General features: G+C 42.5%; 49 protein-coding genes and 3 pseudogenes (1 of these 52 running past the window's edge). 22 read left to right on the top strand and 30 right to left on the bottom strand.

Annotated elements, in window-relative coordinates:
* From AC5JM2_RS04930 to AC5JM2_RS04920, 3 genes are all read left to right on the top strand, one after another.
* Window positions 1-1,813, top strand: partial view of an ABC transporter ATP-binding protein gene (locus AC5JM2_RS04930; RefSeq protein WP_495833799.1) — the 3' portion only. It extends 68 nt beyond the left edge of the window; the window shows 1,813 of its 1,881 coding nt (coding positions 69-1,881); its start codon lies off the left edge, out of view; the stop codon is at window positions 1,811-1,813.
* A 128-nt stretch (window positions 1,814-1,941) separates the two neighbouring features.
* Complete coding sequence (locus AC5JM2_RS04925; RefSeq protein WP_495833798.1) at window positions 1,942-4,305, top strand: arylsulfatase; 2,364 nt, start codon at window positions 1,942-1,944, stop codon at window positions 4,303-4,305.
* A gap of 96 nt (window positions 4,306-4,401) precedes the next feature.
* Window positions 4,402-5,277, top strand: coding sequence for a bile acid:sodium symporter family protein (locus tag AC5JM2_RS04920; protein WP_495833797.1), 876 nt, complete (start codon window positions 4,402-4,404; stop codon window positions 5,275-5,277).
* A 73-nt stretch (window positions 5,278-5,350) separates the two neighbouring features.
* Here the strand turns inward: AC5JM2_RS04920 and AC5JM2_RS04915 are convergent, their stop codons facing one another.
* From AC5JM2_RS04915 to AC5JM2_RS04895, 5 genes and pseudogenes are all read right to left on the bottom strand, one after another.
* Window positions 5,351-6,622, bottom strand: a complete 1,272-nt coding sequence (locus AC5JM2_RS04915) for an MFS transporter (protein ID WP_495833796.1) — start codon at window positions 6,620-6,622, stop codon at window positions 5,351-5,353.
* Between the two features lie 619 nt (window positions 6,623-7,241).
* On the bottom strand, window positions 7,242-7,664 hold the full coding sequence (locus tag AC5JM2_RS04910; protein WP_495833795.1) for a GNAT family acetyltransferase: 423 nt from the start codon (window positions 7,662-7,664) through the stop codon (window positions 7,242-7,244).
* A gap of 169 nt (window positions 7,665-7,833) precedes the next feature.
* Window positions 7,834-8,874: an aliphatic sulfonate ABC transporter substrate-binding protein gene (locus tag AC5JM2_RS04905; protein WP_495833794.1), complete on the bottom strand. Its 1,041-nt coding sequence runs from the start codon at window positions 8,872-8,874 to the stop codon at window positions 7,834-7,836.
* A 492-nt stretch (window positions 8,875-9,366) separates the two neighbouring features.
* Window positions 9,367-10,224, bottom strand: coding sequence for a CmcJ/NvfI family oxidoreductase (locus AC5JM2_RS04900; protein ID WP_495833793.1), 858 nt, complete (start codon window positions 10,222-10,224; stop codon window positions 9,367-9,369).
* Between the two features lie 59 nt (window positions 10,225-10,283).
* Window positions 10,284-10,968, bottom strand: a pseudogene (locus AC5JM2_RS04895) (glutathione S-transferase family protein).
* A gap of 674 nt (window positions 10,969-11,642) precedes the next feature.
* Here AC5JM2_RS04895 and AC5JM2_RS04890 point away from each other — a divergent pair.
* The 6 genes from AC5JM2_RS04890 to AC5JM2_RS04865 all read left to right on the top strand — a co-directional run bounded on the left by AC5JM2_RS04890 (window position 11,643) and on the right by AC5JM2_RS04865 (window position 18,900).
* The gene (locus AC5JM2_RS04890; RefSeq protein WP_495833792.1) at window positions 11,643-13,127 is read left to right on the top strand and encodes an amidohydrolase family protein; all 1,485 of its coding nucleotides are present in this window, start codon (window positions 11,643-11,645) and stop codon (window positions 13,125-13,127) included.
* Window positions 13,128-13,313: 186 nt separating this feature from the next.
* Window positions 13,314-14,378 (top strand): aliphatic sulfonate ABC transporter substrate-binding protein, encoded by a 1,065-nt coding sequence (locus AC5JM2_RS04885; RefSeq protein ID WP_495833791.1) that lies wholly within the window; start codon window positions 13,314-13,316, stop codon window positions 14,376-14,378.
* A gap of 18 nt (window positions 14,379-14,396) precedes the next feature.
* A complete protein-coding gene (locus AC5JM2_RS04880; protein WP_495833790.1) occupies window positions 14,397-15,065 on the top strand; it encodes a class I SAM-dependent methyltransferase family protein in 669 nt (222 codons plus the stop codon).
* A gap of 38 nt (window positions 15,066-15,103) precedes the next feature.
* Window positions 15,104-16,321, top strand: coding sequence for a glutathione S-transferase family protein (locus AC5JM2_RS04875; protein WP_495833789.1), 1,218 nt, complete (start codon window positions 15,104-15,106; stop codon window positions 16,319-16,321).
* A gap of 207 nt (window positions 16,322-16,528) precedes the next feature.
* On the top strand, window positions 16,529-17,440 hold the full coding sequence (locus AC5JM2_RS04870) for a TauD/TfdA dioxygenase family protein (RefSeq protein ID WP_495833788.1): 912 nt from the start codon (window positions 16,529-16,531) through the stop codon (window positions 17,438-17,440).
* A 92-nt stretch (window positions 17,441-17,532) separates the two neighbouring features.
* Entirely contained in the window at window positions 17,533-18,900 is a 1,368-nt protein-coding gene (locus AC5JM2_RS04865; RefSeq protein ID WP_495833787.1) for an LLM class flavin-dependent oxidoreductase, read from the top strand.
* Window positions 18,901-19,122: 222 nt separating this feature from the next.
* On the opposite strand, the pseudogene AC5JM2_RS04860 reads toward AC5JM2_RS04865, so the two are convergent.
* Together AC5JM2_RS04860 and AC5JM2_RS04855 are read right to left on the bottom strand one after the other, a co-directional pair.
* Window positions 19,123-19,308 (bottom strand): annotated as a pseudogene (locus AC5JM2_RS04860) (helix-turn-helix domain-containing protein); the annotation flags it as partial.
* 18 nt (window positions 19,309-19,326) lie between these two features.
* Entirely contained in the window at window positions 19,327-20,538 is a 1,212-nt protein-coding gene (locus tag AC5JM2_RS04855) for a pyridoxal phosphate-dependent aminotransferase (RefSeq protein WP_495833786.1), read from the bottom strand.
* 319 nt (window positions 20,539-20,857) lie between these two features.
* On the opposite strand from AC5JM2_RS04855, the gene AC5JM2_RS04850 reads away from it, so the two are divergent.
* Entirely contained in the window at window positions 20,858-22,180 is a 1,323-nt protein-coding gene (locus AC5JM2_RS04850) for a hypothetical protein (RefSeq protein ID WP_495833785.1), read from the top strand.
* A gap of 166 nt (window positions 22,181-22,346) precedes the next feature.
* Here the strand turns inward: AC5JM2_RS04850 and AC5JM2_RS04845 are convergent, their stop codons facing one another.
* From AC5JM2_RS04845 to AC5JM2_RS04820, 6 genes are all read right to left on the bottom strand, one after another.
* Window positions 22,347-22,526, bottom strand: a complete 180-nt coding sequence (locus tag AC5JM2_RS04845) for a Txe/YoeB family addiction module toxin (RefSeq protein WP_495833784.1) — start codon at window positions 22,524-22,526, stop codon at window positions 22,347-22,349.
* Window positions 22,526-22,774 carry a type II toxin-antitoxin system Phd/YefM family antitoxin gene (locus tag AC5JM2_RS04840; protein ID WP_495833783.1) on the bottom strand — a complete coding sequence of 83 codons (249 nt, stop codon included), beginning with the start codon at window positions 22,772-22,774 and terminating at the stop codon, window positions 22,526-22,528. The genes AC5JM2_RS04845 and AC5JM2_RS04840 overlap by 1 nt, the downstream gene beginning before the upstream one ends.
* Before the next feature lie 106 nt (window positions 22,775-22,880).
* Window positions 22,881-24,152 carry an MFS transporter gene (locus AC5JM2_RS04835; protein ID WP_495833782.1) on the bottom strand — a complete coding sequence of 424 codons (1,272 nt, stop codon included), beginning with the start codon at window positions 24,150-24,152 and terminating at the stop codon, window positions 22,881-22,883.
* Window positions 24,115-24,576 carry a MarR family winged helix-turn-helix transcriptional regulator gene (locus AC5JM2_RS04830; protein ID WP_495833781.1) on the bottom strand — a complete coding sequence of 154 codons (462 nt, stop codon included), beginning with the start codon at window positions 24,574-24,576 and terminating at the stop codon, window positions 24,115-24,117. Before AC5JM2_RS04830 ends, AC5JM2_RS04835 begins: the two co-directional genes overlap by 38 nt.
* A 20-nt stretch (window positions 24,577-24,596) precedes the next feature.
* Window positions 24,597-25,451 carry an ABC transporter permease gene (locus AC5JM2_RS04825; RefSeq protein WP_495833780.1) on the bottom strand — a complete coding sequence of 285 codons (855 nt, stop codon included), beginning with the start codon at window positions 25,449-25,451 and terminating at the stop codon, window positions 24,597-24,599.
* Window positions 25,408-26,262 carry an ATP-binding cassette domain-containing protein gene (locus tag AC5JM2_RS04820; protein WP_495833779.1) on the bottom strand — a complete coding sequence of 285 codons (855 nt, stop codon included), beginning with the start codon at window positions 26,260-26,262 and terminating at the stop codon, window positions 25,408-25,410. The genes AC5JM2_RS04825 and AC5JM2_RS04820 overlap by 44 nt, the downstream gene beginning before the upstream one ends.
* A 794-nt stretch (window positions 26,263-27,056) precedes the next feature.
* On the opposite strand from AC5JM2_RS04820, the gene AC5JM2_RS04815 reads away from it, so the two are divergent.
* Window positions 27,057-29,174, top strand: coding sequence for an FAD/NAD(P)-binding protein (locus AC5JM2_RS04815; RefSeq protein ID WP_495833778.1), 2,118 nt, complete (start codon window positions 27,057-27,059; stop codon window positions 29,172-29,174).
* A gap of 80 nt (window positions 29,175-29,254) precedes the next feature.
* Here AC5JM2_RS04815 and ssuC read toward each other — a convergent pair whose 3' ends face one another.
* The 8 genes from ssuC to AC5JM2_RS04775 form a co-directional block, all read right to left on the bottom strand.
* Window positions 29,255-30,103, bottom strand: a complete 849-nt coding sequence (gene ssuC / locus AC5JM2_RS04810; protein WP_495833777.1) for an aliphatic sulfonate ABC transporter permease SsuC — start codon at window positions 30,101-30,103, stop codon at window positions 29,255-29,257.
* Window positions 30,104-30,163: 60 nt separating this feature from the next.
* A complete protein-coding gene (locus AC5JM2_RS04805; protein WP_495833776.1) occupies window positions 30,164-30,976 on the bottom strand; it encodes a class I SAM-dependent methyltransferase in 813 nt (270 codons plus the stop codon).
* Window positions 30,977-31,007: 31 nt separating this feature from the next.
* Window positions 31,008-32,108 (bottom strand): aliphatic sulfonate ABC transporter substrate-binding protein, encoded by a 1,101-nt coding sequence (locus AC5JM2_RS04800; protein WP_495833775.1) that lies wholly within the window; start codon window positions 32,106-32,108, stop codon window positions 31,008-31,010.
* Window positions 32,109-32,386: 278 nt separating this feature from the next.
* Window positions 32,387-33,571, bottom strand: coding sequence for an acyl-CoA dehydrogenase family protein (locus AC5JM2_RS04795; protein ID WP_495833774.1), 1,185 nt, complete (start codon window positions 33,569-33,571; stop codon window positions 32,387-32,389).
* Between the two features lie 101 nt (window positions 33,572-33,672).
* Complete coding sequence (locus AC5JM2_RS04790) at window positions 33,673-34,545, bottom strand: ATP-binding cassette domain-containing protein (RefSeq protein WP_495833773.1); 873 nt, start codon at window positions 34,543-34,545, stop codon at window positions 33,673-33,675.
* Between the two features lie 523 nt (window positions 34,546-35,068).
* Window positions 35,069-35,905: an NADPH-dependent oxidoreductase gene (locus tag AC5JM2_RS04785; protein ID WP_495833772.1), complete on the bottom strand. Its 837-nt coding sequence runs from the start codon at window positions 35,903-35,905 to the stop codon at window positions 35,069-35,071.
* 83 nt (window positions 35,906-35,988) lie between these two features.
* Window positions 35,989-37,089 carry a sulfonate ABC transporter substrate-binding protein gene (locus AC5JM2_RS04780; RefSeq protein WP_495833771.1) on the bottom strand — a complete coding sequence of 367 codons (1,101 nt, stop codon included), beginning with the start codon at window positions 37,087-37,089 and terminating at the stop codon, window positions 35,989-35,991.
* 142 nt (window positions 37,090-37,231) lie between these two features.
* Entirely contained in the window at window positions 37,232-39,265 is a 2,034-nt protein-coding gene (locus tag AC5JM2_RS04775) for an iron uptake porin (protein WP_495833770.1), read from the bottom strand.
* A gap of 669 nt (window positions 39,266-39,934) precedes the next feature.
* Between AC5JM2_RS04775 and AC5JM2_RS04770 the strand changes: the two genes are divergently transcribed.
* The 7 genes from AC5JM2_RS04770 to AC5JM2_RS04740 all read left to right on the top strand — a co-directional run bounded on the left by AC5JM2_RS04770 (window position 39,935) and on the right by AC5JM2_RS04740 (window position 47,557).
* Entirely contained in the window at window positions 39,935-40,975 is a 1,041-nt protein-coding gene (locus tag AC5JM2_RS04770) for an NADP(H)-dependent aldo-keto reductase (RefSeq protein ID WP_495833769.1), read from the top strand.
* A 524-nt stretch (window positions 40,976-41,499) separates the two neighbouring features.
* Window positions 41,500-43,173, top strand: a complete 1,674-nt coding sequence (locus AC5JM2_RS04765; protein ID WP_495833768.1) for an FAD-dependent oxidoreductase — start codon at window positions 41,500-41,502, stop codon at window positions 43,171-43,173.
* Between the two features lie 95 nt (window positions 43,174-43,268).
* Window positions 43,269-43,598 carry a 4Fe-4S binding protein gene (locus tag AC5JM2_RS04760; RefSeq protein WP_169153231.1) on the top strand — a complete coding sequence of 110 codons (330 nt, stop codon included), beginning with the start codon at window positions 43,269-43,271 and terminating at the stop codon, window positions 43,596-43,598.
* 99 nt (window positions 43,599-43,697) lie between these two features.
* The gene (locus AC5JM2_RS04755) at window positions 43,698-44,717 is read left to right on the top strand and encodes an ABC transporter substrate-binding protein (protein WP_495833767.1); all 1,020 of its coding nucleotides are present in this window, start codon (window positions 43,698-43,700) and stop codon (window positions 44,715-44,717) included.
* A gap of 76 nt (window positions 44,718-44,793) precedes the next feature.
* Window positions 44,794-45,741, top strand: a complete 948-nt coding sequence (locus AC5JM2_RS04750) for a D-2-hydroxyacid dehydrogenase (protein WP_495833766.1) — start codon at window positions 44,794-44,796, stop codon at window positions 45,739-45,741.
* Window positions 45,742-45,800: 59 nt separating this feature from the next.
* Window positions 45,801-46,775, top strand: coding sequence for a D-2-hydroxyacid dehydrogenase (locus tag AC5JM2_RS04745; RefSeq protein ID WP_495833765.1), 975 nt, complete (start codon window positions 45,801-45,803; stop codon window positions 46,773-46,775).
* A gap of 2 nt (window positions 46,776-46,777) precedes the next feature.
* The gene (locus tag AC5JM2_RS04740; protein WP_495833764.1) at window positions 46,778-47,557 is read left to right on the top strand and encodes a class I SAM-dependent methyltransferase; all 780 of its coding nucleotides are present in this window, start codon (window positions 46,778-46,780) and stop codon (window positions 47,555-47,557) included.
* A gap of 143 nt (window positions 47,558-47,700) precedes the next feature.
* On the opposite strand, the gene AC5JM2_RS04735 is transcribed toward AC5JM2_RS04740, so the two are convergent.
* Both AC5JM2_RS04735 and AC5JM2_RS04730 read right to left on the bottom strand, forming a co-directional pair.
* On the bottom strand, window positions 47,701-48,477 hold the full coding sequence (locus AC5JM2_RS04735) for a sulfite exporter TauE/SafE family protein (protein WP_495833763.1): 777 nt from the start codon (window positions 48,475-48,477) through the stop codon (window positions 47,701-47,703).
* A gap of 8 nt (window positions 48,478-48,485) precedes the next feature.
* Window positions 48,486-48,638 carry a hypothetical protein gene (locus AC5JM2_RS04730; RefSeq protein ID WP_495833762.1) on the bottom strand — a complete coding sequence of 51 codons (153 nt, stop codon included), beginning with the start codon at window positions 48,636-48,638 and terminating at the stop codon, window positions 48,486-48,488.
* Between the two features lie 14 nt (window positions 48,639-48,652).
* On the opposite strand from AC5JM2_RS04730, the gene AC5JM2_RS04725 reads away from it, so the two are divergent.
* Window positions 48,653-48,817, top strand: a complete 165-nt coding sequence (locus AC5JM2_RS04725; RefSeq protein ID WP_495833761.1) for a hypothetical protein — start codon at window positions 48,653-48,655, stop codon at window positions 48,815-48,817.
* Between the two features lie 161 nt (window positions 48,818-48,978).
* Window positions 48,979-50,046, top strand: coding sequence for an NADH:flavin oxidoreductase/NADH oxidase (locus AC5JM2_RS04720; RefSeq protein ID WP_495833760.1), 1,068 nt, complete (start codon window positions 48,979-48,981; stop codon window positions 50,044-50,046).
* Between the two features lie 136 nt (window positions 50,047-50,182).
* Here the strand turns inward: AC5JM2_RS04720 and AC5JM2_RS04715 are convergent, their stop codons facing one another.
* The 4 genes from AC5JM2_RS04715 to AC5JM2_RS04700 all read right to left on the bottom strand — a co-directional run bounded on the left by AC5JM2_RS04715 (window position 50,183) and on the right by AC5JM2_RS04700 (window position 53,684).
* Complete coding sequence (locus AC5JM2_RS04715) at window positions 50,183-51,346, bottom strand: glycosyltransferase family 4 protein (protein ID WP_495833759.1); 1,164 nt, start codon at window positions 51,344-51,346, stop codon at window positions 50,183-50,185.
* Between the two features lie 489 nt (window positions 51,347-51,835).
* Window positions 51,836-52,897 (bottom strand): glycosyltransferase family 4 protein, encoded by a 1,062-nt coding sequence (locus AC5JM2_RS04710; protein ID WP_495833758.1) that lies wholly within the window; start codon window positions 52,895-52,897, stop codon window positions 51,836-51,838.
* Between the two features lie 260 nt (window positions 52,898-53,157).
* Complete coding sequence (locus AC5JM2_RS04705) at window positions 53,158-53,343, bottom strand: hypothetical protein (RefSeq protein ID WP_495833757.1); 186 nt, start codon at window positions 53,341-53,343, stop codon at window positions 53,158-53,160.
* Between the two features lie 83 nt (window positions 53,344-53,426).
* Entirely contained in the window at window positions 53,427-53,684 is a 258-nt protein-coding gene (locus tag AC5JM2_RS04700; RefSeq protein ID WP_495833756.1) for a hypothetical protein, read from the bottom strand.
* A gap of 287 nt (window positions 53,685-53,971) precedes the next feature.
* Between AC5JM2_RS04700 and AC5JM2_RS04695 the strand changes: the two genes are divergently transcribed.
* Both AC5JM2_RS04695 and AC5JM2_RS04690 read left to right on the top strand, forming a co-directional pair.
* Window positions 53,972-54,688, top strand: a complete 717-nt coding sequence (locus tag AC5JM2_RS04695) for a class I SAM-dependent methyltransferase (RefSeq protein ID WP_495833755.1) — start codon at window positions 53,972-53,974, stop codon at window positions 54,686-54,688.
* 136 nt (window positions 54,689-54,824) lie between these two features.
* A pseudogene (locus AC5JM2_RS04690) lies at window positions 54,825-55,182 on the top strand (hypothetical protein).
* Here AC5JM2_RS04690 and AC5JM2_RS04685 read toward each other — a convergent pair.
* The 3 genes from AC5JM2_RS04685 to AC5JM2_RS04675 all read right to left on the bottom strand — a co-directional run.
* Entirely contained in the window at window positions 55,179-56,150 is a 972-nt protein-coding gene (locus tag AC5JM2_RS04685; protein ID WP_495833754.1) for a VOC family protein, read from the bottom strand. The pseudogene AC5JM2_RS04690 and the gene AC5JM2_RS04685 sit on opposite strands and share 4 nt — an antisense overlap.
* Before the next feature lie 84 nt (window positions 56,151-56,234).
* On the bottom strand, window positions 56,235-57,461 hold the full coding sequence (gene chrA / locus AC5JM2_RS04680; protein WP_495833753.1) for a chromate efflux transporter: 1,227 nt from the start codon (window positions 57,459-57,461) through the stop codon (window positions 56,235-56,237).
* A partial coding sequence (locus AC5JM2_RS04675) for a hypothetical protein (RefSeq protein WP_495833752.1) occupies window positions 57,401-57,671 on the bottom strand: 271 nt, incomplete at its 5' end. The genes AC5JM2_RS04675 and chrA, both read right to left, overlap by 61 nt.

The raw sequence follows: 57,671 nt of genomic DNA, 5'->3' as shown, positions 1-57,671 counted from the left end.
CAATGCACCCAACTTACCACCGACTCCATTCATGTTTATTTGCTATTTTGTCAATCAGTTTCGCTGGTGGTATGTGGCAATGGCGCTCCTGGAGATAGTACACGCAACTTGTGGCATTATGTTGCCCTATGCCATTGGCGGGATCATCCGCAGCGTGACGCAACGGGCGGGCGACAGCAAACATATTTTTGATGCTGTGAGCCAACCAGTAATGCTGTTCATCGCCTTGAGTGTGGGTGAAGTGGTATTCGGGCGATCATCTGGACTCTTGCAAACTATCCGTCACCCAATTCACCGCCAGCACATAGTCCGGTGTCTATATGCCTACTTGCAACAGCATTCCCATCGCTACCTGAGCAGCAGTTTTGCTGGGGCTTTGGCACATCGGATTAGCGAATCTTCTTTGGGTGTAACCCAGACAATGCAAATGCTGATTACTGAGTTTATGCCAGTAATTATCGTATATACCGTTGCTACAACTTTACTGTATCGCACCTATCCTCCGCTTGCTGCATTCGTGGGAGTGTGGGCAGTTCTATTCGTCAGTATTTCGTTCTGGTTAGCAACTCGCTGCCGAATTTACTCCCGAAAAGCCGCAGCCGCCAGAAGTGAAACAACTGGCATCATCGTAGATACAGTAACAAATATCATCAGTAGCAGACTGTTTGCTCGCTTGGGTTTTGAACGACGCTATTTGAATGAGCAATTAGGGCGCGAACTCAAAGAAGTAAGAATATCTAACTGGCACTCGGAGCGAATCCGCTGGTTTCAGTTTATTTCAGCAGCGATTTTGAAAATTGGCACTCTGTATTACTCACTCTCCCTCTGGAGTCAAGGAAAGATCGCTGCTGCTGACTTCGTGGTGGCAACCAGTCTATCGCTGTTGATCATCAGTGAAGCCCGTAATTTAAGTAAACGCTTTCTAGAATTCTTTGAACATATCGGCAATGTCGCTAATGGTGTCTTCACCATTGTTCAACCCCACGAGTTAATTGATCGGGAGCAAGCGATCGCCCACTCAATCACCCAAGGACGCATTGAGTTTCGGGGAGTAAATTTCAACTACTCACCTGAGAAAAAAGTATTCCATAACCTTTGTGTCACCATCCCACCTGGACAGCGTGTGGGGTTGGTTGGCTTTTCCGGCTCTGGAAAATCCACTTTTGTCAATTTGATTTTGCGTTTGTTCGACCCACAATCTGGACAGATTCTCATTGATGGGGTAGATATTCGAGACATGACTCAGGATGCCCTACACGCCCAAATCAGCTTGATTCCTCAAGATCCGTCTCTATTCCATCGCACGTTACTGGAAAATATTCGTTACGGGCGAGTGGAAGCAAGTGATGAAGAAGTGAAGGAAGCAGCACGTAAGGCTTATGCTCATGATTTTATCGTGCCGATGAGAGAGGGTTATCATTCTCTGGTGGGCGAACGCGGTGTGAAACTGTCCGGTGGGCAGAGACAACGCATTGCGATCGCGCGGGTAATCCTCAAAGACGCACCAATCCTGATCTTAGATGAAGCTACCTCTAGTCTCGATTCCATCACTGAAAAAGCGATCCAAGATACCCTAGATTTAGCGATGCACGGAAAAACGGTGATTGTAGTAGCTCATCGCTTGTCCACCATCGCCCATCTAGACCGCATTTTGGTGTTCGACCAAGGTCGCATTGTTGAGGATGGTACCCACATCAAACTCCTCGCACGTAACGGGGCTTATTACAGGTTATGGAAAATGCAGGCAGGTGGATTCTTACCTGTAGAAGCTAGCAATCAGAATCTATCCGATCTACAAACAGGATCGATTTGAACCCGAAGAATAGTACTTTGTCAATGTTCCTTTGATAGGTTCGTAGTAAGCCCTTCAGCGCTGATTACAAACTATACCAACCCCTCAATTTCTGGTTGACAGTCTAATAGTCATAGGTAATTGGATATATGTTACGTTTAACTTTACGACGGGCGCTCGCTCGGCTCGCCGCAGGCATCGCAGTATCTCTTGTCATCAGCTTATTAACGATTACTAGCCCTGCCTTAGCAGATACAGCAAAGGTATTGCCTATTCCCCAACCATCCTTCCGGGGTAAAATTGGCATCACTTACCCTGAGTCAACACCAGATTTTCCCGCCCCAATCACCGCTCCAGAAAAAGCCCCGAATGTTCTGCTAGTGCTACTGGATGATGTGGGCTTTGGGCAAGCGAGTACCTTTGGTGGACCTGTAGAAACTCCAAATTTAACTCGCTTGGCTGAAAAAGGATTGCGTTACAACCAATTCCATACCACAGCCCTTTGTTCACCTACACGAGCAGCTTTATTGACTGGACGCAATCATCATTCAGTAGGTACAGGAGTAGTTGAGGAATTAGCAACAGGTTTTCCCGGTTACACAACTATCTTACCTAAGAGTGCTGCCACTGTAGCAGAAGTATTGCGGCAAAATGGTTATAACACTGCCGCTTTCGGTAAATGGCACAACACACCAGATTATGAAACTAGCGCCGCAGGTCCTTTTGACCGTTGGCCAACAGGCTTAGGATTTGAGTATTTTTACGGTTTTTTAGGTGGTGATACTAATCAATGGAGTCCAGCTTTAGTAGAAAATACTCAGCGGGTTGCACCACCAATTAATAACCCTGATTACCATTTGACTCCAGATATAGTAGATCGTGCGATCGCCTGGATTCATTCTCAACAGTCTATAGCTCCTGACAAACCAATATTTACCTATTTAGCTACCGGTGCTACTCATGCGCCCCACCACGCCCCCAAAGCCTCGATTGACAAGTATAAAGGCAAATTTGATCAAGGGTGGGATAAATTACGAGAACAAACTTTTGCCCGTCAAAAACAACTGGGTGTAATTCCCGCTAATGCCCAGCTTACATCGCGTCCCAAAGAACTGCCAGCTTGGGATTCCTTATCCAAAGAAGACCAAAGAATCTATGGCCATGAAATGGAAGTATTTGCGGGATTTTTAGCGCATACCGACTTTGAAGTCGGAAGATTGATTAATGCGATTGACCAAATTGGTGAATTGGACAACACCCTAATCTTCTACATCGTCGGTGATAATGGTGCCAGTGCAGAAGGCGGTTTAGCAGGTAGCGTCAATGAATTAAAAGTTTTCAATAAAGTACCCGAAAGCCGAGAGCAACTGCTGGCTGACTTGAACGACTTAGGCAGTCCCAAAACCTTTAATCATTATCATGCAGCCTGGGCATGGGCAGGCGCTACCCCTTTTCAATGGACAAAACAAATCGCCTCTCACTTTGGTGGTACTCGTAATCCCTTGATCGTTACTTGGGGTAATCGAATTAAAGATCGTGGTGGAATACGGAATCAATTCCATCATGTCATTGATATTACCCCCACAATTTTAGAGGCTGCGGGAATTACTGTACCTACTGAAGTTAACGGGGTGAAGCAACAGAAACTTGAAGGTACTAGCTTAGTCTACACCTTTGATAATTCTGATCAGCCTTCCCATCGTCAAACCCAGTATTTCGAGATGTTCGGCAACCGGGCTATTTATGATCACGGATGGGTAGCCGCCGCTCGTCATCCTCGATTACCTTGGCAGGGTACAATCAATGCTGACTTCCAACAAGATCCTTGGGAACTGTATAACATTGAGGAAGATTTCAGTGAAGCCAATAACCTAGCGGCTGAAAATCCAGAGAAACTGGAAAAACTGCAAAACTTGTTTTTGTCACAAGCACGTCAATATCAAGTTTTACCATTAGACGATCGCGTCTCTGAACGGTTTGATGTCAGTCGTCGCCCCTCTCCAGCCTCAGGGCGCACAACTTTTACTTACTATCCTGGTGTAGAACCTATCCCAGAAGGTAGCGCACCAAGTCTGAAAAATAGATCCTTTAGCATCACGGCTAATGTAGAGATTCCAGAAAGTGGTGCTGAAGGTGTGCTACTAACCCAAGGGGGACGTTTTGCTGGTTGGGGCTTTTTCCTTGAAGATAGCAAATTAACATATGTCTACAACTTTGTTAATGCACAACGTTATATTATTCAATCTCCTCAAAAATTATCCCCAGGTAAATCAACAATCCGATTTGATTTTGATTACGACGGTGGTGAAGTTGGTGCAGGAGGAACTGGGAAGTTATTTATCAATGAGCAACAGGTAGCTTCAGGTCGAATTGAAAAAACTGTACCCTATCGCTTGGCTTTAGATGAAACCTTCGATGTTGGTCGAGATACAGGTACTCCTGTGGTTGAAACTTATCAAGTACCGTTTGCATTCACAGGTAATTTACAGAAAGTTACCCTGAATTTGAATTAAAAAATGTAGGGGCAATTCATGAATTGCCTCTATACTTCGTAATTGTTCATCACTAACAAAATTATTACTTTTAACAGGGCGTCTCCTCAAAAATTTATGAACGAAATTATCCCAATCCTTGACAAATTAGCATTCCTAGCGTTTGTTGTAGCCACGATGTTTGGCACAGGTTTAAAGTTAACTGTACAGCAGATTTGGCAACCTCTTTGTAATATCCGCTTGGTGATTTTCTCGCTGCTGACAAATTTTGTCCTAGTACCACTTTTTGTGTATTTATTGCTGCAAATAATACCTCTTAACGAACCTGTGAAAGATGGTTTGCTGATCATGGCATTGGCATCTGGTCCTCCAGCTTTACCAAAACTTGCCCAAATAGTTAAGGGAAATTTAGCCTTTTCTGCAGGACTGATGATGTTGTTAATGTTTGGTACAATCTTTTATATGCCGCTCGTACTACCATTAGTTTTACAAGGTGTACAAGTCAACTCTTGGGATATTGCCAAACCATTAATATTTCTGATGTTAATACCGTTGGGAATTGGATTATTAATTAAGGCAAAATATGAGGCAATCGCTTTTAATCTTCAACCAATTACTTTCAAAATATCTAATTTTGGATTGCTTTTAGGTTTAGTAGTCAGGCTGATAGTACACTTCAACGAGATTATTATTTTATTGAAAACTGGTGTCATCCTTGTTTGTGCTATTTTTATTGTGTTCTCCTTTAGTGTCGGTTATCTTTTAGGCGGTCCTGGTATTGATACCCAAAGAGTTTTAGGAGTAGGAACTGCTCAACGCAATTTTGCCGCAGCCTTATTAATAGGTACGAGTAATTTCGATGATCCAAATGTGGTGAGCATCATTATGGTAACGAGTTTATTAATGATGGGAATAGTGATTATTTTAGGGCAAAAGTTACCAGAAATAGACCAAGTACAGAAGAAAGAGGTAGAACAGGTAAAAGTATCTTGACATAAATTGAGTGTAAAACTCAAAAGAATAAGCAAGCGTAACATACCAAGCAAAGTGCCTTGACGAGAGGAATTTAGCGATCAATCCAACGGCTCACTGCTGGTAATTGTGCACAGAACCATAGCCCACCTAAGATACTCAGACTACCACAGACAATCAAGGCATTAGTCGCACCAAAATTATCTGCCAAAGTTCCAGCTAACAAATTCCCAAAGGGCATTGTACCCACCATTGCTAGGGCATAAAAACTCATTACCCGTCCGCGCTTATCCTCGGCAACTAGCGTTTGGATAATCATATTACTACTCGTCATCTGTAGGATGGTAAAGCAACCTGTAAACACCAGTATGATTATGGATAGCCCAACTTGACGCGATAGTGAAAAGGACATCAAACTTATCCCGATCAAGACTTGAGCGACTACAATCAAACGCTCTAAGCCCGCAATCCCTCGCCTGACACTCAGATACAAACAAGCAAGCAACGATCCAATCGGTGCTGAGGTGCTGAGGTGAGCCATCGTAGTTGCATCCCCATTTAAAATCTTAGCCGCGAAGACGGGCATGAGCGCGACATGAGACATCCCGACTAAACCCTCTAAGGCCAGCATTAATAAAATTGCTCTAATCGGCTGGAATTTAGAGACATATTCAAAGCCCTCCCGCAATTTCAGCAAAGTATCACTAAGGCTCGTAAGAGTCTGCATCGGTCTGACTTTCAGCCGCATTGCTAGCAGGGTAAAAATGGCAGGAATATAGCTGAGGGTATCGTAGAGAAAACAATATTTCACCCCTAGCGTCGCAATCAAAATCCCGCCCATAGCGGGCCCCAATACCAGCGAGGAACTTAACATCACTGAATTCAAGGCGATCGCATTACTCCAATCGGCGCGATCGTCTACGGTTTCGGTGACGATTGTATGACGCACGGGCATATCTAATCCCTTGAGAAAACCATTGAGAACACTCAGTACCAATAGGATGGGAAACGTCATCGAATTCCTAAAGGTAAGAATCGTTAATGCCAGGGAAACGCTAATTCCCAATATCTGCACTAGCATTAATAAATCACGACGACTCCAGCGATCAGACAATACGCCCGAAAACGGAATCACTAATAACGTAGGTAAAAATTGTACAAAGCCTGCAACTCCCAACAACCAAGCCGATTTAGTTAAATCGTATACCAGCCAAGGAATAGTTAATTGCTGGGTCATAAATGTCCCAGACATTGATAGTAACTGTCCCCCAAAAAACAGGCGAAAATTACGCCAACGCAAGGCAGGTAAATAGTGGTAAGTGATATTACTTACGCGATCGCCTAGTTGTCTATTCCAAATTTTCATGAGGGGAGTTTTAATGTGTGATGCTAACAATTAGGTTAACTAATAATTATATGATAATTCTAATCGCTTATCTGTTAACATCTTTTTTCTATAGCAGTCTTATCTGATTTGTAAAATAAACTAAGCGTGAATAAACCGCACAGATCCACCAGAACACAGAGGAGGAAAACAGAGAGTTTTACAAATGATTTAGAATTGCTATATCCCTGTTCTGTCACTCTCCGAAAACATTTACCATTTTTGAATTCTAGAGCTTTTATTTGGTAAGGGATCGCACAATTTTTTTCTAATAATAAAGACCACACCCATTTTTTTCTAATAGGATAGCTTGTATTGTTTGCCTGATAAGCCTTCCAGAGATTGCTCACCCGGAAAGTGACAGAAGAGGGATATAGCAATCCGATTTGATATCTGAATCACTCGTGGAGACAGGCAACAGGCAACAGGCAACAGGTGAGACCAGCCCCCGTCTTGGCGGTCTCCGTCACGATGGGGGACTGGCGAACCCGAAGGGGAAGAAGGAATAAAGGTGTACGGAGTTTTTTTCAAAAATCAAATAGGAGTCCTATATATTCTCTGCGGTTAATTAACAAATTTGGCGTTGCAGTGTCTTAGTTTTTTATAGCCGCTTACCCATACTAACAACATCATCCATTTTGAAACCAAGGCGCTTGTAAAACTCGATAACGGCTGTGTTGGATGTGCGTATCTGTAAGTTAATTTTGAGACAATTTAAATCTTTGAGTTTAGCGATCGCTTCTTCTACCATATACCGACCTATACCCTGCCGTTGATGGTTTGGCTCTACGGCTAAGTAGTTAAGCCAACCGCGATGACCTTCATATCCTGCCATGATGGTAGCAACTACTTGAGAATCAATCAGACCAACCAGAAATAATTCTGGCTGAAAGAGCAACTTGAGCCAAATATCACGTTTGGGATCATTCCAAGGCACAACTAAACAGCAGCAATGCCACAACTTGATAACTTGTTCCTCATCTTGCTCTTGATACGGTCTGACAATCAAGTTGATGTTTTGCATTTTCATTAGGCAATACAACGCGTATCTATATTAAATACGGCAAACGCACTTTACAGCAATTTTCAGCTTATTAGAGTACGTTTGAGACAGAGAGTGAAGGAATGAAATCAATTGAAAAACGCTGTAAAGTCTTTATATCGTCAACTACAAATACATTCAGATTTAAAAACTAATTGAGCCTCCCAGGTGTAATGGCTTGCAATAGTTGAGTTGGGACAGCCCCCTTAATATCTACCTTGCGAGGGATGATTTTTTCTTGGAAATAAAAGTCAGCAACTTGTTGTTGTTCGGCAATGATGGAAGGTGTCAGTTTTCTTAATCGACGAACGGTTCGACGTGCGACTGTTTCTAAAACAGATTGGTCAATTTTCAACTCAGGAGCAAGAAGTTTGGCAGCTTCGCTTGGGTTTTGATCAGCCCATTCTCCCACCTTGTCTGCTTCCTCTAAAAACACTCGCGTCAATTCGGGATTTTGAGTGATAAATTCACGCCTAGCAATATAAAATCCACCTAGAGTATTAATCCCTCCGGCATTTCTGAGATTGCGAATAGGAATGCTTTTTTCTACAAGAGCTAAAAAGGGATCCCCTCCTACCCAAACCTCAACTTTGTTCTGAATAAAAGCATCGCGGGCTTCAGATGGAGTCAGACCAAGGACTTGAACATCAGCGATTTTTAAGCCCACCTCTTTTAAAGCTTTTGCTAATAAATAATGTGCATTCGATCCTCTTTGAAAAGCTACTTTCTTACCTTTAATATCCGATAGTTTCTTAATAGGAGAATTATCTCTCACCACAATGCCTTGGTTCAGACCTTTGCTGGGTCTGCGTGCAGCAATATAAACGACTTCTGTTATCCCCGCAGCTTGGGCAAATATTGGTGGTGTCTCTCCCACAGTACCGATATCAACCCTACCTGCATTCATCGCTTCTATGAGTTGCGGTCCAGCGGGGAATGGTCCAATCCAATTCACAGTAACACCCAATGCCTTGAAACGTGGCTCTACAACTTTTTTGGCTTTGACTATATCCCCAGAGGTTTGATAAGCCAAATTAATTACTGTGGATTTAAATCTTGGTGTGGTTTGGGCTTGGGTGCTTTGCACAAAACTAACAGCCAAGGCAGTTGATAGTGCAAACAATCCCACCACTGTATATTGGACAAGGCGCTTTAATGCAGTGCGACGTTGTGCAAGGAATGATATTTTCATCGGTATTGTATTTCTTCTAGTACTCCAAAGCGTAAATTCGGTTAGGGTGTAAATATGGACTTTTAAGGGGAAGCGTTTGGCAGTATAACCCTATCTAAACTTACGCCGCACTGTACTAGTTTGTTGAAGAGTGAAATTTTTAGACCTGCTGAAGGTGCTTAAAAAGGACGGCTACCAGCAAAAGTTAAGCTGTTACGCTTAACAAATTGCACTATGGAGAGGTCTACTTATAACAATCTGACTAGCGCTCACTTATACAGCACTAGTGGTTTGTTTCATTAGTTGTGAGAGGTTATGAATAATCAGATTCCCGACTTCTGTGAAGTCGGGAATCTTGCAACCCCTCAAAATTAATCACACAAACTGCTAGAGTTAACCACAACAACTTTGCGGGGTAAACACATTTTTATATTTATTCTTCTTTCTCTTCCTTTGCGTTCTTGGCGCTTTGGCAGTTCGTTTTTAACCCATCAAAGTTGCTGTGATCGAGTACTAGTTGGCATAAAAAACTAACGCCCGCAGTTCAATACTCTGGCGCGGTGGGGCGTCCGGCGGGCTTGTCGGGTCGTCGAACGCAGTGTGGGCGGCAAACCGCGCCCGTCCATCCTCCGCAGAATCGAAGCACTTGATAAATAGCGCCTCGTTCGGTTGCAATTGCGGAAAGTAGAACCAGCGGTGCGTCGGGTTGTATGTAATCGCGTAAGTCTCGCCAACGCGATCACGGTATACGAGGTCGCCAGCTACCAAGTCTTGGGGCGCTATGCTTTGCGCATCACACACTGCCAATGGAGACTCTTGCACTGGTTTAGCAATCGGTCGCCAGACGTTGACAACGCTGAACCGATGCTGCAGAAGCTCGTCAGCGTCATCTGTACCAAATGCTGTCAGCACAGCACGGGCGCGACTATAACCGGACTTGGCGGTGAAGTCGTTGTGTACCCGCTTTACTGGCTCCTTTGCACCCTGCTTCGCCCGCTCAATATTACGAACGTTGTGATCGAACACCAATACCTTTTTTGCGCCCGTCACATCTGCCAAAAGTTTTTCGGCTTCTGGGTAGTAGACGCGACGTACCTCGTCCTCATCGTAAAAGTCGCGGACGGCGCTTTTGTGGGCGGCGTAAGCAAAGCCCTCTCGCTCTAAGGATAAATCTTGTGCAATCGCTCTAGCATTGCGAATCGGCAGCTTGTGCGCCTCGTATACTCCGTTCTGTCTTGGAACACCTGGTGGTGGTTCGTAGGTGTAGTTAACAGGCTTCTCTGCCATTGGAGTCAGGTAATTGAGAACTGCCTCAACATAAGGCAAATCCTCTAAGACGGGTTTAGATAAAATTGGGCTGGATAGGCTCATAGGTTGCATCCTTGTGTTCAATGTTTTGGTGACAAACCACGCTGTAAGAAAGCATTGCCCTACTTTTGAGCAGCACCCACTGCTGTGGGTTCACCGAGAATCTTGGTAAATCGCTCTATAATAATAGCTGACGGGATTTTCAACTTCCCGAATTGATTGGCGATCGCGCAGTTTATTCCACCATTGCTGCAAGCGAGCTGTTTCTGCTGGTAGTGTGAATTTACGGAAGTGTTCCAAAAGGGGCAAGCGTTCAAACCAAGGATAAAAGCTGATATCAACTAAACTCAGTTTATCCCCTAACCAGTACTGACCATCACCGGATAGCTTGCCTAATCCTTCTTGCTCTATATATAAGAGAGATTCTAGGAACTCTCTTCGTCCCTGTTCCTGTTCAGTGCTATCTTTACCCCGTAGGAATTTATTAAAAGCAGGTACAAGGCGAGTGTTGGCGTAGTCGATCCAGATACGGGCGATCGCTTTCGCTCCCGGATCGTGGGGCAATAGAGGTGGTTCCGGGAAGACTTCATCTAGATACTCATTGGTGATGGCAGACTCATATATCTCAATATCCCCATGTTTGATGGCTGGGACTTTGCCATAGCGAGAAATCTGTGTAAACTTATCCGGTTTGTTCTGTAAGTCAATTTCAATCGGAGTAAAGTCAATTCCTTTTTCCAGCAAAACAACACGAGTTCGTTGGGAGAAGGTAGAGCCTTTAGCGAAGTAAAGTTCTATGTTGCTCATGGAATGCAATCCTAGTAAATATTGTGCTTATCTTATGAAGTTGCGCTCAAGTGTGGGGTAACGCGAAGTATTATTACTCAGAGATATTGTGAGAATTTGCTTATTAGGATTGCAACGCCTCCCGAATTTATCTATGGAAATTTAGAATTTTCCCTGGCAGGTATCTACACCAGCCAAGCTCTATAATACGGTATATCGATCTAATTACAGTATTATACACTGATAGTGTATTCCAAATAGAGATTACCTGATAAAAGTAATGAAAGCCTTCTTGGGTTTTTATTTATTTTATCTAAAAGTTAGCAAACCAAAAACTTAGATTAACGTATAGTTTGTTTACTAAAGACTTGTCTTGTCGCTCTTGGTGTGTCATACTACTGATCAATAAAAATCCGATAGTTTGGTAGACAAACAGTATTTTTTCTGTGCAAGTATTGCACAGAGCAATCACTCAGACACTTTGAGCAATCTAGCAACGCCCGTTTTTTTCCGGGTATTGCTGGCACAAAAACAGCATTGAATTTTCCTCCAGAAAATCCTCTGAGTATATACAGGCATGGTAAAAAGTTATCCCATGCCAGATTTTCAATTTTTGCTCGATCATGAAGCTCGATTTTCGTCAGGGTTTACGACTTGTGAAAGTCAACGAGTGACATAACTGTGGAGAAATTATCATGACAATTGCGCTTGAACGTCCCACAAAGAAGTCTCGATCAGCACAGATTCGGGAGCAACTAGGTTACCCCATCATTGATACTGATGTCCATACCCAGGAATTTGAGCCAGCCTTTCTCGATTATTTAGCTCAAGTGGGTGGTTCTAAGATTGCCGATAGCTTCCGATCGCATCTACCTGGTGCTGGACGTTATCGTTGGTTCCAGCAAACTTGGGAAGAACGCCGTACTTATCGTACAGCTCGTCCTCCCTTCTGGGGTCGTCCTACTAAGGACACGTTAAATCTGGCAACTATCAGCCTGCCAAAGCTGCTGCATGAACGGTTACAAGAAGCGGGGACAGACTTTGCTGTGCTGTATCCGAATTTGGCAACGCTAGCACCGCAAATCAAGAACGAAGAAATGCGGCGGGCTGTTTGCCGTGCGGCGAACCTTTATCATGCAGATATATTCCGTGCTTATAGTGATCGCCTCACTCCTATTGCCACAATTCCTCTAAATACACCCCAAGAAGGAATTGAGGAATTAGAATATGCAGTTAAAGAACTGGGACTCAAAGCGATTCAAATTCCTGGTTACGTCACCCGCGTTATTCCTGGCTTTGAGAAATATCCTGAAGAAGTGCAACGGGAAGCAACCTGGATTGATACCTTTGCCTTGGATAGCGCTTATGATTACGATCCCTTCTGGGCAAAGTGTGTGGAATTGAAAGTTGTCCCGACTACCCATGCTTCTGGTATGGGTTGGACTGCTCGCCGCTCGATTTCTAATTACCAATACAATCATATTGGACACTTTGCCTCAGCGGGTGAAGCCTTCTGCAAAGCACTGTTTTTTGGTGGTGTTACCCGCCGTTTCCCTACCTTGAAGTTTGCTTTCCTAGAAGGTGGTTCTGCTTGGGGCGCAAGTCTTTATACTGATATCATATGGTACTGGGAAACTCGCAATCCGGAAATTTTACAGAACAATCATCCAGGGAACGTAAATAAGGAAGAATTGCGCGAACTGTTCGCTCGTTATGGTGGAGCAGAATTGAGCGATCGCTTTGAGGAAATTGGTAGTGGTTTAGGCTTCCACGGAAAATACTTTGCACCGGAAGATCCAGGTGATCTCAATGAATTTGCAGAAGCTGGAATTACAAAACCGGAAGATGTGCGCGATCGCTTCCTAAATCACTTCTACTTTGGCACAGAATCAGACGACACCCGCGTTGCCTATGCCTTCCATCAAAAAGCGAATCCATTTGGTGACAGAGTAAAAGCCTTCTTGGGTTCCGATTCCGGTCACTGGGATGTGCCAGATATCACAGCTGTCACCTCCAACGCTTATAGCTTTGTGGAACGTGGCATTCTCAGCGAAGAAGACTTGCGTTACTTCTTATCTATCCATCCTTTGGAATTGTACACCAGTCTCAATCGTGACTTCTTCAAGGGTACGCTAATTGAGAAAGAAGCTCAAGAATATCTGGTGAGTGTTGGTCGCTAAGAGAGCAAATTTATTTGATTTGACAACGATTAGGGCTACTTGGGTTTGGGTGGGCATTGTCCACCTGACTCTTTCTTAAAATTTTGAGTTTTGCCTTGATCAATTGTTTTCCATGCCCCCTAAAAGTTACCTCATATTCGGAGTCTCCATTGATGGTTGCAACACTTATTGATTAAGAAAAAACCTATGGTTGCTGTAGTCAAACCTCAGTCTCTCAAAATCTTTCGCCGCTTTACGCTGCTTTTAGTGCCAGGATTGTTAACTCTAGCAACTTCGTTGACGTTAGTCAGTTGCACGCAACAAAACCAATCTCCTGCTAACCAAGTATCAGACACCAAGACATCTGGAATTAAGACCAAAGTTCTCCGCATGGGGTATCAACAAGCTGGCGATTTGGTTAGGGTAACAAAAGTATTGGAAAAGCGTCTGGAACCCTTGGGTATCAAGGTGGAATGGGGGCAATTTGCCCAAGGTCCGCAGTTGATGGAAGCGATGAATGTCGGCAAAATAGATTTGGGTTCTGTGGGGGAAACTCCCCCCATCTTCGCTCAAGCAGCTGGCGCTCAGATCGTTTATATTGTTGGTAAACGAAGTGACGGTAGAAAAAGTGCGATCGCTGTCCCGCCGGATTCTCCTATCAAAAACATCAAAGACATCAAAGGGCAAAAAGTAGTCTTCCAAAAAGCTTCTGCCTCTCACTATTTCATTCTTAGAGCTTTGGAAGATGCGGGTTTGAAATATAGCGATATTCAAGTCCAGAGTATACCCAACGTAGAAGCTAGTAGTGCGTTTTTGTCAGGCAAAATTCCCGTTTGGGTAACTGGCGATCCCCATCTAGCCCGAGCGGAAAAATTGGGTAAAGCACGAGTGATTAAGAATGCCGAAGGGCTTGATTCACCTGGTGGATATTATATAGCCGGAAAGCAGTTTGCAATTGACAATCCCGAATTGCTGCGGATAGTCATTGAGGAGATGGATAAAATCGAGCGCTGGGCCGAAGCACATCCCCAAGAAACCGCAAAGCTAATCGCACCGTATCAGAAACTACCTCCTGATGTCATGGACTTGGTAATCAGCCGTCGCGGCTATGGATTGACAGCCATTTCTCCTGACTTAATTAAGAAACAACAGCGAGTTGTAGATTACTTCTATAAAAATGGCTTGCTTCCCAAACCTCTCAATGTTGAGGAAGCCATGCTAACACCTGAACAATACGCAGCAATTACTCCGCCAACAATCAGTCAAAAATAATATAAAGGAGCGCTGATTATGCCTAAAGATTGGTTTGAATGGCACGATCTATACAATACAGACCCAAAATTGCAGCAGCGACTGCAAATCGTTCAGGAATACATTAGGAGTGCGATTGATGCGTCTAACCCAGGAATAATTCGTGTAGTCAGCCTCTGTGCAGGTGATGGACGAGATTTACTCTCGACGCTCTATAGCCATCCTCGCGCAAAGGATGTATATGCACGACTCGTTGAACTAAACCCGCAACTGTTTGAACGGGGACGAGCAGCTATAGAATCAGCAGGTTTGTCAAAGCAACTTGAGTTTATTAATGGCGATGCGACTGATTCCTCTAACTATACAGGAGCAGTGCCAGCAGACATAGTAATTGTTTGTGGCATATTTGGCAATCTGTCTGACGAAGCAGAACTTAAACGATTGATTGGGAACCTTCCTTTCTTATCTAAAAAAGGCTCCTTCATCATCTGGACTCGTGGTCATTCAAACGGTGTTCCCCACTCAGAAACTGTCCGCAAAGTTTTCCGCGATGCTGATTTTGAGGAAGTTAACTTTCGGCTTACTCTTACAGGAGATATGGGAGTAGGTATTCATCGTTACCACGGGGAAGGATTGCCTTTACCGAAAGACCTAAATTTATTTGTGTTTTCTGGTCTTCCAGATAAGTATAAAATACTATTTTCCTAACTAAGTAGATTAACTTAATCAGACTTAAAAGGTGAAATATGTCGATTCAGAACACAGTATCCAGTTGGGAACAACTGTTTGAGGTTGCCCAAAAAAATACATCCGCTCGACGGGTACGTAGACCGGGACAGTCGCCTTCTACCGCTCCCATCCCTAGCAGTCTCCATAAACTGCCTCCAGATACAGCACCGCCCGTGTTGCTCTACCGGGATACCAACTCCTGGTGTCCCTTCTGCGAAAGGGTTTGGTTTGCCTTAGAAGAAAAGGAAATTCCGTTTGAAACGGAGTTTATCGATTTGACGCACAAGCCCAAATGGTACACCGACCTAGTTCCCACAGCGCTTGTCCCTGCCGCAAAAATTGAGGGCGAATTAGTCTATGAGTCCAAAGACATTTTATACGCTTTAGAAGAACGATTTGGCTCATCCCTGCTTCCTGTTGATCCAGAGGAAAACGCTGTTGCAAAACAGCTAATTGAGGATGCCGAAACCGGCGGTTTTCTAAGTGCTGCCCACAAATTCTTGAGGGCAAGCACTGCGGAATATGACGAGTTAGCTTCTTTACAGGCAGCGATTGAAGCTAAATTAGACGAGCTTGAGGAAGCCTTGGCTAAATATCCTGGTTCTTATTTTGTGTCAACTTTTAGCCTAGTAGACATTATATATAGCCCACATCTAGACCGATTTGCGGCTAACTTACCCGTGTACCGGGGATATCACATCAAGGGAAATGCGCGGTTCCCTCGCATTAACACTTGGTTTGAGGCAATCAACCAGCGTCCCGCCTATCACCGCGTCAAATCGGATAATATTACCAACAATTTACTCGTGCGTCGCAGATTTGGCTTAGAACCTGTAGGGAATCCATTGCCTCTTTCCCCAGCAGACAGCCAGTCCATTCAATATCGGGCAGAAGCCGCAGAGAGACTGAGTGATAATCGGGAAGTTGCGATTGGAGACATCCTAAAAAACTCCGGGGTGCAAGCATTGGCGATAGATGGCGACACTTCAGCCGTTAAAGAAGCGGTTGATCTGCACCTCAGACTGCTGGCAGAGTATCTGATCAATGGAAATGGCGCACCCTTACCGGGTGGACGCACGGGTGGCAAGGAAGGTATCGATCCGATTGTAGCTGCTGTTGGAGCCATAACACTCGCCTATGTAAGGAATCGCATCTGTGCGCCCCGCGATATGAGCGCCGGTGCTGCCACAGCATTCCGGGCAGCTGCCGATAAAGTGTTGGCATCACTCTATTAATAAGTGAGTGCAACTAAACATAACAAAACTCACGCAAAAACTCTTGTTAACCTCTTTGCTTCTCAATCGCAAAGACGCGCAAGGGACGTGCTTCGTTTTTTCATGACGAGTGCGTAAGTCTTACATAACTATCTTGACCGTCATTTCTTCAGTATCCTTTGCTATTGACAAATGACAAACTATAACCATCACCGGAGATACAAACACATGAGTTCTAAAAACTTTGATCTTCTACCAGTCGCCGGACGCATCGGTGCGGAAATAGTCGGTGTTGACCTCAGCGCTAACCTCAGCGACGATATCATCAGCGATATTCGCAAAACCCTAGTTCAATACAAGGTAATCTTCTTCCGTAATCAGCAACTTGATGCTAACGGTCAAGTCGCCTTTGCTCGTCGATTTGGTGAAGTTACCACGGCTCACCCCACAGTACCATCGTTCCCAGGACACCCAGAAGTCCTTGACCTGAATTACGGTCGAACCGCCACCCGTGCGAACAACTGGCATACTGATGTCACATTTGTAGACCGCCCGCCACTCGGCTCTATTTTACGGACGCTTGTTATTCCCCCAGCTGGAGGCGATACTATCTGGGCAAATACGGTTGCTGCATACCAAAATTTACCAATACATCTACGTAATCTCGCTGACGAACTTTGGGCTGTACATAGTAATGCCTATGACTATGCAGAAGCCGCAGTAGACCTTTCTGAAGAGACTAAGGCTTACCGGAAAGTCTTCACATCAACTGTATACGAAACTCTGCATCCAGTAGTGCGCGTCCATCCTGAGTCTGGGGAGCGCATACTATTCATTGGTGGTTTCGTTCGCCAGATCAAGGGACTATCAACGACTGAATCGGACGACATTCTCCGACTGTTGCAGTCATATGTGACACGTCCGGAAAATACAGTTCGTTGGCGTTGGCAAGTTGGTGACGTGGCATTCTGGGATAACCGCGCCACTCAACATTATGCAATTTACGATTACGGCAACCAGCCCCGTCATGTTCAGCGAGTGACTATCGTCGGCGATACTCCAGTTGGTATCGATGGCAAACATAGTGAGGCAATAAAGGGGAACTCTTCTACATATATCCCCACTTTAGTCACCGCTTGAGTATCAAAGGTTAGGTTGGTCAGATCCCCGACTTCACAAAAGTTGTTGGGGATCTTGCAGCCCTTTAGTATATGCAGTTGAAGATAGAAAAAATGAGTAAGAAAAAAAAGCAACTGAGACTGGGTGCATTCTTGATGAGTTCTGGTCATCATGTTGCAGCGTGGCGACACCCAGATGCGCGAGCAGATGGCGGTTTGAACTTCCAGCATTTTAAGCAAATCGCGCAGACGGCAGAACGAGGAAAATTTGACATGATCTTCTTTGCCGATGGTGTAGCTGTGCGCGATCGCGGTAAAGGAACTGAGGCTTTGAGCCGTACGTCGGTTGTACACTTTGAACCCCTCACTTTATTATCAGCTCTGTCTGTAGTAACCGAACGCATTGGGTTGACGGCGACGGTATCAACTACATACAACGAACCTTTTCACCTCGCCCGCAAGTTTGCTTCATTAGATTATCTTAGCGGTGGTCGCGCCGGATGGAATCTCGTCACCTCCGCAACTATTGCGGAAGCGCAAAACTTCAGTCGTGAAAAGCACATGGAGCATACGCTGCGCTATGAGCGTGCCAAAGAGTTTGTCGATGTGGTAACAGCGCTTTGGGATAGTTGGGAAGACGATGCCTTTTTACGCGATAAGGAGTCAGGGATTTACTTCGATCCTGACAAGCTGCATATTCCCAACCACAAGGGCGAGCATTTTTCGGTACGCGGTCCGTTGAATGTAGCACGTCCAATCCAAGGGTATCCGGTGATCATTCAAGCTGGGTCTTCCGATGACGGGCAGGAACTTGCAGCACAGACAGCGGAGGTGATTTTTACCGCCCAGCAAACGCTTGCGGAAGCCCAAGCTTTTTATGCAGGTGTGAAGGGAAAACTGGCTAAATACGGACGTTCTCCCGACCATCTCAAGATTATGCCAGGTGTGTTCCCAGTCATTGGCAGGACTTCCCAGGAAGCGAAGGACAAATATGAGCAGCTTCAAGAGTTAATCCATCCGCAGGTTGGATTGGGTTTACTCTCAGGGTTGGTGGGTGGAGTCGATTTATCCGGCTACCCTCTGGATGGTCCCCTGCCGGATTTGCCAGACACTGAACTTGCAAAAAGTCGCTTGAAACTTGTAACCGACCTCGCCCAAAGAGAGAATTTAACTATTCGGGAGTTGTATTTGGCGATCGCTGGTGCGCGGGGACATCGAACAATATTAGGAACACCGCAACAGATTGCCGATCAGCTTGAAGACTGGTTTGTCAACGGCGGCGCAGATGGTTTCAATATTATGCCACCCTATTTACCAGGTGGTTTGGATGAGTTTGTAGAACTGGTGATTCCCGAACTGCAACGCCGCGAATTATTCCGGACTGAGTACGAAGGGCGAACCCTGCGCGAGAATCTCGGATTACCTCGTCCAGCGAATAAGTTTAGCACAGCTGCGGCTTCTCGTGAGCAGGTGGCAGTCTAGTTCTGGTATGTTGTACTTGCCACAGGTGCGGCTATACATACAAAACCCGCAAGACAAGGGTTTGAAATCTTTAATTTTCCGTTTGTCTATTTCGTAATGAGCCAGGATAAATTTCTGGCTTTTGTTTTGTTAGCTGGACGTTTGTAAAACAGTAGTAGCGTATCTTAATTTCGACAACCAGTCCAGCTAAGGGCTTTACAGGTGTTTTTGGATGTTGAAGGCTCAAATAAACAGACTAGGTGACACCTTGAAATAATCACCAAGTGCTTTCGCTTGTGCTTTGCTAATCGAACGCTTACCATTCACAACCTCAGACACTACACCGGAAGAACCGATAATCCCTACTAAGTCAGCTTGACGGGTATCACTGGCTTCCATAATGTGTTGGAGAATTTCATGAGGCAGAGAAAGTGTAAGTTATGTTTGTCACAACGATGCCGTTTGTAGAGTTGATTCTAATTTCAACAACCGCTCTCCTGCCTTTGCCAAAGTCTCTGGTTTCTTACTAAAACAAAATCTAATAAAATTTTTACCCGCCTCTGATTGCGAGAAAAAGCTGGAACCCGGAACTACGGCAACACCAATTTCTTTGATTAAATACTCAGTAAATTTTAGATCATTTTTGTAACCAAAAGATGAGATGTCAGCAAACACGTAGTAAGCTCCTTTTGGAATAAAATAGGGAATTCCCACTGCATCCAAAATCCGCAGAATATCGTCTCGCTTTTGGTGGTAAAGCTTTGCCAATTCCTCATAGTAGCTAACAGGAAGTTGCATCGCCGCGACTCCAGCCCTTTGCAAGGGTGCAGGTGCGCCAACGGTGAGAAAATCATGAACTTTGCGAATTGCTCCTGTTAATTCTGAATTTGCTAGGATGTAACCAACTCGCCAACCAGTGACACTGTAGGTTTTGGAAAGACCATTGATAGTGATAGTTCTCTCAGACATTCCTGGCAGAGTCGCCATTGCAATATGCTGCGTTTTGTCATAAAGAATGTGTTCGTAGATTTCATCTGTGAATGCCAAGACATCCCACTTCTGACAAAGTTCAGCAATTAGGGTGAGTTCTTCACCAGTAAAGACTTTACCTGTTGGGTTATGGGGTGTGTTAATGATAATGGCTTTTGTGCGTTCATTAAACGCCTGACGTAGTTCTGTTTCATCAAATGTCCACTCAGGCGGATGCAGCGACACATAACGAGGAATTGCACCAGCCAAAACTGCATCGGGACCATAGTTTTCGTAATATGGCTCAAATACAATCACTTCATCACCCGGATTCAGAGTTGCTAGCATTACAGCAGCCATTGCTTCTGTCGAACCACAGGTGACGGTGATTTGTCGTTCAGGATCTATGTCTAAACCCAGATACCACTTGACTTTCTCTGCTATAGCGTGACGGAAAGGTTTATCTCCCCAAGTGATCGCGTATTGGTTAACGTCTTCCTCTATTGCTTGGCAAGCTGCCCGCTTTAATTCATCAGGACAAGGAAAATCAGGAAATCCTTGCGCCAGATTCACCGCACCATATTGTAATGCAACTCTAGTCATTTCTCGAATGACTGATTCTGTGAACTGGTTTGCCTTCTGAGAAATTTTCTGCTTGACTGTGGGAGTCAAGTTTATTTCTTCACTCATACAAAGTTACGTTAAATTGGTCGGCATACAGTAGCTTTTAGCAGTAATTATGACATACATTAAGGTAGAGTAGTTTGGAATATTTGTCGGAGTGTGATCGCTCTTTTCGTCCGAAGTACTAAAGGGGAATTTCCAGCGATGAGATGCGATGTTAATTAAAACTTTTGGGTGTTGGGTTTTGCTTTACTCTATCCAGCCTAAAGTCTGGCTTACATTAATCCAACTAGTTGCTACAATATACTTATTTTACGTGAATATACTGTTAAACATAAGCTAAACTACTTGTACTCACGTAGTAATTGTATTGGAGAGTTGATTTATGGAAATAACAAAAAAGCTTGACGAACTTATTGATTTACTCAACGCTATTCGCCCATTATTTTTAGACACCGAAAATTTGGAGTATCTTGACGATAAATCAGCTTACGAATTTGGTTGTGACTTAGGCAAGCGTTTGGCTCAAGAGGAGTATGTCCCAACATTACAGCAAGCAACCGAACTTTATCATAGTGGATTTATTAGTAAATTAGGTGCAGATATAGAAACATTGATCTATGTCTGTACAAATACTTTACAAGAAAGTACCCCTGGGGTTAATTTTTCAGTGAAGAGTTTCGAGATTCATGTTCGTGCATCTGCACGTGTAGCCGCTTATTATGCTGTTATCCAGCTATATTTACGTCACCCCAGCGTAACTTCAGAGAAAATCATAGCAAAGCTTGGGCAGAAATTCTATGATTCACTGATGAAAGCTATTGGAAGTGCTTTAAGTTTAAAATACGTTCAACAATACATCCATGCCTGGAATATTCTAAATTGGATTGAAGAAACAGCAAAAAAAGTCGAAGATAAAGTCAGTTTTTCTGTACTGAAGGATGCAAATAAAATTAATCGCATAATTGATATTGCCAAGTGTGAGCAATTTGAAATTAAAGCAGCACTTGTTATCGCAGGAAAATACGAAAAAGAATTTAATCCTTTGGCAGAATTGCAATATACCATTGATACCATTAATGCTGAGATTGCACAAGCTGAGAAAGACTATAACCTTAAAAAAGCCGCAGAACTGAAGTATGGTAAATTAACTTATTTACAAAGAAAATTGGTGATTTATGGGGATGAATTAAAAATTAAAGTTAGTCAAGAGCTTACTGAATTCGCTTTAAAACAGACTGATTATTTGCAGTACTCAGAATGTTTGATAAATCTAAATAAAACAGAGAGTTTAGAAAGTGTAAATGAGCTAGAAAAAACTAAAAATAATAAATCAGAGCTTATACTTCCTAATAAGAAAATTTTACAACATGAAAATATGTTTATAGATTTACAGCAGTATCTTTCAGGCTTGTGCGATGTTCCTTTAGACAATATCACGCTTGAATCGACAGTATTTTTAGGAGACTATACTAGTTTAAAACCTATCAGTTCAGGCTTTTGGGGTAGTTTCTCTACCCGTGAATATTCGGAAAGATATGATGCTCCTGATAATTCATTAGGAATGGATGTTTTAGATGGAGCAGAACTGATAATATTTATCGAGGGAGAATTTGATATTGATATTTCTGATAACTATTACGGTAAAATCATGACGATAGAAGAACTTATAAATATAATTATTAAACTTAGATGCGAGGGCAATTAATAGTTTATTCAAATTTTAGGTGACCTTGAACTAAGTCAAACCTTAAAGTCAATATTATCATCATTGGACATTAACTCTAATCATTTACTCATAGTGAGTCCACATAGTTAAGATTTTCACTACCCTTTCTTATTCAATTACTTCATATACAAGCCCATGCTGGATATTAATCCTCCCTTGAATATGCACCTTGTAAATCTCCTTTTAATTTTTCGTATGAAGGAGGATTTTCATAGGGATTTTGCTCCAGTATTGCAAGCAACTCTTCTGCTTTAGGCTTGAGTCCTGCTGCGGCTAACTTTTTTGCATCTTTCTGCGCTCGTTTGGTAAAGCGTAACTCCCACATTACCAATCAAGTTCCTCTTTTGTTGCACATTCTTCAATAGGGGTACGCATTCCTTCAAGGATATCCTCCCGCATACCAGGTATTTGAAGTAAATGTAATGTTTCCTGAATGGCGTTCCAATCATCAAGAGCAACAAGTACAGCTTGATTTTCATCACCAGCGATCATTACTGGCGTATGAGATTCTACGCTCTTGTTAATAACAGCATCAAGATGTTGTTGCGCTTCATGAACATGAATTACATCCATGTTTTAAACCTCAATTAAAGGTTGACTGAAATTGATCTCATTATTCTACATATTTTTAATCAATCCCAAAAATTGCTGTAAAAACATAATAAAACTCTTAAACTAACTACTCATACTCATGCAACGCCCCCAACTTCCGAATCCCTGGCCAAATCGCAGCCACCGCCATTACTACGACAATCGTCCCAATTCCACCACCTACCACAGACATGACTGGACCAAACAAAGCAGCAGTCAAACCTGATTCAAATCCTCCCAACTCATTAGAGGCACTGATAAAGACGCTGTTGATGGCAGCCACTCGACCGCGTAAATAGTCAGGTGTCCGAATTTGAACTAAAGTATGGCGAATGACAACGCTAATACTGTCTAGTGCGCCACTCAATGCCAACATCAGCAGTGACAGCCAAAACAAACGAGACAACCCAAAAATTATCGTGACCACACCAAAGCCCACCACAGACCACAGTAAAGCTGGTCCTGCTTTGCGTAAAGGTGGCAGATGCGCTAGAAGTACCGCCATAATTAGTGCGCCAATCGAATGTGCTGCCTGTAGATACCCCAACTCCACTGGACCGACATGCAAGATATCCTTGGCAAAGATGGGTAGTAGTGCAACTGCACCTCCCAACAAGACGGCAAACATATCTAGAGTAATTGCTGCTAAGATTACCTGATTCTGCCAGACAAACTCAGCACCAGCAGCTAGTGCTTTTAACGAAATTGGTTCCTTGGCAAAGGTGGTCTTTTGTTCTTTAATCGTGGCTGTGAATGCAAAACATAAAATTGATGCGATCGCCGCCAACACATATACCCCTGTGGCACTTCCCAAAGCTGCAATCCCAAATCCTCCCAAACTTGGTCCAATGACTGTTGCGAGCTGAAAGCTAGTACTATTCCAAGTGGCAGCATTAGTAAAAGCAGTCGTAGGTATTAAATGCCACATTAACGCATCGCTGGCAGGCTTCAAGAACGCCCTAGCGACACCTGTAAAGAACAAGCAAGTATAAACTAAAACTATTGCGCCTTTACTATAGGAAACAACTGCCAAAGCCAGCGAGCAAACGACTAGCAGCATGATTGAGAGTAGAGTAGTGTGTTTGCGATTGCGGCGATCTGCTACGTGTCCAGCAATCAAAGTTAAGGCTATCATGGGCAGGACTTGCGCCAGCCCAACTCCACCTAACGCCAGCGCTGAACCAGTACGCTCGTAGAGTTCCCAGCCAATTGCCACAGTCTGCATTTGTGAACCCGTAAACAAAAGTACGCGCCCAATCATAAATAATCGATAGTCTCGAAACCTCAAGGCTGCAAAGGGATCATGTTTTACAGCCTCAGCTTTAAGGAGCTTTTTTAACTTCGGATCGGTCGAAGACATGTTTTAGTAGAGTCAACCCTTCTTCAATATGTGCAATTTCCTCTTCTGTCAGACCTTCTAGCAAGTCTGCAATATGAGCGCGAGTTTGGGCGAGGGTTTGCTCAAGATGGTGCTTGCCCTCATCCGTGAGATTGAGAACCACCCGCCGCCGCTCTTGGGGATGGTCGGTGCGTTCGATAAAATTACGTTGTACTAACCGTTCTGTCGTTGTGGATACGGTAGCACAAGTGACACCTAAATGTTCTGCAACTTCCGAAACAGAGGTTCCAGGATTGCGTTTGATAAATAGCATCGCCCGTAACTGCGGTATAGATAGAGACGCGACACTGTTCTCACGCATATCCGCTCGGATAAACCGCATCACCAATGGAATCGTATCCATTACCTTAACGGCACATTCTTCAGAGGGTTTACCGAGCTTCATAGGACTGTTTTTTCTCCTGATTACATCGCTACCCGTGGATAAAGTCGTCCACAGATGATAGTCAAGCTTATTAATGTTAGCAAGAGAATTGCACAATCCAGACCAAATCCATAGAGACTGGAGCCATTTATTAGCATTGTACCCCGTAAAGCATCAACTTGATAAGTCAAGGGATTGATGTGGGAAATTATCTGCAACCATTTTGGCATCAGGGAGATGGGATAGATGGCATTACTGGCAAAAAACAACGGCATAGTTATTAGTTGTCCAATTCCTGTAAACCTTTCTCGGCTTTTTACCAGACAACCAATGATCAGTGAAAAAACACAAAAACAAGCTGCCCCTAAAAGCACAATTACCAGTACTTGGAGTAAAGCTAAGAAATTGAGATTAACCTTGACACCTAACAATAGCACCAATCCGTAAATAATGACTATTTGTGGCAAGCACCGTACTCCACAACCGACGGCTTTACCCAACACCATCGCCACACGGGGTACGGGACTAGCGAGCAATTTCTGGACAATTCCTAAATCTCGCTCCCAAATCAGTGTCATACCACCAGTGAAAATTGCCACAAACAGAACGCTTTGAGCGAGAATACCGGGAGCCATAAAGTCTAAATAAGATAAGTTCCCTGTAGGAATAGCGCGAGTTCGGGTGAAAACTTGCCCAAAGACTAACAGCCATAATGCAGGCTGTACACCTCGGATGAGCAAATCGCTTGGATCGTGGCGGAGTTTGCGGACTTCTAGTTCAGCTAAGACAAGAGTTTTGCTAACTAATTGTGCGATCGCATAAATAAAACTTTCTCGCCGATTGAGTCGTGGTTCAACCCAACCGTCGAGCATTACGTCTGGTTTTTGCTGTGTCACGATAACTAACTCCTGACGTTAATTCGTCCCCTGTATAGTGAATAAAGACATCATCCAAGGTGGTGTTTGGTTTTCCTAAGGCAGTTTTTAAATCGTTGGGTGTCCCAGTAGCAATCACTTTACCCCGATTCATAATTGCTACGCGGTTACACAAACTATCAGCTTCTTCTAAAAAATGGGTTGTTAAAAATATGGTTGTGCCGTAATCTGCACGAAGTTCTTCCATGAGATTCCATACCTGGCTGCGAGCAACTGGATCGAGTCCGACTGTTGGCTCATCAAGAAACATAATCTGCGGTCGATGCAAGATGGATTGGGCAATTTCTAGCTTGCGAATCATGCCACCAGAGTAATTTCTCACCAGGCGATCGCTTGCTTGTTCCAAACCCATAAACGCCAACACGTCATGAATGCGCTCTCTGCGTTGTTTAGAGGGAATATCGTACAGTTTGGCAAAGATTAAAAGATTTTCATAGCCTGTAAGACTGCCATCAGCAGAAAGAGCTTGGGGTACATAGCCGATGACTCTTCTGACAGCACCTTGCTGATGAGTTACATCATAGCCAGCTATAGTTGCCCGTCCAGCACTTGGCGGTAGCAGCGTTGTCAACATCTTAATGACTGTACTTTTGCCTGCCCCATTCGGACCTAGCAAGCCAAATACTTCTCCAGATGTGACAGAGATATTCAGGGTATCAACAGCGGTGAACTTGTTAAAGCAGCGCGTGAGTTCCTGAGTTTCCAATATGACCGATTTTGGAAAGCTGGCAGGCATTTCCAAGCGATCGGTTTTTCGCGTCAGTTTCGTCACGAGTAGAATGCACTTCCTCAGTGGTATATTTAGGTTATCTAATTATTAGTGTCTCATGTATTATGTGGAAGTCAAGAGCCTATTTTTAGAAAAGTCGGCTTTTTATCTTGTCATGAGGGTGCGATCACCTAAAGACGCGCTCGTTGCAAAGCGACACGCGGGTCTTTGAATGAGCGTCTCACATAATACACTTTATTTTTCTGCATATCGTATTTCTATCTGTTCATGCAATATTCTTGGGTCTACGTTTATCAAAAGTATTTTTTATTTTTAAATATGAAATTGCTTGCTATATGTCAGAATTTTTTGACAATGCAATAGGTAATTTTTCTATTCTGGAGGAGTAGCTCAAGGATTTTTTGAAAACCACAATATTTACATCGAATTTGTCGAATTTAAGCTATGTAAAAGCCCAAAAGGCTTATCTAGTCTCAGTTGTTTTTTGTCTGATATTGTCGAAAATTGCGAGATCAGAAACTCAAATTTAATTCCCTGTTTTTCCCCTGTAGAAGTGGAGATTAAAATAATTTCAGATGTGTTGTGCCAAACAAATACACAAAAGTATTTATCTGTTATAAAATTGTAGATATACAGCAAACAGCATAGTTCATATATTTGACTAGCTTGTTTGATGTTCCTATTCCCAAACTATAGAAGTTGATTTTGCTGACACTGATTAAAGAAAAATAAGCATATATCTCTAAGCTTGACTGAGTTTCGATAAATCAGAAATTGTTGAACTCAGCAACATAACTTATATCAATAAGTAAGTCTTACATCCTATGAATAACTGTATGATGAATTTAACTATTTCTCCTTCTGCGATTGCTATCATTGGTGGCGGCTTAAGTGGTTCTCTGGTGGCAGCAAATATTATGCGAAAAGCAACCATGCCACTGTTCATTAAGTTAATTGAACGCAATCAAGAAGTGGGCAGAGGAGTTGCTTACGGTACCCCAGTTGAATGTCATTTGCTTAACGTTCCAGCAGGTAAAATGAGCGCATTTCCTGATGAACCAAATCACTTTTTGAACTGGTTGTATAGAAACGGACATGAAGAGGTGAAGGCGTCCACCTTCGTTCCACGTAAGGTTTATGGGGATTATGTGCAGGCGACTTTGACCGAAGCAGAGGCAAACGCCCCAGCTTATGTAATGTTAGAGCGAATTGTCGATGAAGCAATCGCCATTGAAAACAAAAGCGATAATGTCATCGTCAAACTGAGTAGCGGTGAGTCTTTGTACGTTCAAAAGGCTGTGCTGGCGTTGGGTAATTTCCCCGCATCTCTACCAAAACCAGTTGCGTGTGTGGAAAACCACAATGACAATATTAGAGATGCTTGGTCGAGTCAGGCGATCGCCGACTTAAACCCAGAAGATTCTATTCTGTTGATTGGAAGCGGGCTGACGATGGTAGATGCTGTTGTTGCCTTGCACGCCAAAGGATTTCAAGGAAAAATCCATGCAGTTTCTCGTCATGGATTGAAGCCGTGTAGTCACAAATCAACAATTCCTTATCCCACATTTATTGATTTAGAGACTGCACCAAAAACTGCACGAGAACTCCTGCATTTAGTACGTCAGCAAGTGCGAACAGCGGATGATCATGGACTTGACTGGCGGGCAGTTATCGATGCACTTCGTCCGGTTACTCAAGAAATTTGGCAAATACTCCCCTTAAAAGAACAAAAAAGATTTCTACGCCACATTAAGGCTTATTGGGAAGTTCACCGCCACCTAATTGCCCCGGAAATTGCTGATGTGCTGGATGCTGCGGAGGAATCTGGTCAACTAAGCTACTATGCAGGACGGATTCAAACTTGTCAGCAGTTTGATAATAAATTAACTGTGACTATTAGGGAACGAGAAACACAGGCAAAGATTGTTTTAGAGGTTAACCGAATTATTAACTGCACAGGCTCAAACTGTAATTATCGCTCTTTACAGCATCCATTACTCGCCAGCCTTCAAGAACAACGCCTGATTCGTCCTAATGTTCTATCAATAGGAATTGACACTGCTGTCAATGGTGCGCTGCTGGATGCAGATGGGAAAGCTTCTGAACTACTGTATACACTAGGGACACCGCGCAAGGGCAATCTTTGGGAAACTACTGCTGTGCCGGAAATTCGTGTTCAAGCCGCGAATTTGGCACAAGATTTACTGAAATCTCTGAGTCCTATACCTTATGCTGTTATTGAAAATTGGTTTGCTCCAAAACCAGCCATGCTATTTCGTCAACTGTTTGATAAAGAGTCGAGTACCTACACATACTTGATTGCCGATCCACAAACCAAAGAAGCTATTCTGGTAGATCCTGTATCAGAGCAATTTGAACGTGACATTCAAATATTACGAGAATTGGGGCTAACCCTGCGCTACTGTCTGGAAACTCACATCCATGCTGATCACATCACTGGGACAAGACAACTTAAGGGTCTAACAGGTTGTCTAAGTATCATGCCTGAGAATGCCCAGACGACTTGTGCAGACAGCTATATTGCCGATGGAAAGATGCTACATATAGGCAATGTACAAATTCAGGCGATCGCGACTCCTGGACACACCGACACTCATATGGCTTACCTGGTTAATAATACTCACTTGTTAACCGGAGATGCGCTATTTATCCGGGGCTGCGGTCGTACCGACTTCCAAAGCGGTGATGCTGGATTGCTGTATGACGCTGTTACCCAGAAGCTATTCACCTTACCAGATGATACCTTGGTATATCCTGGTCACGACTACCAGGGACAAACAGTGTCTACGATTGGTGAAGAAAAGCGCTGGAATCCCCGATTTGCTGGACACAGCCGCAGCCAGTTCATGGTGTTAATGGATAACTTGAACCTGCCCTATCCTAAAAAAATGTCAGAAGCTGTACCTGCAAATCAACATGGTGGCAAAGTTTGAGTTGCATTGGACTATCAAATTTGAAAAACAAAGCTCCGCGACTTTTCGCTCGAAGTCGCGGAGCTTGTTTATCACGTTATCTAAGATCTAGAATAATTAGGATTCCATTGCAACCAGTAATTTTCCAAGGCTCTAGCGATAACATCTGCTAATTTACCGAACAAGGCATATAGCAAAATGCTCAATACAACAACATCTGTTTGCATAAATTCTCTGGCGTTCATTGCCATGTAACCAATACCAGAATCAGCGGCTATTGTCTCAGCAACAATGAGTGTCAACCACATGATACCTAAAGAAAAACGGACACCCACCAAAATAGAGGACAATGCCCCAGGAAGAATAATTCGCCAGAATAAACCCCAGGTACTTAAGCCATAGACTTTTCCCATCTCAATTAATCCTGGATCGACACTACGAATTCCATGAAAAGTATTTAAATAAATGGGAAACATAACACCCAAAGAGACAAGAAATAATCTAGCTTCATCACCAATACCAAACCACAAAATGACCAAAGGAATTAATGCTAAATTAGGAATATTACGTAGCATTTGAATAGAAGTATCTAATAACTTTTCCGCAGTGGGAGAGATTCCATTGAGTAAACCCAAGAGAAACCCAATACTTCCACCAAGTAAAAATCCCGAAATTGCTCTTGTGGCACTAATGCTGATATTTCTAAATAGTTCGCCTGTCTTTGTTAAATTAATAGCAGCACCGACAACACTTAAAGGCGAAGGTAAAATCCGGGTTGGAATTAAGCCTATAGAAGAAAATAACTGCCAAAACACAATTATGAGTATAGGTACTAACCAAGGAATCAAAGACTGAACTTGGCGATTTTTTAAAATTTTTGATTTAAATTTATGTTTTTTTATTGTCTGATTTGATGGTAATTTATTCTGAGTAGAAGAGATAATTTTCATAGGATAATGTTAATTTTGTGACTTAAGTTTTACTAACCTACTAAAAATTGTTTTGAGAAACTAACTTTTCCAACTAGCAATAACACTAATAGGTAACTCTTCTGTAAATGTTCCTGAAGGTTCAACCTGTAGAAGAGATTCTTTTAAATCAGCCTCAAATTTATGGCGGTTTTCTCCAATAAAAGAAGGAAGACAAAAAGCTGTAGAATAGAGATAGCCAATGTAGGTATCAATTGTCCAATATTTTTTATATTTGACTTCAAAATTTGCTTGACGTGGGAAGGCTGATTTAGCCAAAATTTCTTCATGAGAAACTGCTAAAGGTTGCCATACACCGTTACCATTCTGACCTGTGCGACGCTGTTCACCTAACCAACGTTTGACAACTGAAATTGCTGTTTTTTTCCACGGATGCTCACTATTCCAAGGGTCTTCGTAAGTTTTGATAATAGCAACACCACCATCATCAGAAAGTAGATTGTATATGCGTTCTAGTACCAATTCTCGCTGCATCCAGTGAAAAGCCCTACCAATAGTCACTAATTTAAATTTACCAGCAGCAGGAGAAATGTTTTCTGCTCGTTCTTGTACCCAACTAATATTTGTTGCTCCCGCTGCTGCTGCTTGTTGTTGTGCTTGTTGAAGCATATCTGGATCGGGATCTAAACCTATGACTTCTTGAAAGCGATCGCGCAGAGGAATCGCAATCAACCCTGCACCACACCCTAAGTCCAGCAGTCTTCCTTGACCATCCAATTGAAATTTCTCTGTCAGCAAATCAAACAAAACAGGCGGATACTGGGGTCTATAGCGGGCATAGTACCAAGCTGCGCCTTTAAATAAAGTTGGATCATAAATAGGAATTGTGGTCATATGTACGAAGATTCAAAATTTATAAAGATAGCTACTGTTTAGCTAGGACTTCTTGAGGTGTGATTTTGGTATATTCTTCAGGTAACAAAAAGTCGTCTCTGACATTCACCTTTTTGGGTATCAGTCCCTGGCTGTACCATTTGTCTGCCACTTGTTGTTGCTTTGTAATGATTTTCTCATTGATTGGTTCCAATGCAAAATCATACTTACTATGCATTTTCTCTAATATAGGAGGATCTAATTGAGTTATTGGAGCAAGTAATTGTGCAATTTCTTTTGGGTGATTTTTTGACCAAACTTGTGCTTTCTGTAGTTCCTCCAAAAATACTTTAATCACTTGTGGATTTTCCTGATAAAACTTGCGTGTTGTAGAGAAAAAGTTGTTACTATCCCGCAAACCATTACTACCATCTATCAGAACACGACCGATTTTCTTTTGCTCATTTCTGGTTACAAATGGCTCCCAGATAAACCAGGCATCCACTTTGCCTTGACTGAATGCCACATTTGCATCTGGAGGTGTTAGGTAAACTGACTGCACATCAGTGAGTTTTAGTCCTTCTTTTTCTAAAGCTTTGAGTAGAAGGTAATGACCAATAGATGCTTTTTGAAAAGCAACTTTTTTACCTTTTAAATCTTTGACACTTTTCACTGTAGAGTTGACAGGAACTAAAAGCGAAATTGATTTACCATCAGTGGAATTAGCAGCCAAGTAAACAAGGGGTGTCCCAGCTGCTTGGGCAAATACAGGGGGTGATTCAGCGGTTAAGGCAATGTCAAGCCCGTTTGCATTAAAGGCTTCTAATTGTTGTGGTCCAGCAACAAATTCAGGCCATTCTACTTTATATCCTAGGAATTCTAACCTTTTTTCGAGATTGCCTTGCTTTTCTAAAACTGCCAGTGCAGTAAGTTGTTTAGAACGTACAATTCTTACTACTTTATTGGTGCTACTGCTAGCTGTATTGACTGTATTAGATGTAGATGAGGCGGCCTGTTTTTGAGTATTATTCTCTGGTGTACTGCAACTGAACAGTGTACTAGATAACACTAAACTATAGCCAAGGGCAAATAACGCTGAACGACGAGTAATACGTTGATGTTTCCAGAATTCAAACTTATCTTTCAAATGCATTAATTACCTCACCTTTTTCCATTGAGATGATTACAATAATTACAAAGAATAGGAAGGTTAGTACCGCTTTATAGAAAGTAGTGCTAAGTAGAGGCGATCGCATGGACGACGTTACCGCTGTTCCTTCTGGTTTACCTTTAGGCATCGCCTAAATGCCAAGTATTAATTAGTGATTTTTTTTGATTATTATTGAGGTAATAAGGTGGGGATTACCCACCTTATAAATTTGCCATATCAGAGGATAACTAAGGCAAAACTTAAAAGCTAAAACTTGTTATTTAGGAGTATTGAGTAACAAGTGGAAATTCTTGGTTAAGTACCCAATTTCCGATATCTTTGAATTTGTAATCAATGGGGTCATGAAGTGTGAAAGTGCGTAAATCCCGCCAGTAACGGTCAAAACCATATTTAGTAGCAGTTGACCGAGTTCCCATGACTTCAAAAATTCGGTTAGTTATATTTAATCCAGTTTTGCTGGCAAATGCTTTGGCTGAGAAAACAGCGATCGCCACTTCTCCTCTTTCTTCAGTAGTCAGCTTAATATCTTTTTCCCAAGCTTGTTGTACTTTCACAACGGCTTGGTCAGCTAATAAAATAGCAGCTTCTAATTCTACCCACAATTCACCGTAGTGATGCAGGATATAAGGATCTTTTGTTGCACTATCTACGCCTGATGTAATCCAAGGCTTAGTAAGAGTTGTAGTGTATTGTTTGGCGGCTATAAATGCTCCTTGAGCTATTCCTAAATACACATAGGTTTTTGTCAGTTGAGCGATAATTCCCAGAAATGTACCAAAAGCACTATCAGGAGGATGAGGATATCCCAAAATTTCATCTTTCTTCACTAAAACATTGTCAAATGTAAACGTGTTGCTGTCGGTTCGTCGTTGCCCAATATTATCCCAATCCTGATTAGATACTACACCAGATCTATCTTTGGGAATGACAAATAATAAAGGAAATTCTACACCATCTTGCACGGCTGAAAATACCCGTAAATCGGCGGAAGCAATACCAGTACCAAAGCTTTTAACGCCATTAACGCGGAAATTTTCACCGTCTGGGCTAATTTTCAGGCGCGTATCTCGCGTGTTGATAGCGTTTGCCCAAAATAAATTATTCTGGGCAGTTTCTCGATAATATCTCTCTTTTTGTTCTGGAGTTCCAGAAACATGACCCAAAGCAGTTAAATTTAGATGATTGCCGTACAATTGCCCAATGGAACCATCAGCTTGAGATAGTTCTTTGACAATTTTTAAAGCTTCTATCCAAGTTCCGTCAGCACCACCATAGACTTTTGGTACGACTAGGGGAAGTAAACCACTTTCACGCAGTCTTTGTATTTCTAAATCTGGAATTCCTGCTTTGAGATCACGTTCAACTCCCGTGTTGGAGAGTTCTTGTAAAATAGAGGATGCAATTCCTATCCAATCTTTTGATTCTTTAACTAATAGTTGCACCATTCGTATATTTTATCCTTTTCTGATTTTTGTGAGTTGGTAGTTGTTAATTAATATTTCTTGAGTTATATCTCGCCTAGAACTGCAAGTCCTAGGCGAGATAGTCACAAAACTTTCTCCAAATGTTTTGGAATTTCTGCAGTAGGTGAATTCAAGAAAGATGAATGTTGTGGTTCCAACTCATGCAGGCGATCGCCCCTTGGGTGGATCCCTGCTTGCGCCTCGCGCTCTTGCTTACCCATCACCCGGTGTAAAATCTTCTCCACTGTCAGAGCAAGTAGCACATCTCCTCTAACTCGTGGACGTGGAAGATTAATCTGCAAATCTAAGCCAATTTGACCGTTTTCTATTAATACCACTCGGTCTGCTAGCACAACGGCTTCTTCCACATCATGGGTAATCAGCAATGCAGTAAATCCTTGCTCTTGCCATAGTTTCTCAAGTAATTGCTGCATTTCAATCCGCGTTAGTGCATCCAAGGCTCCCAACGGTTCATCAAGCAGCAACAAAGCAGGTTGACTTGCTAGCGCTCTTGCTAATGCGACCCGTTGGCGTTGTCCACCAGAAAGGACGGCGGGCCATTCATTTGCCCGGTCTTCCAGCCCCACAGCATGCAAGACTTGCAAAGCCGTTTGCCGTGCATACACCTTTGAGTTAGAACCTACTAAGCCTAACTCCACATTTGCTAGTACCCGCTGCCAAGGTAGTAATCGCGCATCCTGGAACATCATTCGGATACTTGGGTTAATACGATGACCTGAAAAGTTGTCATCTAACAAAACGCTACCTCCACTCGGAGCATCTAGTCCAGCAACTAGGCGCAGCATCGTACTTTTACCACATCCACTCCGACCGACGATGGCGACAAATTCCCCCGGCTGAATATCTAAGTCAATTTCTTGCAAAACTATTTTATTCCCAAAGGATTTTCGTAACCCTTCGAGTTTTAAATGCATTCCACGTTTTTCAGATTTCATCGCAAAACCTCGCTTTTTCGACCCCGTATCAGAACTGCCTCTATTGGCTAGAGAAACCTCGTATCAGAAAAGAAATACCAGCTAAAATACATTTATATGGTCTGTTCAATGTAGTAATTCTGGCTTTGCTCCGCTACATGCGTTCATCAAGACTAGTTACTTGAGTTAACCATCCGAAAAAGAATGTCATCAGCCAAGATCACAACAACACTTTTGAATTGACATTGTTTTCGCTCCTTTTTTGATTAAGTGTCTATAATCTCAAAACCTTTTCACAGAAGACACTTACATGGGATACCTGCCCAGTAATTGTCTATTAATTGATGTTTGGTTTTTAAAATACGGTTTAAAGGTAAAGAAACAGTATTTTATTTATAGTAGTCTCACACACTCAGCCGAAAAAGGCAAGTATCTTTTTATAAAAAAATGCCAAACTACGATTGATGTTGGCATTCCGCGCTTGTCTGGATAAACGCACGTTATATACTGATAGCTTTGGAAAACCCACTATCAATGTTAATAATCAACGCAATTCAAACCCCAAATTTTTTAAAGCTTCTCGCAAGCGATCGCGTCCCGATAAAGACTCAGCAAACGCCACTCGTTTAGCAGAATGCTCTGTCCAATCACCAGTAACATTCATTTGCTGGGAGTTGTAGAAGGCTTTCATCACCTGGTTATAAAAAGTAATTGACTCATCCTGTTGTGTTAATTTATAAGTCTCTCTGTGCAAAACAGCCCGCTGAGGTAAGCGTGGTTTAATCGCTGTCTCTACAGTGCTGTCGGCATAACCGACACATAATCCAAAAACTGCAAATACATGGGGTGGTAAGTCCAAAACCTCCGCAACAGCTTCTGGATGGTTACGCATCGCACCAATATACACCGTTCCCAAACCAAAAGACTCCGCCGCTACCACCGCATTTTGAGCCGCCAACGCTGCATCAATCGCCGCCATCAGGAACATTTCCAGATAATCTAAACCCTGATGGGGTAATCCGCGACTTTCTGCGATGTGGGTGAGTCTGGCTAAATCTGCCAACCACACCAGATACAGCGGACAAGATCGAATATGCGCTTGATTATTAGCTAATAGTGATAGCTTTTGCTTGCGGTTTGCATCTTCTACCGCTACTACACTCCATGTTTGGAGATTCGAGGAAGTAGACGCTGACTGCGCCGCTGCGACTAGCGTTTCTAGAGTTCCTGGTGGTAAAGTGTTAGGCAAGTAAGCACGAATCGAACGGTGAGATAAAAGAGAACTGATACAGTCATTCCCAGGCATATCTGTATTGACAGTGCCCCTTTGGGGCGGCGTATCGCCGTAACGATGATTAAGCAATTCGGTAAAATTGGTCATAATGTGTTGTCAGTAATCAAAGATCCAGATCAGTCCCTGATTCCCGACTTTTCTAAGAAGTTGGGAATCTTGTTCTAACCAAATTATACTTTCGGTGAAAAAGCAGCATATTGCTCTGGTGACAGTATTGCTTCTCTAACATTAATTTGTTTGGGAATCAATTTTAACTCATAGAATTTATCAGCGACTTTCTGCTGTAAAGCAATGAGATTTTCATCAATTGGTACAACACCAAAAATTTTTCGCTGTGTTGCGATTTTCATGGTTTCTAAATCAATTCCTAAGACAGGTGAAAGTGTTGCTGCAACTTCATTCCGATGTTGATCTGACCAAGATTCAAGATTTTTAATTTCTTCTAATATTGCTTTAATTGTTTCTGGATTATTTGTAGCAAACTTGCGACTAGCTAGATAATATCCTCCCTGTTTGTTGATTCCTGTGCCATCAATTAAAACACGAGCATTTATAGATTTTTGTGCCGCAGCATAAAATGGATCCCAAATTACCCAAGCATCCAAACTTCCCTTGACTAATGCAGCACGTGCATCAGCAGGTGGTAGAGATACAGGTTGAATATCACTGTATTTCAAACCAAATTTTTCTAAAATTTGTAAAAGTAGATAATGAGCGCTAGAACCTTTTTGAAAAGCAACCTTTTTACCTTTTAGGTCAGTTACTGTTTTGATCGGAGAATTTTTGGGAACAAGAATAGCTTGACCGGCTGGATTAGGTGCAATTCCAGCAATATAGGTTAATGAGGCTCCTGCTGCTTGGGCAAAAACTGGCGGTGATTCTCCAGTATGTCCAAAGTCAATACTGCCTACATTCATTGCCTCTAAAAGTTGAGGTCCTGCCGGAAATTCAATCCACTGTACAGATACTCCTTGAGGTTGAAAACGCTTTTCTAATACTCCTTTACTCTTGAGGAGAATTGCTGATTTTTGATAGCCAAACCTGACTACTGATGCTTTGGCTTGAGTTGAATTATTAGTAGATACAGCAGTAGTATTGCTTGCATTGTTGGCTGTGCAAGCGGCAAATAAAACGCTGAGGCATAAGCCAGTGAAAAAAGCCCCAGCGACGGGAATAGGTATAACCGGTAGTAGTTTGTTTTTCTTCGCAAATTGGAATACTCCGAATCTCTTCAACGCTGTCATAAATTGCTGATAAATTGAGCTAATCATCAGAATTTACCTATCGTAAGATTTTAAATTATACTGTAATTTTATCGATTTAAAGTAGTATAAGAGCTTTTTTCTTTAGCCCCTGGTCTCTAGTCCCTAGCCCGTTCTGTTGGCTAGAAACTAAAGGTCTAGTTTTTTAAGGTTAAAACTTGAAGGTGGTACGTAGCCAACCAACTACACTACCAGGATTGTCGGCATTAGAGTCCGGTGCAGTAATCCAGATTAAACCTGGCGTAATCGCAATATAATCGTTGATTTGATATTGGTAAAATGCCTCAACGTGTAGGGACGTATCCTTGTCCACTTGTCCAAGACCTGCTCCCAAATCTACATTCTTACTCAAGGCAGTCAGTTTCGGCTCCATACCGACGAAAAGACCGCCTAAACTACCTTTTTTAAAAAGATCAGGGAATGCCAGTCCTACCGCCCAGTCCCAGGCCTGACCATCTCCGACTCCCAGATAGCGGTGTGCTGAATAACCTACCCACCCATTGACTGCAAACTTGGGACTAATTTTATACAAAGCTTGTATGCCGTAAAGATTACCTACAGTTCCCCTTCCAGCCACGGTACTGTTTGCCAGGTTACTCCCGATTACTGGACCGAAGTTTGTCCCAGTTTGACCTATGGTGTTCGGTGGGCTGTAGGTATTGGCGTAAGTTAAAGCCACCCGAAAATCTTGACTGGGGGTGGAGTATGATAACTGTCCCAGAGCTACATACCTGCCTGAAAATAAGCCATTGTTAGGTGTAGGATTATCACCATTTATGGCGGTGTACGCTAACCCTAATTGCCACTGTTTACCGAATTGCTGGAGTATCGCAATTCCCGGACCAGTATCTCCATAATCATAGACCATATTCCGCCGTGCATATCGTGAGATCGCATTAGCAGCAGATCCTTCAAAATATGGATTGATAGGACCACTCAAGCCGATCTCAAAAGCTCCATCGGACTGGGGAAAAATGTTGACTTGGGTACTTTTAAAAGGTTTAAACTGATAACGAAGTCCAGAGATATAAACGTCATTGTTTGGATAAACAGGACTAGCATTATCAGAAGTTCTCCCGTCAGTGGTTCCGAGTAATCCACTTCTTGTTCCTCCTATAGGGGTAATATTTCCAGCTTGAAGTGTCACCCGTAGTTGATCAGTGCCGGTAAAACTGGTGTTTAAAAGTAGACGAACCCGGTCTTGAAATGTGATGACATGAGCTGCAGGTCTCTTGGTGACGACGTTATTGCCCGTCAGAACTCCCCCAATAACAGTCTCAACTTCACCTGTGAGTTTAGTTGTGGTGGAAAACTGACGTTGTTCAAGGTTTGCTGTCTGTACCTCTAGCGCATCTACTCGTCCCCGTAGTTGTGCCAGTTCTGCTCCAAATTGATTTTGTAGTGTTTGCAGGGTAACTAAGTCCTCTTTTCTGACCAGATCGCTTGTTCCGGCAGCAAGTAGCTCACTAATTCGATTTAGTGCTGCATTCAGCCCTGCGGCAAACTCGTAACGGCTCATTGCCCGATTACCCCGAAAGGTCTGGTCAGGATAACCCGCAATCACACCATACCGTTCTACTAACGATTGCAATGCCTGAAATGCCCAGTCGGTGGGTTTCACATCAGATAGCTGGGAGACAGAGTTAACCTGCCCTATTGTTACATCGCGGTTTGGTAGCTTCGACGAATCATTCTTGAGTGCAGGGTTAGCAGGGACAGAAGTAGGCGATCGCTTCCCATCCGATAGTTCAGAGACAGAAGTCTTTGGAGTGACCCCTGCATCGCCTGGTGAAGGGTTAGCAGGGACAGAAATAGGTGACAGTGAGGGCACTGATGAGGGTACTTGTGAGATCAGCGTAAAGCGATCCATTACAGAATTGCTGCTTTGGAGAACAGACCCTTTATATTGCTCAGGAGCGATTACCTTCGGTAGAGCTAGCGCCGATAGGCGTAGCCGTGCCGCAGGCATAGGGCGCGCTACGCAAACGCTTAACCCCCTTTGGGCGGGTCCCCTTGGGACCATCGCAGTACTCCTCACGGCAGATGACATTGATGAATCGGTAGATGAAGAATATTCAGGTGTATCTGCCCAACTTTTTGCAGGATTAAGAACTAAGACGATCTGCATATCTAGCAGCGAAATCAAAAATAGTATCCATCTAGAATTCCAACGAAATTTCGACATGACACTCCTCAACCTAAAAAGTGAATGAATTTACTCTAAATTCATAGAGAAAATTGGCAGAATCACTTGATACAATGCTTCTGCTAAATAGTCAAAAGGACTTAGTAATAACTTCGCTAGAAAGGTATCAATTTAAAAGAACAAAGCCAGCAATGAGCACTTACAGAAGCGAATTTAGGAGTCATAATTTATCTTGTACGCTTGCTACTCATAAAAAATGATGGCATAGCCGCCTAGGCCCTGTCGGGCTTCGCGTAGCATGCCTGAAGTAAGCCCACCACAAAATGACTCCAGCTTTGTATCTGGAAAATCCTCAACACATCATCAAAACTTTCCCCTCCTAGCGACGAAACTAGGTAAGAGAAAATAACTCTATGGCAATAACCAAATTACCTTATTGAAAAAATACGGTAATTTGGTTGAATTAATGTTGATTATCTTACTAGATAGCAGTCTTTGAGAAAAACTGTATATAGTGAGTATTTTTAGCTACATTTGATCTATAATTGAAAATTAGTCATCTAAGCTTGTTTCCGAAATGAATATCTGGTAATATCCATTTTTGAGATATTAACTCCGGTTAATCGGTAAGCTTACTGTATATTTAGTCCAAGTTTCGTTTTGTTACGTTTTTTTGCTAAAAGTAATCAAGATAATTAGTTCAAGAATATGAAGTACAACCAACTTGGCGAGAGTGACCTCAAGGTTTCTGAAATTTGTCTGGGAACCATGACTTATGGACAGCAGAATACCATTGAGGAAGCGCATCAACAGTTAGATTATGCTATTGCTCAAGGGATAAATTTTATTGATACTGCGGAAATGTATCCAGTACCGCCTCGTGGAGAAACTCAAGGAAAAACGGAAGCTTACATTGGCGAATGGTTGAAAAAACAGCAGCGGAACCAACTCATCATTGCCACAAAAATTGCAGGTCCCGGTCGTCCTTTTAAATGGCTGCGGGGAGGAAATCTCCAAATTAACCACAACAACATTAAGCAAGCGGTAGATGATAGTCTGAAGCGATTACAAACAGATTATATAGATTTGTACCAAATTCACTGGCCAGAACGCTATGTTCCCACCTTTGGGCAGACAGAGTACAAACCTGATTTGGAACGTGAAACTGTGAGTATTGCCGAACAATTACAAGCATTTGCAGATGTCATCAAAGCAGGTAAAATTCGCTATCTGGGCTTGAGTAATGAGACACCTTGGGGTGTTAGTGAGTTTGTTCATATTGCCAAACAGCTAGGATTACCCAAAGTGATCTCCATTCAAAACGCTTATAACTTGCTTAATCGTGTATTTGATTCAGCTTTAGCAGAAGTTTCTCGTTATACCAATGTTGGCTTACTAGCTTATAGTCCTTTAGGATTTGGTTTGTTATCTGGGAAGTACACAGACGATCAAAAACCAGAAAATACACGATTGTCTCTATTTCAAGGTTTTGGACAACGCTATTTCAAACCAAATGTAAATGACGCTGTAGCAGCTTATGTATCAATTGCCAGAAAATATAATTTGCAGCCTACACAATTAGCTTTGGCTTTCGTGCGGAGTCGGTGGTTTGTGAGTAGCACAATTATTGGTGCAACATCCTTACAACAACTACAAGAAAATATTAACAGCGTGAATGTAATTCTCAACCAAGATATTTTAGCAGAGTTAGATGCAGTTCATACACGTTATCCCAATCCAGCCCCTTAACAATTCAAAATCGCGTAGCGTTGCGTCAGCGTTGCGACGCAATCTCAAAATCACCGAAGTTCTGATTGCCGGAAGCCGGCGCTCAGACTTCTCTCAAAATAAAAGACATTTTCAGTTGGGGATTTAAACCCCAACTGAAACTGAAGCAATATCGCAAGCCCCCTATATCGTCAAAATTTAGAAAAAAAACGGTAATTTTTGAGATTTTGCTGATTGAACTTAAACACACTTGCATATTCACATATTAGTACTCGAAAAGCAAGCCTTATATTCTGATTCTTAAGTTTTATAAAAACTACCCTTGATTTTTTGAATAAATTGTGCAAGTCTTAAGAAACAGTAAAATACTGTAAACTGACATATTAACCGTATTTTATGGTAGTCTAGATGCTAGTACAACCAAAACTTACGTTAATAAGTTGTTCTTATTGCCATAATTGCTCTTAACAATTAGTTTTTTCATTGTGTTATTGTCCAAGTTTTTCTCTGGTACGTAAGAAGCGAATATTGAGGCGAGGAATTCAATGACCCAGAGTTCATCTACTATTAATATTGATGTTGATCCCAATTTACAGACAGATGTTCTAGTTATTGGCGGTGGTCCGGCTGGTACTTGGGCTGCTTGGAGTGCTGCATCTGCTGGTGCGAGAGTTGTTTTGGTAGATAAGGGTTACTGCGGTACCAGTGGATGTGCAGCAGCATCGGGTAATGGTGTGTGGTATGTAGCACCAGAACCCGAAAGTAGAGAAGCTGCGATCGCGAGTCGAGAAGCTTTGGGGGGATTTCTCTCCAACCGTGACTGGATGCAGCAAGTATTGAATCAAACTTACACAAACGTCAACCTATTAGCAAAGTGGGGTTATCCCTTTCCTGTTGATCAACAGCAAAAACCCTATCGACGCAGTCTACAGGGACCCGAATATATGCGCTTGATGCGCAAGCAAATTAAACGGGCGGGGGTAACAATATTAGATCATAGTCCCGCCTTGCAACTATTGGTAGATGCAGAAGGTGCTGTTGCTGGGGCAACGGGGGTTAACCGTCAGACTGGCAAGCAATGGGTTGTGCGTGCAGGTGGAGTAATCATTGCGACTGGTGGCTGTGCTTTTTTGAGCAAGGCACTCGGTTGCAATGTGTTGACTGGGGATGGATACCTAATGGCAGCAGAAGCGGGTGTTGAGATGTCGGGAATGGAGTTTTCCAACGCCTACGGCATCTCTCCCGCCTTTTCCTCTGTCACCAAAACCCTGTTTTACAATTGGGCAACTTTTACTTACGAAGATGGCACACCGATACCTGGTGCAGGTTCCCAACGAGGACGTTCAGTTATTGCTCAAACCCTGTTGACACAACCAGTTTACGCCATCTTGGATCAAGCGACTGAAGAAATGCAGGCACATATGCGGAAGGCACAGCCTAATTTCTTCTTACCTCTTGATCGCGCAGGTATCGATCCCTTTACCCAACGCTTCCCTGTTACCTTGCGTTTAGAAGGAACAGTACGTGGTACGGGTGGCATTCGGATTGTCGATTTTACCTGCGCCACATCAGTTCAGGGACTTTATGCGGCTGGCGATGCTGCCACACGAGAATTAATTTGTGGTGGGTTTACTGGTGGTGGTAGTCACAATGCAGCTTGGGCGATATCTTCTGGATACTGGGCTGGAAAATCTGCGGCTGAATATGCCCATAAGTTTGCTGGGTGGAGAACACAGCGTTCTGTTCAAGCAGTCGGTGAAGCGGGATTGACAAATGCTAGTCAACACCCTTCGGGTTCGTCAGTCACCTACGGCGGGAAACCCGCCTGCAGTGCTGCTCATCAAATCAACACCGAAGAAGTTATCCAAGCAACCCAAGCTGAAGTCTTCCCGTACGATCGCAATTATTTCCGCAACGAAAAAGGCTTGACAGAATCATTGCACAGATTAAATCACCTCTGGAAAGAGATTCGCACTAGTCAAGTAGACACTCACAACATTGTCCGGGTGAGGGAAGCAGCTGCAATGGTAGCCACAGCCCGATGGATGTACAGCAGCGCCCTACAACGTAAAGAGACTCGCGGTATGCACAAACACCTAGACTATCCAGAGATGGATGCGAACCAACAACACTATTTAACGAGTGGTGGTTTGGATCAAGTCTGGGTGAAAGCAACACCTCTACACCAGACAAAAGTCAAAGTGGGTGCTGCTGCATAATCTCAGAATTTTAAACTCACGCAAAGAAGAAAGTCAACAAAGAGGCTTTTGCAAATCGGGTTTTCCCAAGATGTTATCCCCAATCCAAAATCGACATGATTGAGTTAGTCAGTGAGTCGCGGTGCATTGAATGTAATCTTTGCGTTAACGTTTGCCCGACAAACGTCTTTGACAAAGTGCCAGATGCACCACCTATTATTGCTAGACAAAGTGATTGTCAAACCTGTTTCATGTGCGAACTGTATTGTCCTGTCGATGCTTTGTATGTAGCACCGCAAGTTGAACCTCTGGAGTCAGTGGACGAAAAATCACTTAAAGAAACTGGACTTTTGGGCAGCTACCGGAATAATATCGGTTGGGGACGCGATCGCACTAACACAGCAAAACAAGATTCAACTCATTTAATACTTAAGCAGTTGAAATAGCTTTCTCGCTTCTGTTTTATCTTCCTTAGTGAACTCTCAAGCTTCTGAGCGGAAACTTCCGCTCAGATTTTTCTCTTAATAATTTTTCTTGCATCAGTCATGATGACTAAGCATCTATCTTTTCTGAAATTTTCTACCCTAGCTGCAAGCTGCCTCCTATTATTCAGCAGTGCTTGCAGTTCCAGTCAAACGGTTTCACAAGCTGTACCTAAACCCAAAACCTCAGACACAGCTAAGACTTCTACCTTGCGTTTGGGTTTTATTAGTGTAAATCAGATCAAAGTACCCACAGGACCCACAGGCTGGGCAATCCATCAAGGTAAACTCTTACCCCAATTGCAAAAATTAGGGATTGCAGAAGTCAAAACAGTAAGTTTTCCGAATGGTCCCAACTTGAATGAAGCCTTGGTGGCGGGGGAAGTTGATGTAGGTATTTATGGGGATACACCTGCACTTGTCGCCAAAGCAAAAGGTATTCCTACGCGCTTAATTGGTCAAGAACAAGTCGGGATGAATGCTTGGTTAATAGGGAAGAAAAACGGACCGCGTTCCTTGGCTGAATTGAAGGGGCAAAAGGTAGCCACCTCAAAAGGGTCATATTTACATCGCTACTTGATTGGATTATTGCAAAAGTCCGGTCTTAGCGATCGCGTCACTGTGGTTCATCTACTACCTAGTGAAGCACAAGCAGCACTAGAACGGGGTGATGTGGCAGCGATCGCAGCAGCAACTGGTACAGGACCACTGTTAAAATCAAAGGGCTATCCAGTGATTGATGAAGCAACCAAACACCCAGACTTACCAGGAACCAGCGTAACTGTTGCGACAGAAGCTTTCTTAGCTAAACATCCAGATTTTCCGCAAAAGTGGAATCAGATTAAACAAGCATCTGTCAAAAATATCAAAGCGAATCCAGAAGCTTACTACAAGTTTCATACCGAGGTTTCAGGATATCCAATTGATGTGATCAAGGCTTCTTTCCCTGTAGAACAATTTCCGGAAGAACCCTTCCCGACTCGAGGATTGCAATTGTTGGAAGGTACAAAGAAATTTTTAGTCTCGCAGAAATTAGCTAACTCTGATTTTAAGTTGAATGATTGGATTGTGCCACAACAGTAAAAATGAACTTTAATTAGAGAAAGGGCACAAGGGATTTTTATACTTTCTTGTGTGATAATATTACTTTTTGTCAGTTATGAAAATTATCTTACCTGTAGAACTTGCTGATGATATTGAGCCATTGTTACCCTCAGAAATTACATCTGTACGTGTAGATCCTGATGGTAATTTTGATGGTGATCCTAGTGGAGCAGAAGTTTATCTCAACGGATTCAAGTTGAAAAGTACTACCCTGCACAAAGTTTTAGCAGCAGCACCTACAATTCGTTGGCAGCATACACCTAGTTCCGGTGTGAATCATATTCTCACACCCACATTTTTGTCACACGATATCATTCTTACCAATGGCTCAGGAGTTCATGCTATTCCAATCGCGGAATTTGTACTGAACTTCATGCTTTATCATGCCAAGAATGTTCAGAAATTGCAAGATTTACAAACTAATCACTACTGGCACAAGTGGTTAGAGTTACAGGAATTGTACAAAAAAACTTTACTTCTTATTGGAACAGGAAATATTGGTCAAGAAATTGCTCTGCGCGCTAAAGCTTTCGGAATGCAAATTTGGGGTAGTCGCCGAAATCCTGAACCATTAGCGAATTTCGATAAAATAGTCGGTGCGAATGAATGGAAAGCACTTCTTCCGGAAGCAGATTATATAGTCATTGCCACACCTTTAACACCGGAAACCAAAGGCTTGATTAATGCGGAGACATTACGGTTAATGCGTCCCACTGCCTATCTGATTAATATAGCTCGTGGTGCAATTGTGGATCAAGATGCTTTACTGACTGCTTTACGTGAAGGTTGGATTGCTGGTGCTGGATTAGACACTTTTGAATCAGAACCACTACCACCAGAAAGTCCCTTTTGGTCTTTGCCCAATGCATTCATCACACCTCATTGTTCAGCACTGACACCACAACTTCGTAGTCGCATTGTGAAGTTATTCCTCGACAATTTGACAAGTTATCGGAACAAAGAAAAACTACGTAACGTTGTGGACAAAAATGTAGGTTACTAATGCAAGAAAGCTGAATTAGACTACTAATATCGTTTGGCGTCGGGCTATTAACAATTATCATGAAACTCATTCTACCGATAGAAGCTGCTGATGAGCTTAAGCCGCATCTACCTAGCGATACAACATTTGTCCGGGTAGATATTGATGGCAATCTGGACGGTGATGCTACAGATGCCGAAGTCTACTTCAGTTGGCTTTATTATCTGAAACCCACAACTTTGCATAAAGTCTTAGAATCTGCACCTGCACTGCGTTGGCATCATGCACCGAATGCAGGTGTAAATAATGTCCTGACACCAAAATACTTAGAACGTGACATCATCCTGACTAACGGTGCGGGAGTTCATGCGATTCCCATTGCCGAATTTGTCATTGCTTATATGTTGTCTTATGCTAAGCAACTGCCAAGCTTGCACAAGCTACAAACTCAACAGCAATGGCAAAGAGGTTTTCAAATTGAAGAACTGCAAGATAAGACATTATTAATTATCGGTGCAGGCGGAATTGGGCAAGAAATTGCTGCCCGTGCCAAAGCTTTTGGGATGCGGATTTTTGGAAGCCGTCGTCACCCGCAACCATTACCAAACTTTGACAAAGTGGTGGGTGCAAATGAGTGGAAAGCACTCCTAAACGAAGCAGAATACGTAGTTATTGCTACACCTTTGACAAAGGAAACCGAGGGCATGATTAATGCAGAAGTACTGCGCTCAATGCGTGCCGATGCTTATTTGATAAATATTGCTCGTGGCAAAATTGTGGATGAACCTGCACTGTTAAAAGCGTTGCAGGAAAGTTGGATTGCTGGTGCAGCTTTAGATACGGTGTTTACGGAACCACTGCCACCAGAAAGTTCATTTTGGACGTTACCGAATGTTTTTATTACACCCCACTGTTCTGCTCATTCATCCAAAGTAAAAGAGCGATTGCCTACGGCAGAGCTACGCTTAACGCTTGCACTTTTTCTTGATAATTTAACACGCTATCGCCACGGAAAGCCCCTGCGAAATGTTGTGGATAAAAATGCTGGTTACTAATAATGACTATCTACAATTCCATTGGCAAAGTCTACTCTAATTCGCGTCTTCCCGATCTGAGAATTGTCAATTTTCTAATTGATTTACTCAACCTACCAAAGAAAAGTATTATTGCTGATATTGGTGCTGGTACAGGAGGTTATAGTCGAGCGATCGCTGAACGAGAATATTCAGTTTACGCTGTCGAACCTTCATCGGTCATGCGTTCTCAATCTGTCGAACATGCACAGGTAAAATATTTCGCTGGTTATGCAGAAAATATTCCTTTGGCGAATGCATCTGTCGATGGAGTAATTTGTATTTTAGCAACACATCATTTTTCTGATTTACACAAGGCAGTTAGAGAAATGCATCGAATTACGAAAAAAGGAGCATTAGTTTTTCTGACATTCGACCCTCGACTTTGTGAAAAGCTTTGGATAGCTGACTATTTTCCTGTATATCGTGACTATGATTTTCGTGTTTTTCCACCGATCAACGATGTTGTTGAACTCATTCAAAGTCATACCCAAAGAAGCGTTGAAATTTCTACTTTTAAACTTCCCCATGATTTAACAGATATGTTTGCTGCATCTGGATGGAGACGACCAGAAATATATTTGAATCCGGAAGTTCGTGCGAATATATCAGCTTTGGCTTTAGCTGATGCAGATGAAGTTGAACAGGGAGTTATCAGACTTAAAGAAGATTTGTCAACTGGAAAATGGAATGCGAAATATGGAGAAATCAGAAATTTCTCAGAAATTGATGTCGGTTATCGCTTTTTGTGTGCGAGGAAGTGAATTTGATCAGTGCCCAAGCTTGTTTTCTCTTCGTCGCTGCTGTGTTAGGTGGAGCATTGACTTCTGTTGCTAGTGGTATCGTAACTATCATTTTTTTGCGCTCGCCCTGAGTAGTTTTAACAAAGACTCAATCGCATTAATAGTTAGTTTGTTTGAGGTGCTTTTTGCTCTTGTTTATAGAGTGTTACGAAGGCAAGAATAGTTATTGCTGTCAGATAGATACGTTTCAACCAGGCGTTACTTAATCTGAGTGTAATACGCGCTCCAATAATTCCACCAAAGAACATAGCGATACCAAGAATAAAGCCTAGTTTGTAATCCACAATTCCCTGCATCATGAAAATTATGGTAGCAACAAGTGAGGAAAATATATTGATGAGTTTAGTAGTAGCTATTGCCTGGACAAATGTCATGCGAAATAGCATTATGTAGGCTGCTGTCAGCAGTGTTACATAGCCGCCACTGAAAAAGCCTCCATAGATACCAAATATGAAGGTAGCCGCATATCCCGTTATTTCTGCTACTTGTGAAGGCACTCCCTCTATTGGCACTATTCCGGCATCTCGGTTGACGATTGAAAACACAGCAACTGCAATCATTGAGATAGAGATAATAAACGGTATTGATTTTGACGGAACAATAAAAACAAGTAATGCTCCCAAAATTGAACCGAAGAGCGTTAGTAATATCAGTAGTGGTAAGCGACGACGATCAATCACTCCTTTCCCAAGAAAAGGCAATGTGCCACCAACGCTCATCAAGGTTAATGCCAGCATATTAGTAGCAAGAGCAGTGCGCGGATCAATACCAACCTGAAACATTATAGGTACGGTAATTAGAGAAGTACTACCAGTAATGACGCTGATAATGCTTGCTATCAAGAAAACTCCAATCAGAATAAATATTTGGATAACAGTCATAAAAAGTATCACTCGTCATCAGCAATTATCGCCTGAATTGTTACTATTAAACCATTAATAGTCATAAAGTTAATCGAATTACCGTTGTTTACTGGCACAAGTGCGGCTAGAACACCAAACAGAGTGTCCCGCGTCTGTCTGAAGCCCAAATCTACAATCAACGATCTAAAATCCTATGTCTGACGCTACCATTCTTAAACCTTTAGAAGCAGAGCAATGGTTTGTGGATAGTGTTGACTTACGAGAGTTTGTTGCCACTGCTAGAGATATACGCGATAAGCCTTTATGCTTTAAGCTCCGCTTATGGCACCACACACAATCCTACCCTAACCCTCGGTGAACTCCTTAATTGTTGACTTCTAAGCAAGCGATTCTATGAGAGAATCTCTACAACAGTCCTGCAGTTAGATGACACCTAAAGTTTTGATCAGACAACATAAATTCTCAGGAGCAATCTGTTCCCGCACACATGACTCAATTTAGTGAGATTTCATCCTTACCATGACAGATCTATTTACACCCCTAACAATTGGCGCAGTGACTTTTCGCAACCGCATCGCAGTTTCGCCAATGTGTCAATATTCCAGTACAGATGGTTATGCTAATGATTGGCATCTGATTCATCTAGCGAGTCGTGCTGTTGGTGGTGCAGGTTTAGTTTTCACTGAAGCCGCAGCCATCGAACCAGGAGGACGAATCAGTCCCCAAGATTTGGGTATCTGGTTGGATGAGCATATTGAGCCATTGGCAAAAATTGTTAGGGCAATTCATAACTTTGGGGCGATCGCAGGTATTCAACTTGCTCATGCTGGTAGGAAAGCCAGTACTGCACCACCTTGGGAAGGAGGAGAAGTTTTAGACACATCCAACGGTGGTTGGGATCCTGTAGTTTCTAGTAGTGCTATTCCTTTTAGCGAAAACCACCCTATTCCGGAAGTATTAAACACAGAAGGCATCCAACAGATTATAAATGACTTCGTACAAGCGGCTCAACGTTCACAAGAAGCTGGGTTTAAAGTCATTGAAATCCATGCGGCTCATGGTTATCTCTTACACCAATTTCTCTCGCCTCTAAGTAACAAACGCAACGATGAATATGGCGGTAGTTTTGAAAATCGCACTCGTTTGCTAAGAGAAGTCGTTCAAGCGGTGCGAGAAATCTTACCATCAGATTATCCCTTGTGGGTAAGAATTTCTGCAACAGATTGGGTAGAAAATGGCTGGGATATTGAGCAGAGTATCGCCTTAGCAGAGAAACTGAATTCCTTCGGTGTGGATTTAATTGATACTTCTAGCGGTGGTTCTGTACCCAACGCCAAAATTCCCTTTGGCCCTGGTTATCAAACTGAGTTTGCCGCAAGAATCCGCCACGAGGCAAACATCCTCACAGGTGCTGTCGGTTTAATTACATCTCCAGAACAGGCGGATCAGATTATTCGTACAGGTCAGGCAGATATTGTTTTAATAGGACGAGAGATGCTACGCAATCCTTACTGGGCGTTATCTGCTGCCAAAAAACTGCGACAGGAAAAATTTTCACCTGTTCAGTACGAGCGGGCTTGGCTTTAATCGTGTCGTATCATATCATTTCCGCTTGCGTCGATGCGTCGAAGTGATCCGATATTTAACCCTGAAAAACTCTGTGTTTCAAAAAGACATATGGCGTGCTCTATGGCGTCAGCCATAGAGCGAATCAGTAGAGGCGTCAGAGTCCTGTACTGAATCCTTGATGAGCGTGGTCTTCGATTAGTGGTGCAGTCACAATCTCCCCACTAATCGCTTCTGACTCCTGAGTTCTGACTTGTTTTTCAACTTCAAACTGTTTAAGCTCTTTTGTGATGTAATTTACGTAGTGGTCACTATTATGCCGATTTAGAGCTAATTGATAACCACGTTCAGCTAAAGCATCAGCTTCTTGAGGGTTATTCAACAAATAGGTAATAGCTTGTTTTAAGCCTTCAACATCTTCTGGCTTAACCATCATTACCGCATCAGTTTCTGCTATATATTGATCGAGTCCAAGAGTGTGAGTGACTATCACAGGACGCCTACACGCCATTGCTTCCATCAATGCCTGTATTCCTGCACCACAATTACTTTCAAAGACGCTGATCACAATAATATCTGCATCCCGATATAGCTGAACTAACTCCGGCCATTCATAAAATCGGCGTGACATATTTCGTGGTAATTTTTCCGGAAAAGCTCGTTTTAATAAAAGTGCATCGTTGGAGAAACCGCTGATTTTCACATCAACATCTAGATTTGCTGTTGCTGCTGCCAGAGTTTTGTAATCACGTTGTTCTAAACCAACACTAGCGATCATTGGACGCGACTTCTGAGGTGAAGCAGACTTAGGTGCAAAGAATTTGAGATCGGTTTGCTCCCAAACAAAATGAACACGAGATGCAGGTAGATTTAGGTAATCGCGTAAAAAAGTAACTTGGTGCTTGCTACAGGCTAAAAACAAATCGATCTTGCTGGCCAAGTTAAATAACTTTAGTGCTAAGCGTCCACGAGGTCGATCAATATTGTGAAAAAATACTACAATTTTGGGGCGGTTGCGCTTAAACCCACAAAGTGTTGCTATTTGAATACCTCCAGCCTCACTATTGCAGAATACTATGTCATCCGATTTAAGTCGAGATGATAAAGCACGTGCCATCGCCCAATACTCTGGCGAACCTGCTATTTTGGAAAGAAGTTTGTCCACAAAAGAACCTTGATATCCTTCTGGTGTATGAACGCTGGCATTGAGTCTTTGCTTTAAGGCCCACATTACATGCCTAGGACGTTTATTGTTCTCGGCTTCGGTAGTAATCTTCTCAAGGTCAATAGAGTGATGCAATACGATGTGATATTTTGTCATAAATATTACACTCAATATTAAGTTTCATGAAAGAAAAAGATTAAGCCAGGATGAATATTCAACAAGGCTTTTCCACTCAGTCATCTGTAGCAGTTAGATTCAGTTAACCAGTAACATTACGTATCATATAAACAACTTGCACAGTTTGTCTATGAGATTTTTTGGGGTAATGAAAGGGAAGCTGTTACTAAGAGCAAAGTCTACTAAAATTCTTGCCCAGACAGTTTTTTCTGGGCAAGAATGTTTTTTCCCAATCTCAAATGCTCAATACTAAGAAAAGTTTTTCACTTCCCAGTTATCGTCAAAGAAGCGATATGAGATGATGCACACTCTTGACACTGCATAGGGATACGCGCTAGTCGCGTCTCTTGCTTTGCGCAATCTCCCTAATTCATATTTCTATTCTGCAACACCCAAGATTTTATCCTGAAAAACTCTGCGTTTCAAAAAATATACACGAAAACTTCAAGTTCCACTCAAAAATTAATCTCAACCTTCAAGCTGTTTAAGCTCTTTTGTGATGTAATTTACGTATTGGTCACTATCATGGCGACTTAGAGCTAAACGATAACCACGTTCAGCTAGAGCATCAGCTTCTTGAGGGTTATTCAACAAATAAGTGATCGCTTGTTTTAAATCTTCAACATTTTCTGGCTTAACCATTATTACCGCATCAGTTTCTGCTATATATTGATCGAGTCCCTGAGTGCGAGTAACTATCACAGGACGCCTACACGCCATTGCCTCCATCAATGCCTGTATTCCTGCAGCATAACCATTTTCAAAGATGCTAACCACAATAATATCTGCATCCCGATATAGCTGCACTAAGTCCGGCCATTCGTAAAATCGGCGTGACATATTTCGTGGTAATTCTTCAGGAAAAGCTCGTTTTAGTAAAAGTGCATCGTTGGAGAAACCGCTGATTTTCACATCAACATCTAGATTTGCTGTTGCTGCTGCCAGAGTTTTGTAATCACGTTGTTCTAAACCAACACTAGCGATCATTGGACGCGACTTCTGAGGTGAAGCAGACTTAGGTGCAAAGAATTTGAGATCGGTTTGCTCCCAAACAAAATGAACACGAGATGCAGGTAGATTTAGGTAATCGCGTAAAAAAGTAACTTGGTGCTTGCTACAGGCTAAAAACAAATCGATCTTGCTGGCCAAGTTAAATAACTTTAGTGCTAAGCGTCCACGAGGTCGATCAATATTGTGAAAAAACACTGCAATTTTGGGGCGGCTGCGCTTCGCGCCACAAAGTGTTGCTATTTGAATACCTCCAACCTCACTATTGCAGAATACTATGTCATCCGATTCAAGTCGAGATGATAAAGCACGTGCCATTGCCCAATGCTCTGGCGAACCTGCTATTTTGGAAAGAAGTTTGTCCGCAAAAGAATCTTGATATCCTTCTGGTGTATAAATGCTGGCATTGAGTCTTTGCTTTAAGCTCCACATTACATGCCTAGGGCATTTATTGTTCTCGGCTTCGGTAGCAATTTTCTCAAGGTCAATAGGTCGATGCAGTACGATATGATATTTAGTCATAAATATTACAAAAAATATTACTTTTCATAAAATAAAAATATGAAATCAGGATATTCAATAAGGTTTTTTTACTAGGTTAGCAGTAGCGGTTAGGTTCAGTTGATCAATAACATTACATATAATAGAAACAGCTTGCACCGTTTGTCTATGAGATTTTTTGGGGTAATGAGACGCAAGCTGTTACCAGAGGCATAAAATCCTTGCCCAAACAGTTTTTTTTAGGAGTACGAATGCTTTTTTCCAATCTCAAAAGCTCGATACTAACAAAAGTTTTTTATTGCTGCATAGAATAGATATTTATACCATTGGTTTGCAAATCCCCACCAAATGAGTGTGATGTCGTCACTGGCGACGTTAAGCATAGTTCTGCCGTAGGCAATCGCCATATCTATACCAGTACCAATTGCTATGCGTACATCAGCTTGAGCTAAAGCTGATGCACTCAAACAGCTTAAAGTTTTAAAAGTGGCTTATTCTAGAAATGCTTGTCTAAGAGTAAATGCAAAAATAAATTCCATCATCTATCTTGCTAATTTCTCCGATTACCTTGCCAAACTATTTCTTTGACATTAATTTGTTTCGGTATCAATTTTATTTTGTAGAAGGCATCAGCAACCTCTTGCTGTTTAGCAATGACTTCATCGGCGATGGGAAGTACACCATAATCACGCCGCTTTTCTGCTATCTCTAAAATATCAGCATTAATACCTAATACAGGCGAGAGAAATTTAGCAACTTCAGCTGGATTACTCTTTGCCCATTCACTGACTTTATTTACCTCTTCCAAAACTTTTTTTAAGGTATCAGGATGAACTTCGGCAAAAGATTTGGCAGCAAGATAATAACATTGACGAACACAATTAGGCGATCGCCTTCAGGCGCAGTGCATGAGCATCGCTCTTGCGCGCCCTTAGCGGTTCTCCTTAAGGATATCGCCTAGAAATGCAGTTAACTGTTGCTTTGTGAAAGCAAGCTATGGAATTATTAAGATAATACTACTAATTTTATATAAGATTACAGTATTTTTTGGCTAAGATGTATAAAAATTTTGACTAGACCAGATCAAAAGGGACAATGACAGATAAAATTATTCAAGAACAAATTGCCTACTATCGCGCCAGAGCCAACGAATATGATGAATGGTTCTATCGCCTTGGTCGTTATGATCGCGGTGAGGAAGTAAATGGGCGCTGGTTCAACGAAGTAGATGTTGTTAGACAGGCTTTACAGCAAGTTGGACAAACCGAGGAAATCTTAGAGTTAGCCAGTGGAACGGGAATCTGGACACAAGAGCTTTTAAAGATTGCTAAGAAAATTACTGCAATAGATGCTTCTCAAGAAGTGATTGAAATTAATCGCAGCAAGTTAAATTCACCCAAGGTGAAATATCACCAAATTGATTTATTTACCTGGGAACCCAATGCTGAATATGATTTAGTATTTTTCTCCTTTTGGTTATCTCATGTACCGCCAGAATTACTAGAATCATTTTTAACAAAAGTCTATAAATCTGTTCGTGTTGGTGGACAAGTTTTTATTGTTGACTCGCGCTTTGAACTTACATCCACGGCTAACAACCATATTCTTGATGATACCGGCAGTATATATATAAGTCGGATGTTAAATAATGGTCAAGAATATCAAATTGTAAAAATTTTTTATCAGCTAGATGAACTGCAAAACAAGCTGACAAAAGTCGGTTTTAAAGCTAATGTAAAAGAGACAGAAAACTATTTTATCTATGGAAGTGGGAGGAAGTTTTCGAATCAAACTAAAGAGCAGAGTTTGTAGCTTCAATTGGTGAATTATGAGTCTGTTTGTCTGGCAAAATCCCTCATAAAATCGCTTATAACTTTTAAACAATGACAAAGCAGCCAGACCTTATTATCCTAGAGCAAAAGCTATTTAACACAGCACCAATGCGGTCATTTGTCAGCCCGCAGACAAAGCGATCCTATCAACCAATTTAATCTTAGTAGAGGGTTATGCAATCGCAGGCGGCGTTAAGCGTAGCTCTGCCGTAGGCAATCGCCAAATTGAAAGAGTTGAATTATCACTGGATTTGGGTACAACCTGGGTACAAGTACAATTGCTAGAGAAACCACAACCACCGGACGTGGCAATTTTGGCAACACCAATTGCAACTACAATCAGATATAACCGAATTAATTGTCCGAGCTTGGGACTCGCAAGGGAACACCCAACAGCAAAACCTTGAACAAGTTTGGAATTTCAAGGGTTACATGAACAACGCATGGCATCGAGTTAGGATTAACAAGAGTTAATAACCCACGATCGCCCAGCGTATCTTATCCGGTGACACTAAACCAAATGAAGGCTCCCCAAACTCATTCGGCACGATGGGAGTCACTGACGTAGCGTTGCTGGCACTAACGCGCTCGTGGAATTGAGAAATGTCCTCAACTCGATAAGTAAATAAACTCAAACCCAGCGAACCTGGTTGCGCGTATTCAGATTTATTCGGGGTATGGTAAAGCGGGCTGTAGACTTGTAAAACTCCGGCGATCGCTTTGGGTGAAGAAAAAACAGAAAGATAAAATTCTTGTCCCTTTTCTAGCATCAAAGTCTGACGAGTGGAAGGATTTTGATAACCAGATTGCTTACCATTCCACTCCATTGGCACAAGTCCAAAAACTTCGGTGTAGAAAGAACTTAAGGTGTGGTCATCAGTAACTATACTGGAGTGAGTTCCCTCGCTTACCAAGAGTGGGGAACTCGGATCAATCGTGCCGTAACCAGGGCGATTATAGTTGTATCGTTGGAAAAACGCCTGTCGCGTCTGGGAACCAATGACAAACATTTCCCGCACTCCGACAAAGCGGTTATACAAGCTTTTTCCTTGATTGCCGATGCCTTCGATAGCGCGGATTGGTTCAGTATATATCCAGTTTCCTCCGTGAGATTTATCATCAGTAAAAGCATCGGCTACTTGGTAAATATCTTTTGTCAAAGAAGCGAACCAACGGCTACCCACCACCACGGGTAAGGTGTTATCTAAACCTTCGTTACGCGGTTCTGACCACCACATAAGCCGTACCAGTCCGTGTTCCGACGAGTTACCATTTTGCAATCTCAGCGATGTCAAATTCGATGCATGACCGTAAAGCAACTTTGCCTGCGCTGCTTCCAATTGTCCCTTTTTGACCTCTTGGTAGCCAAACTCAGCCCAATATTTTAGGCTAATCTCAATATCATTCGACCCGATGCAGTTCTCAAAAATTCCACTAATCATCTTATTAATTAAAATAAATAATCAAAATTTTTCTGGTTAAGGTGAGTTCATTAGATATCCCACTTTGTCAAGGTGGGAGAGTCTTTACTGAAGTATCGCACCGTTCAAAAATCGTGCCACAAATCCCACGAATCCACCCCCAAAAACTAACCAAGCTGAGTTGATTTTGAAGCGAAAAACAGCAATTAAACTCAGGAGTGTCAATACCACAGTCAACCAATCTATAATTGTAGCGCGTCCCAAGGTATAGGTAACTACTGCCATCAGTCCCAAAGAAGCTGCATTTACTCCATCTAAAAAACTACTCACCCAAGAAGATTGACGTAGCTTAGGAACCCAAGGGTTAATAATCCATACCAAAACAAAGGCAGGCAAAAAGATACCAATCGTTGCGGCGATCGCTCCTGCATGACCTGCCAATAAGTAGCCAAGAAAAGTCGCTGTGGTAAATACTGGACCTGGTGTAAACTGACCAATAGCGATCGCATCTAAAAGCTGTTGAGAAGTCAGCCAATGATTCTGTTCTACGAGTTCTCTTTGTAAGAAAGCTAACAGTACATAGCCACTACCGTACAACACCGAGCCGATTTTCAAGAAGAACAAAAACACCTGGAGCGAACTTACAGAAGTAGCGACTGCTGCACCTCCTGTCTGTCCCATAACTAAAGAAATAGGTAGTAGCCAAGCTGCTGATGTTCTATTGTTCTTCTGCCACAGATTTTTTAAAAACATTACCCCTAGCCCAGCCAGCAGTAGCAACAGCAGTTCATCCATCTTGAGAAAAAAGGCAACAATTACGGCTATTGCAGCAAGAGTTGTTGAAATATCCTTGATAGCTTTTTTACCCAACAGCCACACTGCTTGTACGACGATGGCAATAATTACGGGTTTAATACCATAGAGTAACCATTCAACTTGAGGAATGGTTTGGTAGCGAGCATAAATGGCTGCCAAAATCCAAATAATGATCATAGCAGGTAAAATGAAGCATGAACCAGCAATAAGCAGTCCAAGCCATCCAGCTCTTTCATACCCAATATGAATTGCCAACTCGGTAGAATTCGGACCAGGTATCAGGTTGGTTATACCTAGCAAATCTAAAAGCTTCTCGCGGCTCAACCATTGGCGACGAGTCACCACTTCTGAATCCATCATTGCGATGTGGGCTGCTGGACCTCCAAAGGCGATCGCGCCCAATTTAAAAAAAACAAGCGCTAGTTCTTGGAGTCGTTGTTTTTGTTGTTGTGGATCTAATTCAGCATAAGGAATTGACTGTGCAGCCAACTGAGTATCTTCACCATTTTGAGACATTGGTTCCAACCTTCTTTCTGATGAAATGGATCGTTCATATCTCCCTCGTTGCTAAATATAGCTAGATTCGACTGCAAATCATATTCCAGGAGTCTGTCCACCATCAACAAGAATCTCTGCACCAGTAATTGAAGAAGCAAGATCGGAAACCAAAAATATCCCTCTTCTGTCACTTTCCGGGTATTCTGAATAAAAGAATCATGGATAGAA

This window comes from Brasilonema angustatum, from assembly GCF_059505445.1.
Note: the sequence above shows the minus strand (reverse complement) of the source record. Positions and strands in the feature narration are given on the sequence as shown.

Excerpts from the sequence above, each read along its gene's own strand:
- AC5JM2_RS04735 (WP_495833763.1), bottom strand. The coding sequence starts at position 48,477 with ATGACTGTTATCCAAATATTTATTCTGATTGGAGTTTTCTTGATAGCA.
- AC5JM2_RS04760 (WP_169153231.1), top strand. The coding sequence starts at position 43,269 with ATGATTGAGTTAGTCAGTGAGTCGCGGTGCATTGAATGTAATCTTTGC.
- AC5JM2_RS04775 (WP_495833770.1), bottom strand. The coding sequence starts at position 39,265 with ATGTCGAAATTTCGTTGGAATTCTAGATGGATACTATTTTTGATTTCG.
- AC5JM2_RS04910 (WP_495833795.1), bottom strand. The coding sequence starts at position 7,664 with ATGCAAAACATCAACTTGATTGTCAGACCGTATCAAGAGCAAGATGAG.
- AC5JM2_RS04900 (WP_495833793.1), bottom strand. The coding sequence starts at position 10,224 with ATGAGCCTATCCAGCCCAATTTTATCTAAACCCGTCTTAGAGGATTTG.
- AC5JM2_RS04830 (WP_495833781.1), bottom strand. The coding sequence starts at position 24,576 with ATGAAGCTCGGTAAACCCTCTGAAGAATGTGCCGTTAAGGTAATGGAT.
- AC5JM2_RS04925 (WP_495833798.1), top strand. The coding sequence starts at position 1,942 with ATGTTACGTTTAACTTTACGACGGGCGCTCGCTCGGCTCGCCGCAGGC.
- AC5JM2_RS04890 (WP_495833792.1), top strand. The coding sequence starts at position 11,643 with ATGACAATTGCGCTTGAACGTCCCACAAAGAAGTCTCGATCAGCACAG.
- AC5JM2_RS04745 (WP_495833765.1), top strand. The coding sequence starts at position 45,801 with ATGAAACTCATTCTACCGATAGAAGCTGCTGATGAGCTTAAGCCGCAT.
- AC5JM2_RS04725 (WP_495833761.1), top strand. The coding sequence starts at position 48,653 with ATGTCTGACGCTACCATTCTTAAACCTTTAGAAGCAGAGCAATGGTTT.
- AC5JM2_RS04905 (WP_495833794.1), bottom strand. The coding sequence starts at position 8,874 with ATGAAAATATCATTCCTTGCACAACGTCGCACTGCATTAAAGCGCCTT.
- AC5JM2_RS04840 (WP_495833783.1), bottom strand. The coding sequence starts at position 22,774 with ATGGATGTAATTCATGTTCATGAAGCGCAACAACATCTTGATGCTGTT.
- AC5JM2_RS04740 (WP_495833764.1), top strand. The coding sequence starts at position 46,778 with ATGACTATCTACAATTCCATTGGCAAAGTCTACTCTAATTCGCGTCTT.
- AC5JM2_RS04755 (WP_495833767.1), top strand. The coding sequence starts at position 43,698 with ATGATGACTAAGCATCTATCTTTTCTGAAATTTTCTACCCTAGCTGCA.
- AC5JM2_RS04785 (WP_495833772.1), bottom strand. The coding sequence starts at position 35,905 with ATGACCAATTTTACCGAATTGCTTAATCATCGTTACGGCGATACGCCG.
- ssuC (WP_495833777.1), bottom strand. The coding sequence starts at position 30,103 with ATGAAAATTATCTCTTCTACTCAGAATAAATTACCATCAAATCAGACA.
- AC5JM2_RS04815 (WP_495833778.1), top strand. The coding sequence starts at position 27,057 with ATGATGAATTTAACTATTTCTCCTTCTGCGATTGCTATCATTGGTGGC.
- AC5JM2_RS04845 (WP_495833784.1), bottom strand. The coding sequence starts at position 22,526 with ATGTGGGAGTTACGCTTTACCAAACGAGCGCAGAAAGATGCAAAAAAG.
- AC5JM2_RS04920 (WP_495833797.1), top strand. The coding sequence starts at position 4,402 with ATGAACGAAATTATCCCAATCCTTGACAAATTAGCATTCCTAGCGTTT.
- AC5JM2_RS04765 (WP_495833768.1), top strand. The coding sequence starts at position 41,500 with ATGACCCAGAGTTCATCTACTATTAATATTGATGTTGATCCCAATTTA.
- AC5JM2_RS04800 (WP_495833775.1), bottom strand. The coding sequence starts at position 32,108 with ATGCATTTGAAAGATAAGTTTGAATTCTGGAAACATCAACGTATTACT.
- AC5JM2_RS04885 (WP_495833791.1), top strand. The coding sequence starts at position 13,314 with ATGGTTGCTGTAGTCAAACCTCAGTCTCTCAAAATCTTTCGCCGCTTT.
- AC5JM2_RS04750 (WP_495833766.1), top strand. The coding sequence starts at position 44,794 with ATGAAAATTATCTTACCTGTAGAACTTGCTGATGATATTGAGCCATTG.
- AC5JM2_RS04720 (WP_495833760.1), top strand. The coding sequence starts at position 48,979 with ATGACAGATCTATTTACACCCCTAACAATTGGCGCAGTGACTTTTCGC.
- chrA (WP_495833753.1), bottom strand. The coding sequence starts at position 57,461 with ATGTCTCAAAATGGTGAAGATACTCAGTTGGCTGCACAGTCAATTCCT.
- AC5JM2_RS04850 (WP_495833785.1), top strand. The coding sequence starts at position 20,858 with ATGGAAATAACAAAAAAGCTTGACGAACTTATTGATTTACTCAACGCT.
- AC5JM2_RS04855 (WP_495833786.1), bottom strand. The coding sequence starts at position 20,538 with ATGAGTGAAGAAATAAACTTGACTCCCACAGTCAAGCAGAAAATTTCT.
- AC5JM2_RS04770 (WP_495833769.1), top strand. The coding sequence starts at position 39,935 with ATGAAGTACAACCAACTTGGCGAGAGTGACCTCAAGGTTTCTGAAATT.
- AC5JM2_RS04870 (WP_495833788.1), top strand. The coding sequence starts at position 16,529 with ATGAGTTCTAAAAACTTTGATCTTCTACCAGTCGCCGGACGCATCGGT.
- AC5JM2_RS04695 (WP_495833755.1), top strand. The coding sequence starts at position 53,972 with ATGACAGATAAAATTATTCAAGAACAAATTGCCTACTATCGCGCCAGA.
- AC5JM2_RS04875 (WP_495833789.1), top strand. The coding sequence starts at position 15,104 with ATGTCGATTCAGAACACAGTATCCAGTTGGGAACAACTGTTTGAGGTT.
- AC5JM2_RS04880 (WP_495833790.1), top strand. The coding sequence starts at position 14,397 with ATGCCTAAAGATTGGTTTGAATGGCACGATCTATACAATACAGACCCA.
- AC5JM2_RS04805 (WP_495833776.1), bottom strand. The coding sequence starts at position 30,976 with ATGACCACAATTCCTATTTATGATCCAACTTTATTTAAAGGCGCAGCT.
- AC5JM2_RS04835 (WP_495833782.1), bottom strand. The coding sequence starts at position 24,152 with ATGTCTTCGACCGATCCGAAGTTAAAAAAGCTCCTTAAAGCTGAGGCT.
- AC5JM2_RS04790 (WP_495833773.1), bottom strand. The coding sequence starts at position 34,545 with ATGAAATCTGAAAAACGTGGAATGCATTTAAAACTCGAAGGGTTACGA.
- AC5JM2_RS04715 (WP_495833759.1), bottom strand. The coding sequence starts at position 51,346 with ATGACAAAATATCACATCGTATTGCATCACTCTATTGACCTTGAGAAG.
- AC5JM2_RS04710 (WP_495833758.1), bottom strand. The coding sequence starts at position 52,897 with ATGACTAAATATCATATCGTACTGCATCGACCTATTGACCTTGAGAAA.
- AC5JM2_RS04915 (WP_495833796.1), bottom strand. The coding sequence starts at position 6,622 with ATGAAAATTTGGAATAGACAACTAGGCGATCGCGTAAGTAATATCACT.
- AC5JM2_RS04780 (WP_495833771.1), bottom strand. The coding sequence starts at position 37,089 with ATGATTAGCTCAATTTATCAGCAATTTATGACAGCGTTGAAGAGATTC.
- AC5JM2_RS04865 (WP_495833787.1), top strand. The coding sequence starts at position 17,533 with ATGAGTAAGAAAAAAAAGCAACTGAGACTGGGTGCATTCTTGATGAGT.
- AC5JM2_RS04685 (WP_495833754.1), bottom strand. The coding sequence starts at position 56,150 with ATGATTAGTGGAATTTTTGAGAACTGCATCGGGTCGAATGATATTGAG.
- AC5JM2_RS04795 (WP_495833774.1), bottom strand. The coding sequence starts at position 33,571 with ATGGTGCAACTATTAGTTAAAGAATCAAAAGATTGGATAGGAATTGCA.